The sequence below is a fragment of the Pseudomonas sp. S3_A03 genome (genome assembly GCF_054668275.1).
This window is the reverse complement of record NZ_CP162753.1, coordinates 5,105,132-5,162,802: the sequence shown is the minus strand read 5'-3', so window position 1 is coordinate 5,162,802 and position 57,671 is coordinate 5,105,132. Positions and strand designations below refer to the sequence as shown.

Here is a 57,671-nt window from a genome sequence, read left to right as displayed (position 1 = left end):
CTGCAAAAGCTGATGGAAGAGTCCAACCTTTCCACCGGCGGCCACGTGCTGTTTGCCCATTACCAGCAAGGCATGACCGACTACCTGGCCATCGCCCTGCTGCACCATAGCGAAGGCGTGGCGGTGACCGATGAGCTGGACGTGACCCCGTCCCGTCACCTGGACCTGGGCCAACTGCACCTGGCGGCGCGGATCAACGTGTCCGAGTGGCAGAACAACAAACAGTCCAAGCAGTACATTTCGTTTATCAAGGGCAAGAACGGCAAGAAGGTCTCGGAGTACTTCCGTGACTTTATCGGCTGCCAGGAAGGTGTCGACGGCCCGGGCGAGACGCGCACCCTGCTCAAGGCCTTCAGTGACTTCGTTGAAAGCGAAGACCTGCCGGACGAGTCCGCGCGCGAAAAAACCAAGACCCTGGTGGACTACGCCAGCAGCCAGGCCAAGCTCGGCGAACCCATGGGCCTGGAAGAACTCTCGGGGTTGATCGATGAAGATCGGCCTAAAGCGTTTTACGACCACATCCGCAACAAGGACTACGGCCTCTCGCCGGAAATCCCCGCCGATAAGCGCACCCTCAACCAGTTCCGCCGCTTCACCGGCCGCGCCGAGGGCCTGTCGATCAGTTTTGAAGCGCACCTGCTGGGCGACAAGATCGAATACGACGAAGCCGCCGGCACCTTGATCATCAAGGGCCTGCCGACCCAACTGACCGACCAGCTCAAGCGCCGTAATTGATGCTGGGCACCGTATTCAAGAAAGTCCTGTTGGTGTTACTGGTGGTGGTGGCGATCCAGAACTGGGGCAAGTTCGAGCGGCTGTTCAACCCGTCGCAGGTGGCGTCGGAGCAGGTGCGGGCTTCGGCGCGCGTGGTGCTCTACGCTACCGAGTGGTGCGGTTACTGCAAACAGATCCGCCGCTTCCTCGATCAGAAAGGCATTGCGTACAAGGCATTCGATATCGAGAAAGACGCCTCGGCGCGCAAGGCGTACGAGGCGCTGGGCGGCGGCGGGATTCCGTTTGTGGACGTCAATGGCACGCTGATTCGCGATTACAACCCAGATGCGATCATGGCGGCGCTGAAGTGATCAGCGCACCACGATCATCCGCCCCAGCACGTTGTGCTGCTCAAACCCCAGCACCGCCTGCAACGCATTAAGCACCGCTTGCGGGTCTTTGCTCGGGAAGCTGCCGCTGACGCGCCTGGCGCCCATCTCTTCGTTGAGCAGCAGGATGCGCCCAGGGTAGTAGCGCGCCAGGTCCTTGATCACATCAGCCAGCGGCGCCTTGTAATAATTGAGCCAACCTTCGCGCCAGGCCAGGCGCGATTCGCTGTCCACCGCCTGCGGGGGCTCAGCCATGCCATCGGCGTAGGCGACGTGCTGGCCTGCCGTAAGAATCTGCTGCCGGCCCTGTTTGGACGGCGTAACGCCGACCCGACCGGACAACACCGTCACCTCAGCCCCCGCCGGTTGCAAGCGCACTTCAAACTGCGTGCCGAGCACTCGTGCTTCGCCGCTGCCCGCCTCCACCACAAACGACTGGCCGGTATGCGCCACGCGGAAAAAACCGGCGCCGCGACGCAGTTGGATATGCCGCTCGCCATGGGTGAAATCCACGGCAATCGCGCTGTCGGCGTCGAGGGTGACTTGGGATTTATCCGCCAGGGTGACGGTTTTCACCTCCCCGACCGCCGTGACGTAATCGGCGCCAAAGTCATCGACCCAACGCGACAGCTGCCAACCGGCACCCATCGACACCATCAGCAGCAGGCAGGCGGCCAGGGCCAGGGCGCCGGACCAGCGCATTACACGCGAGCGCTTGGAGGTATGCATCGCGTTGAGATAGCCCTGCAGCGCCAGGGCGTCTTCGCCCGCCAGTTTAAGCGCGGGCACTTCGCTCAATTCCCACGCCACCTGGGCCTGGGCGTAAGCCTCGACGTGGGCGGGGTCGGCACGCAGCCAGCGGTTGAACGTTGCCTGGTCGCCACTGCTGGGCTGGTCATGCAACAGGCTCAGCCAGGCCAGGGCGGCGTGTTCCTGGTCGGGCGTCGGGGTGACGTTCACGGTGCTTTCCCTGGCGTACGTGGGGGCGATGGTTCACGAAGGCTGGCCTTGCAGGCTTCGAGGGCACGCATCATATGTTTTTCCACGGCACTTTGGGACAGGCCCATGGCCTTGGCGATTTGCGCGTACTTGCGCCCGTGGATACGGTTGAGCAGGAAAATCTGGCGAGTGCGCTCGGGCAGGCTGCGCAAGGCGGCCTCAACATGGCGCAAATCGTTGCCCGCCTCCAGCGCGGCCTGGGGTTCGCAGCCCTGGTGATCCTGCTGCTCGGGTAACCAGCCTTCGCTGCTGCGCACGCGGGCGCCTTCGCTGCGCAGGTGGTCGATGGCGATATTGCCGGCGCAGCGCAGCAGGTAGGTGCTGAGTTCTTCGACCTGCACCAGCGGGCGGCGCCAGAAGCGCAGGAACAGGTCCTGCACCAGGTCGGCCGCCGTGGCGCGACAGCCCACGCGCCGGCTGACCAGGGCTTCCATCTGCGAGCGCTGCGACAAAAACACCTGCAAGAAATGCGCACGCCCGCCCGCCACGTCAGCCTGCGGGCTGTCCTGGGGTTCGGATGGGGGGCTGATCATCATGGCAGGGCTCAGAGGGCGGCGAAGGCCGCAACGGGGCTGACCAGCAGGCCGACGCCCGCCAGGATCAAGGCCAGCCTTGGCCGATAAGGCAACAACAGCACCAGCAGCAGCGCGCTGAGCATCAGCACCGCGCACCACTCCACCAGGCCCAGTGCCCAACCGTCGGCGCTCACGGCGGGCCAGATCGCAATGGCCAGCAGCGCCCACCCCCGCCAGGCGCAACCCCTGGCGCCGACGCGGCGACGGCTTGCTGTGGAGCAGTTCGCCGTGATGGCGGTCTGTGGCCAGGCACAACGCGGTGAACCCCGCGTAACACATCAAGAGCGCGAGCAACATTCAGTTCGCCTCCTGCTTGAGGTGCAGCGGGCGCGGCCGTTGCGCCTTGGGCTGCGGCACCGTGCGGCGTTGCATCTTCCAGGCCGCCCAGGCGAGGAATGCGCCGCTGGCCAGGCAGGTCAGGTCGAAGCCGGCCATGGCCCAGTCGCCCCGGACCAGGGACACACCCAAATGTTGGGATGTAGTGAGTGCATTGAGCAGCGGTACGGCCATAAACAGCAGCGCGGCGAAGCCCAACTGTTCCACCCAGGCCTGACGACCACGACGCAGGACCGCGTGCAACAGGCTCAGGCCCCAGGCGATAAAGAAGGTCTGCACCTCCCAACCGGAACGCTCGGCGAAGCTCACCGGCAGCAGGCGGTTGGCCCAAAAGAATGCCGCGATGGCGATCAACAAGCCGGACATGCTGGCAATGTTCAGCACTTCCACCAGCCGCAATTCAAATGGCATCACGGCCGTCTTGGCGTGCTTGAGCTGGCGCTTGCCCAGCCATATCACCAGCCCGGTGCCGATCATCGCCGTGCCCGCCAAGCCGCAGATAAAGTACAACCAGCGCAATACCGGGCCGGCGAAATGCCCCATGTGCAGGCCGAAGAAACCGCCGGCGACGAGCGTCGGCAGCGACTGCTCGTCGCTGACCTGCAACAGTTCACCGGTGGTGCCGTTGAATTGCACGACACTGCCGAAGTCATGCACCACCTTGTCGGAACCTGCGCGGAACATATTGACCGACGCGTTCACATCACTGGGATTATTCACCGCGATACGCCCGACATGCCCGCCCGCCCACTGCGCCCGCGCTTGCTCGTACAGCGCCGGCAGCGGCAGCAACTTGCCCGGCACACCCTGGGCCGGCGCATTGTTGCTGGCCGGGAACACCTCATTGAAGAAGGCACGGGCATCACCGCCATAGGAAGCCAGGATCGGCGCCGGCATCACCATGGTCATGAAGATCACCAAGCTGCTGTAGGTGATCATCAGGTGGAACGGCAGCACCAGCACCCCCACCGCGTTATGCCCGTCGAGCCAGGAGCGCTGGCCTTTGCGGGGGCGGAAGGTGAAGAAGTCCTTGAAAATCTTCTTGTGGGTGATGATGCCGGTGATCAGTGCGAGGAACATCACCATCGCCGCGAACGTCGACAACCAGCGGCCCCACGGGTGCGGCATTTGCAACTGGAAGTGGAAGCGGTAGAAAAACTCGCCGCCCATGCTGTCACGGGCCTCTACGGCTTGCGCATTGGTTGGATCAAGGGTCTTTTGATTGAAATTGCCGCGTTTGCCGGGGTCGAGCTTGTCTTGCCACATCACCAAGAGCCCAGGGTCGCGGCTATTGGGCAAGGTGATGATCCAGCGGGCGGCGTCGGGCGCAACGTGCTGCAGGTAGTTTTGCGCGACGCCGAGGCTGCGCGCATCGTCCACTGCATGGGCCTGCACTTCGGGTTGCATCCAGTGACTGATCTCATCCTTGAAATAGGAAAGGGTGCCCGTCAGGAAAATCGCAAACAGCAGCCAGCCGAAGACCAATCCAGCCCAGGTGTGCAACCAGGCCATGGCCTGGCGAAATCCCTCTTTCATGTGCGCGTCATCCAAAAACCTACTCCAGCCAGCGTCGCAAACGCCGCGCTCGGCAGCATCACACCCAACCAGGCGCGCCACGCGGTGCGGCAGGCAAAGCACCACAACATCGCCAGCAGATAGAACACAAAGGAACTCAACATGCCGGTGATTACCGCATCCGCACGGGAAGTGGGCAGCCACAGAGCCAGGCAGATACTGGCCAGGGACGCCATCAGGTAACCGCCGATGACAGCGGCCAGCACGCGCGAGGTAACGGCGAAGCGGTAGGCAAGCGGCAGTGAGGGTTTGCTTTTCATGCGGGAGGCGCCAGGTTCGTCAGTGCGCGATATTAATGATAAATATTCTCATAAGCAAAAAAGAACGGATGAATCACCTGCCCAGGCCGATTGCCGAACCGTGTCTTGCGCCCTACAATGCGAACAATTCTTGTTCTCTAACGCTTGTCGAGGCTTGTGGAGTGTTCCCGTTGAGCCCGTCCAACACCGTCGAAGTCCTGTACAACGACCATCACCACTGGCTCACAGGCTGGTTGCGACGCAAACTCGGCTGCCCGGAAAGTGCCGCCGACCTGGCGCAAGACACCTTCATCCGCGTGCTCAGCGCCCGCGAAGCCCCTACGTTGATCGAACCGCGCGCGTTTCTCACCACGGTCGCCAAGCGCGTGCTGTTCAACTTCTATCGCCGCCAGGACCTGGAACGCGCCTACCTCGACGCCCTGGCGCAGATGCCCGAGCACGTGGCACCGTCGGAAGAAGAACGCGCGATCATCCTGCAAACCCTGGTTGAGCTTGACCAACTGCTTGACGGCCTGCCCGTCCAGGTCAAACGCGCCTTCCTGCTGGCCCAACTCGATGGCCTGACTTACGCGCAAATCGGCGCCGAGCTGGGCATTTCCATCGCCACCGTCAAACGCCACCTGCATAAAGCCGCCCTGCGCTGCTACTTTGCCCTATGAATGTCTCGAACCAGGTCGCCGAACAAGCCGTGCATTGGCTGATGGAAATGCAGCAAGGCGCCCTCAACCCGCGCCAGCAAGCGGCCTGGCAGCGCTGGCTGAACGCCCACAGCGAACACCAGCGCGCGTGGGATCATATCCAGCACGTCAACCAACGCCTGCGCGGCATGCCCTCGCCCCTGGCGCATGCCGCGCTGAACGCGTCCACTTCAACCGGCCGGCGCCAGGCGCTCAAGCTGCTGCTCATCCTCGGCGCCGGCTCGGCCGCGGCCTGGAGCCTGCGTCAGCAACATATCCTGCCACCGCTGAGCGCCGATTACCGCAGCCCGGTGGGCCAGCGGCGCAAGGTGCAATTGGCCGACGGCAGCCAATTGCAACTCAACACCGGCAGCGCCGTGGATGTGCATGTCGACGGTCAGCAGCGCCTGATCCGCCTGCTCGAAGGCGAGATCATGTTGAGCGGCATCGCCGGCAATGCGCCGCTGCACGTACTCACCGGCCAGGGCCTGCTCACCAGCCAGGCGGCACGCCTGAACGTGCGCCAATTCAATGACCACACCCAACTGGCGGTACTCGACGGTCAGGTCGAGGTGCTGCCCAACAGCTACAGCGGCCTGCCGCTCACGGTGCAAGCCTCGCGCCAGGTCAACTTCACTCGCAAGGGCTGGGACACCCCACGCCCAACCGACGCCAACAGCGGCGCCTGGGCCGACGGCATGCTGGTGGCCGCGCATATGCGCCTGCAAGACTTCCTGGCGGAACTGGGCCGCTACCGTCGCGGCCAGGTCAATTGCGACCCGCAAGTTGCCGACCTGCTGATCTCCGGCAGTTACCCGCTGGACAACAGCGAGCGCATCCTCGACCTGCTGGAAGTCAGCCTGCCGGTAAAAGTGCGGCGCTTTACCCGCTATTGGGTGACCGTCCAGGCACGCGCCTGAAATTAATTTAAAAAACGGTGAGCCGTTTTCCCCGCCTCGCGTGACAGAGAAGGAAAGCCACCTTGAACCTTCCTTCTCAGGACCGCTCCTCATGCCCCAGCAGCCGACCCTCATCGCCCGCACCTTGCGCCAACTGTTCCTGGGCGCCAGCCTCAGTTTCACAGTCTTGCCTTGTGTGATGGCCGTCGACGCCAAGCCGTATCACATCGCCCCAAGCTCGCTTGAGGCAGCGCTGAACCAGTTTGGCCGCGAAGCCGGCGTGCTGATTTCCTTCGGTTCCGACCTCACGGCCGGCATGCAGAGCCGTGGTCTGTCCGGCAATTACAGCGCCGCCGAAGGCCTGCAAAAATTGTTGGAAGGCACCGGCCTGCAAGCCCGTGCCGAAGGTGACAACGCCTTCAGCCTGCAACCTGCGAACGCACCGGCGAGCGTCGAACTGGCAACCTCCAGCGTGGTCGGCGACTGGCTCGGCGATGCGGCGCAAACCAACGTGTTCGAACACCCCGGCGCCCGCGACGTGATCCGCCGCGAAGAATTCGAACGCCAAGGCGCCACCCAGGCCAAGGACGTGCTCAACCGCATCCCCGGCGTCAACGCGCCGGACAACAACGGCACCGGCAGCCATGACATGGCGCTGAACTTCGGCATTCGCGGCCTCAACCCGCGCCTGGCGTCGCGCTCTACAGTGCTGATGGACGGCATCCCGGTGCCCTTTGCGCCGTACGGCCAGCCACAACTGTCGTTCGCGCCGATCAGCATGGGCAACATGGACGCGGTGGACGTGGTGCGCGGTGGCGGCGCCGTGCGCTACGGCCCGCAGAACGTCGGCGGCGTGGTCAATTTCGTGACCCGCGCGATCCCGGATGCGCCCACCGTCAAAGGCGGCTTGCAGACCGAGACCAGCCCGTCGTCCAGCCACGACGGTTTCAAGACCACCGGCAACCTGCTGGCCGGCGGCACTGCCGACAACGGCCTGGGCGGCGCGATTCTATATTCCGGCACCCGTGGCGGCGACTGGCGCGAGCGCAGCGATACACAAATCGACGACCTGATCCTCAAGGGCAAGTACCAACTTGACGACGCCAACAGCTTCAACGCCATGGCGCAGTACTACGAAGGCCAGGCGGATATGCCCGGCGGCTTGAACGTGGCGGACTACAAGGCCGACCCGTACCAGTCCACCCGCCCCTACGACAAATTCTGGGGCCGCCGTACGATGTTCAACGTGGGCTATCGCTACGAACAGGATCGCCGTGAATTCACCGTCAACAGCTTCTTCACCAAGACCCTGCGCAGCGGCTACCTGGACCAGGGCACGTTCCTCTCGCTGTCGCCGCGTGAATATTGGGTGCGCGGCCTGGAAACCCGCTTCGCCCAAGGCTTCGACCTGGGCCCCACCAGCCATGAAGTGGGCGTAGGCTACCGCTACATCAACGAGGCCGGCCACGAACTGCGTTACCGCACGCCGATTTCGGCCAACAACCAGCAAATCCCCACCACCAACAGCCGCAACGACCGCGACACACGCGGCGGTACCGAAGCCAATGCGTTCTTCATCGACGACCGCATCGATATCGGCAAGTGGACCCTCACACCGGGCATTCGCTACGAGGTGATCGAGTCCCAGCAGACCAACAACCTTACCAACGTGAAATACAAGGGTGACTACAACACCGCCCTGCCGGCGTTGAACGTGCTGTATCACCTGACCGACGAGTGGAACCTCTACGCCAATACCGAAGGCTCATTTGGCAGCGTGCAGTACAGCCAGATGCCCAACCGCGTGACCAGCGGCGAAGTGAAACCGGAAAAAGCCCGCACCTGGGAACTGGGCACGCGCTATGACAACGGCAGCCTGCGCGCGGAAATCGGTGCGTTCCTGATCAACTTCGACAACCAGTACGAAAGCAACCAGACCAACGACTCGGTGATCGCCCGTGGCGAAACCCGCCACCAAGGCATCGAGACCAGCGTCAACTATGCGTTGGACGGCTTGAGCCCGGCGCTGGCCGGCTTCGATGTGTATGCCACCTACGCCTATGTCGACGCCACCATCCGTGAAGACGGCCCGAACAAAGGCAACCGCGTGCCCTTCTCGTCCAAGCACAAAGGCACTCTCGGCATGGGCTACACCGAAGGCCGCTGGAAGCTCAACCTGGACAGCAGCTACCAGAGCAGCCAGTTCGCCGACAACGCCAATACCCAGGCCGAAAGCGCAGACGGCGCCAACGGGCGCATCCCCGGCTACATGCTGTTCAGCAGCCGCGCGGCCTATGACTTCGGCCCGCAACTGTCGGATTTGAATGTGGCGGTGGGGGTGAAAAACATCTTCAACAAGCAGTACTTCACGCGCTCGTTCGATGACAACAACAAGGGTAAATATGTGGGTGAGCCGCGCACGGTGTATGTGCAGACGTCCATTGCGTTCTGATCAACTACCCGCCAGGCAACTGGGCGTGGCCGCCACCAGCGCGTCGATCGCACAGCGCGTCTTGGCCGGCATATGCGTCGCAGTCGGCCAGATCACATGAATGGGTGACGGCTGCTCGCGGTAACCGGGCAGCACCGCTTCCAACTGCCCGCGCAGCACATAATGGGCAACCAGCCAACTCGGCAGCCAGGCCAGGCCGACACCCGCGATGGCGGCGTCGGCCACGGCCTGCAAATCGTCCACCAGCAACGGCGAAGCCACGCGGGAACGGTGCGGTGTGTTGTAACGGTAGGCGATGCCGCGATGGGCGGCGAGGTCTTCGATGGACTCAATCGGACCGACGCGCTGCATATACGCCGGTGCCGCCGCCAGGCACACCGATTGTTCCCCCAGGCGCCGTGCGCTCAGGCGGTCGGTGTCGGGCAGCGGGCCGATCCGCACGGCGACGTCGAAGCCCTCCTGCGCCAAGTCCACCAGCCGGTCGGCGAAGCAAATTTCGATCTCCAAGGCTGGGTAGCGATCCATCAAGCCCCACAACGCGGGCGCCGCATAGTGATGCCCGAAGGCCAGCGGCAAACTCACCCGCAAACGCCCGCGCGGCTGTTGCCGACCGCTTTCCAACACCGATTCGGCCGCCTCGAGTTCCGCCAGTGCGCGCAAGCAATGCTCGTAATAAGCCTGCCCGTCTTCGGTCAAGCGTTGGCGACGGGTAGAACGCTGCAACAGGCATGTGCCCAACCGCGCCTCCAACCGCGCCAAGCCTTTACCCACCGCCGAGCGCGTGAGGTTCAGCCGCTCGGCGGCCTCGGTCAGGTTGCCGCTTTCGACGATGTGCAAAAAGAGTTCAACGCCATCAAAACGCGCAGTGGCCATGCTTTATTTGTCATCCAATATTCCCCTATACGCGGAAAACTTATCACAAATAAAGAAAAAGATTCCCCTGAGAATAAACCGACCCACTATCGAAAGGAGAATCCCATGCCACCCGCCACGACGTTATCGACCTCCCGCGCCCCAAGCACCGCCAGGAATAATCTCGCCCTCACCGCCGTGTGCCTGGTGGCCCTGATGTTCGGCCTGGAGATCTCCAGCGTGCCGGTGATCCTGCCCACCCTGGAGCAACAACTGGGCACGGGCTTTCAGGACGCCCAGTGGATCATGAACGCCTACACCCTGGCCTGCACCAGCGTGCTGATGGCGGCGGGTACGCTGGCCGACCGCTTTGGCCGGCGGCGCATGCTGGTGCTGTGCCTGTGGGTATTTGGGCTGGCCTCGCTGGCATGCGGGCTGGCCGATTCGGCCGTCACGCTGATCGTGGCGCGGTTTGTACAGGGTATCGGCGGCGGCGCAATGATGATCTGCCAGTTCGCCATTCTGTCGCACCTGTTTCGCGAGCCGGCGGAACGGGCGCGGGCATTTGCGATCTGGGGCGTGATCGCCGGCGTGGGCCTGGGCTTCGGGCCGATGGTGGGCGCAGTGATCCTGGCGCTGGCGGACTGGCGCTGGGTGTTCCTGGTGCACGTGCCGCTGACCCTGTTCACCCTGGCGCTGTTGCGTGTCAGCGTGGCGGAGTCCCGCGACCCGGCCGCGCACCGGCTGGACATCGCCGGCATGCTCACGTTGACGCTGTCGGTATTCGCCCTGGTTTACTTCATCACCCAAGGCAGCGAACACGGCTTCGGTACACCGGCCATGCTCGCCTGGGCGGGTTTGGCGGTAGTAGGGTTAGTGCTGTTCATCCTTGTTGAACGGCGCAGCGCGCACCCGATGTTCGACTTTTCGGTGTTTCGCATCCAGCGTTTCAATGGCGCGTTGATGGGCTCGATCGGCATGAACTTCAGCTTCTGGCCGTTCATGATCTACCTGCCGCTGTACTTCCAGGCGGGCCTGGGCTACGACACCCTGACCACCGGCGGCGCCCTGCTCGCCTACACCTTGCCCACCTTGCTGGTGCCGCCATTGGCCGAACGCCTGGCCCTGCGCTACGGTGCCGAACGCGTCATCCCCCTGGGGCTGGGCTTGATGGGGGCGGGCTTTTTGGCCATGGCTGCGGCCAACGGGGCCGAACGGCCGGGTATCGGGCTGGTGCTGCTCAGTTGCGTGATCGCCGGGGTGGGCCTGGCGCTGACCAACTCGCCCACCACCAACACCACCACCGGCTCGGTGTCGGCGGATCGCGCGGGCATGGCCTCGGGCATCGACCTCAGTGCCCGGCTGATTACCCTGGCGCTCAACATCGCCCTGATGGGACTGGTGCTGTTGCTGGGGATCAGCCACCAACTGGCCGCAACGTTACCCGACAGCACCGCCATGGATTGGCCGGCCATCAGCCAAAGCATTGCCGCCGGCAAACTGGGCTCGGTGGGGCTGAACGCCAACGACGCCCAGGCGGCACTGCGCAATGGCACCGGTTGGGCCATGCTGTTTGCGGGGTTGGGTGCCGGCGGCTTGGCAGTGCTGAGCCGGTATTTTTTCCGACGCGGCCGTTGAGCGAAAACGGGCCTGCATTTGCAGGCCCGTTTGTAGGGAGGGTTAAAAATCGATCAGCCGTTGATCACAGCGTTTTCGTTTTCCAGGAATTCCTCTTCCAGCGCGTCTTCATTCACTTTGTTGATGGGCTGGTTCTTCCCGGCAGCGCGAGGCTTGCCTTGTAATTTGCCAAACAGGTGTTCCAACGCATGGTCCAGCTTGGTGGCCGCACCGTCGATCGCCTGTTCCAGAGTATCGGCCTTGTGCAGTACCGAGATAGCTTGATGACCTTTTGGCCGCGCTTCCAGGCGGCAACTCAAATCATGGGGACCGGGCTTGTCGCCGTTCTCATCCCGCAGGTAGACCTCCACACGGGTCAGGTCTTCTTCGTAACGTTCGAGCGTGCTCTCAATGGTAGTACGTACCCACTCCTCCAGTCGGATGCTGCTTTCAATATGGTTATCGCTATTGACTTGGATTTGCATAGTTCTTCCCTTATTTCAGCTAGCTCGCGAGAGGTCACAACTGCGACACCGGGGTGGTGAAACCATGACCTCTTGATTACACAATTGAGCACCTGCAGGAACAATTCAACCCCTTTGCAAAGATAAATCCTACATTACAAATTAAGCCTGACGACAAGCAGAAACGCTGTTAGGGTGGGGAGTTAGTTACATCTTCTTACGCTCAGCGAACCTCACAATTGCCCCTCTCCCAAGGGATGCAATCCGCGAAAAATCTCCGCTTCCTCCACCAGCCAGTCATGTACCGCCCGCACGCCCGGATGGCTCAGCGCGCCCGGCGCATACAGCAACACATAGCGTTTATGGTTGGGCACGGCCAGGCCGAACGGTACGATCAAGGTGCCGCGTTCCAATTCATCGTTAAGCAACGTGCGTCGCGCAATCGCTACACCCATGCCGGCAATGGCGGCTTCGATGGTCAGGTGGTTACGGTTGAACGTGTGGCCGCGACGCACGTCAGCGACGTGGTAGCCGATAGCGTTCAGGTAAAACTCCCACTCGGCGTACTCATAACTCCCACGCCAGGCGGTGATGTCGTGCAGCAGCGGGAAATGCACCAGGTCGGCCGGGCCATGCAGCGGTGGGCGCCCCCGCAGCAAGCTCGGCGCGCACACAGGAAAGATCTGCTCATCCAGCAATGCGGTAGATAACAGGCCGGGGTAGCTGCCGTCGTTCAGGTCGATGGCCAGGTCAAAGTCGCCCTCGTGCAGCGCAATGCTGCTGTCCTCGGCGACCATGCGCAGTTGGATATCCGGGAAACGTTGCTGTAAACGCGGTAAACGCGGGGTGAGCCACTTGCCGAGAAACGAAGGGATCGAACGCAGGCGCAAGGTGCCGCTGATCATGCCCGCATCCAGCCGCTGCAATTCGGCATCGATGCTGCCGTAAGCCTCTCCCACCGTAGCCGCCAGCCGCTGCCCTTCGGCGCTGAGTTCCACGCCACGGGCTCGCCGGTGAAACAGTCGAAAGCCCAAGCGCTCCTCCAACTGGCGGATTTGCTGGCTCACCGCCCCCGGTGTGATGTGCAGTTCTTCGGCGCAACGGGTGAACGACAAATGCCGTGCCGCGCATGAAAACACATGGAGCCAGACATAGGTCTGACCATGAAGGGGGCGGGCCATAGAGTTTAGTCCTGCTAAAGGGTGTCTTAGGATAATTCGTTGGTCAGTGCCAATCCAGAGGCTCAGTATCACGCCAATTGCGCTCGTCCTACAAAACATGGCAGCGATTCCTACTCCATTGCTTGTAAGGCTTTAGCATGGCTATCAGTGTTTTCGATCTATTCAAGGTGGGCATCGGCCCGTCCAGTTCCCATACCGTTGGCCCCATGCGGGCGGCGGCGACCTTTGCCCAAGCCTTGGGCGATCAGCAATTGCTCAGCGAAACCCGACGGGTGCAAGTGCGCTTATACGGTTCGCTGTCCGCCACTGGTGTCGGCCACGCCACCGACCGCGCCTGCGTGATGGGCTTGATGGGCGAGTGGCCGGACCGTGTCGCCCCCACTTCGATCAACACCCGTATCCAGCGGTTGCGTGAGTCCGGCCGCTTGTTGCTGGCCGGCTCACAAGACATTGCCTTCGATTGGCACACCGATCTCCTACTGCTGGACGAAAGCCTGCCCTACCACCCCAACGCCATGTCCCTGCACGCCTATGGCGACAGCGGCCTGCTCAGCGAGCAAACGTACTACTCGGTAGGCGGCGGTTTCATCATCGACGCGGCTGAAGCGGCGTCCGGTATCGCGCCGACCAGCGATGTGGAGTTGCCCTACGACTTTTCCAGTGCGGCGCAACTGCTGGCCCTGTGCAATAAACATGACCTGCGCGTTTCCGAACTGATGATGGCCAACGAACGCGCCTGGCGCAGTGACGAAGAAATCCGCAGCGGCCTGCTGCATATCTGGTCGGTGATGCGCGCATGCGTGGAGCAAGGCCTGCGCGATGAAGGCATCTTGCCAGGCGGCCTGGATGTGCCACGGCGCGCGGCGAAATTGCACCGCAGCCTGTTGGAAATAGGCAAACCCAATGTCATCACCTCGACCTTGTCAGCCATGGAGTGGGTCAACCTGTTCGCCCTCGCCGTCAACGAAGAGAACGCCGCCGGCGGGCGCATGGTCACCGCGCCGACCAATGGCGCGGCGGGGATCATCCCGGCAGTGCTGCATTACTACATGAAGTTCAACGCCGACGCGTCCGATGACGATGTGGTCAACTTCTTCCTGGCCGCAGCCGCCGTCGGCATCTTGTGTAAGAAAAACGCCTCTATCTCCGGCGCCGAGGTCGGCTGCCAGGGCGAAGTCGGTTCGGCCTGCGCCATGGCCGCCGCCGGGCTGGCCGACATCCTCGGCGCCACGCCCGAGCAACTGGAAAACGCCGCCGAAATCGGCCTGGAGCACAACCTCGGCCTGACCTGTGACCCGGTCGGCGGCTTGGTCCAAGTGCCCTGCATCGAGCGCAACGCAATCGCGGCGGTCAAGGCGATCAACGCCACGCAAATGGCCCTGCGCGGCGACGGCAAACACTTCATTTCCCTCGACCGGGTCATCCGCACCATGCGCGACACTGGCGCCGACATGCATGACAAATACAAAGAAACTTCACGGGGCGGCCTGGCCGTGAGCTGGGTGGAATGCTGAGGAGCATTCCCTGACCGCCCCAACGTGAGCCCGCGCAAAAATAATAACGAGGCAATATCGATGACCGATGTACGTACACCTGCTGCCGAAAACCCTGAACGTGTAGAAAGCACCGTCACCACCGGCTGGACCCCGCACGACACCACCTGGATGCTCGGCCTCTACGGCACCGCCATCGGCGCGGGCACCTTGTTCTTGCCGATCAACGCCGGGGTCGGCGGCTTCTGGCCGCTGATCGTGCTGGCCTTGCTGGCCTTCCCGATGACCTTCTTCGCCCACCGTGGGCTGACGCGCTTTGTGTTGTCAGGCAAATCCGGCGATATCACCGACGTAGTCGAAGAACACTTCGGCGTCGGCGCGGGCAAATTGATCACCCTGCTGTACTTCTTTGCGATCTTCCCGATTTTGCTGGTGTACAGCGTGGCGCTGACCAATACCCTCGGCAGTTTTATGCAACACCAACTGCACCTGACGCCGCCGCCCCGGGCGATCCTGTCGCTGGTGCTGATCCTCGGCCTGATGGCGATTGTGCGCTGTGGCCAGGGCGTGATCGTCAAGGCCATGAGCGTGCTCGTCTACCCGTTCGTCGCGGCGCTGCTGTTGTTGGCATTCAGCTTGATTCCCAATTGGAACGGCGCATTCTTCGCCTCCGCCAGGGAGGGCATGCCGCTGCCGATGTTCTTTCAGACGCTGTGGCTGGCGATCCCGGTGATGGTGTTCTCGTTCAACCATTCGCCAATCATCTCGGCCTTCGCCGTCGACCAAAAACGCGTGTACGGCCCGATGGCCGAGCGCAAAAGCAGCGGTATTCTCGCCACCGCCCACGGCATGATGGTGCTGACGGTGATGTTCTTCTGCTTCAGTTGCGTACTGGCGCTGTCACCAGCGGACCTGGCGGCGGCCAAGGCCCAGAACATTTCGATCCTGTCGTACCTGGCCAACCACTTCCAGACCCCGGTGATCGCCTACGCTGCACCGCTGATCGCGCTGGTGGCCATCACCAAATCCTTCCTCGGCCATTACATCGGTGCGAGCGAAGGCTTCCAAGGCCTGGTCGTCAAATCCCTGCGCGGGCGCAACCACACGCTGTCAGCCAAATGGCTGGAGCGCAGCACCGCACTGTTCATGGTGCTCACCTGCTGGGCCGTGGCCACTTTCAACCCGAGCATCCTGGGCATGATCGAGACCATGGGCGGGCCGATCATCGCGTGCTTGCTGTTCCTGATGCCGATGTACGCAATTCGTCGAGTGCCATCTTTGCGCCAGTATTCTGGACAGGTATCGAATGTGTTTGTGGTGCTGATCGGTTTGATTGCGCTGTCTGCGATCGTTTTCTCCGTGCTGCCCTGAAATAGCCCACCGACTTCCAGCACAACGCAAAACACATATGGGAGGGGGCTTGCTCCCGATAGCGGCCTTTGAGCCAAGCATTCATTGGCCAATGCACCGTTATCGGGAGCAAGCCCCCTTCCACATGAGCATCCCACGGTCTGATAGGGCGTTATACGGCACGGCCCTTGCTGTAGAGCTTCTGAGGGAAATGGACTTTGGCCGGTGGTCAGGCAATGCGAACTAATCCCGACACCGGTCGTCAATGACTGCATGTTCTTATCAGGCGGTAACGCACCATGGACAATCCTTTTCAGATCATCACCGACACCTTCAGCCCAAAATACCGGGTCAACCTGAGCATTCAACGGCTTGACGGCAGCATCATGCTCACCCTTTCCGATGACACCGGCGTGGTGGCCAAGCGCATGATCAGCGCCGAACAACGCAACGACCCGCAACGGCTCAAACGCCTGGTGCAGAGCATCCAATTCGGCATCGCCATCGAGCAGGGGCACAGCGCGATGGAGATCCTGGCCGTGATGACGGATGGCGACAATCACAAACTATTGCAAAGGCCCCCCAGCCGCACCCTGCCCTTCAGCGTCGGGCTTTAAAGCTCACCTTTCTCCGTCTCCAGGCTCGCCTCGCCCTTGCGACGCGGGCCTTCGACCTTCACCGACGGAAACGCCGACGACGCATAGCGCACCACCAGAATCGCGAAAGCCAACAGCAGAATGCCGCCGCACAGGTAGATGATGCCCAGGTCTGGCGGGTTGTGGTGCGACACGTTAGAGATCAGCAGGCGCGTCAGCGCGGTGATGGCCACGTAGATCAGGAAACGCACGGGCATGTGGTTGGTCTTGAAATAAATCCCGACCATGGCGCCCAGTTCCAGATAGATGAACAGCAGCAAGATGTCATCGATCTTGATGTGCCCGTTCTCCAGCATCCCCAGAAATTCCATCACCGCCGCCCAGGCGGTCACCGCGCCAATGGCGAACAGCGCCAGGTAGTGGAACGACTCCACAAACAGATTGCCCAGCGACTCGGCCAGCCCATGGACTTGCTGGCGCAGCTTTTCGGCCCAGTTGATTTTCACGAAGGTGCTTCCTTAGGTCGGTTCGACCGGATAATGCGGGTTGGACGTGACGGTTGTTCTGCATGCAGAAAAAAGGCCAGAGGCGGGTATAAGATGATGGCGGGGTGACATGAGGCACAGATTGACCATTTCCCGACTACATTAAAAACCTACTATCCAAACCCCGGCGTTTGGCATATCCTCTTAGCTGTATATAGATACAGTAGTAGCAAAAGACAACTATCGTGAAGGCATGTGAGGTGGTGAATGGCCGTCGAAGTGGTATACCGCAGCAGCCGGAGATCTGGAGCGTTTGTTCATGGATAAAGCCGAAGCTGACCGTCATGACAAAATGCTTGAACTCGCTGAGTTGCTGGCAGAAGTGTTGCAAAAAGCCGTGCCGTCCCTGAGCGAGCAGCAGGTGGAGGAAGCCGGGATCTACATGGCGAAGAACCGCGATGTATTTGCCAAGGCGTTCAAGAGCCAGCCGGACGCGTTGTCCGAATTGCTCAACGCAGCGGCCGAATAAAGCCCGAATTGAACAGGCCCTGAGTCCATGATTCAGGGCCTTTTTAATGCCTGCTCATGGGTAAAGCAGGCGCTCGGCGAGTTCGTCCGCCACCCGTGCGGGGGAGCGTTTTTCCGCTTGGGCATGGGCGTAGATCTCGGTCAGGCGCTTGCCGATGTTGGACAGGTGCGCGGTGATGGTCGGCAGTTCGGCGCCGCTGTGTTTGAGCGCGACGTAGATCAGGCCGCCGGAGTTGATCACATAATCCGGGGCATAGAGGATACCGCGGCCTTCCAACTGGTCGGCCACTTGCAGGTTGGTCAGTTGCGCGCTCGCGGACCCGGCCACGGCGGCGCAACGCAGTTGGCCGACACTGGTGCGGTTGAACACGGCGCCCAGGCCGCAGGGCGCAAGAATGTCGCATGGGGTGCTGAGCAAGGCGTCGTTGGCAATGGGGTGTGCGCCCAGTTGTGCCATGGCCAGTTGCACCTTGCCGTGGTCGATGTCGCTGACCAACAGTTCGGCGCCGGCGGCGTGCAGTTGCTCGGCCAGGGCATATCCGACGTTGCCCAGGCCCTGGATGGCCACGCGCAGGCCTTCGAGGTTGTCGCTTCCCAGGCGCGCCATGGCGGTGGTGCGGATGCCAGCGAACACGCCCATGGCCGCATGAGGCGAAGGGTCGCCGGCGGCGGTGGTGCTGGTGACGAAGCGGGTGTGCTGGGCGATGCAATCCATGTCGGCCACCGAGGTGCCACTGTCGATGGCGGTGATGTAGCGGCCATTGAGTTGCTCGACACACCGCCCGAAGGCTTCAAACAACGCAGCGCGGCTTTCCACATGCGCCGGGCGCAGGATCACCGCCGTGCCACCGCCCACCGGCAACCCGGCCAGGGCCGCCTTGTAGCTCATGCCCTGGGCCAGGCGCGCGGCGTCCGCCATCGCGCTTTCGTCGTCGGGGTAGGCGATATAGCGACAGCCGCCCAAAGCGGGCCCCAGGCGACTGTTATGGATGGCAATGATCGCCTTGAGCCCCGTGACCGGGTCGATGCTCAGGTGCAGCGATTCAAGGCGGGTGCTGTGCATGAGAGCAAACATCGTCAAGCTCCCGAATCACTTCTTGTGTCGCCAAGTATAGGCTGGCGGCAGAAAACTGCCGGAGCGCACTGGAATAAGCCGCCAGGTTTTGCGGGACTTGCGACATAAGCAGGTAGGATGTGTCTTAAGGCACTGGACGAATTTTCCTGGCAAGGCTAAAACGGGAGCATCCGCCGGAGAACGCAATGAAGCCCCGCCAAGCCTTTTTCGCCTGCCTGCAACGTTCGCCACCGGCGCTGTTCGAAGCCGCGCTATGGATCGCCGCCGAGCACGACCCGACGGTGCAGCCGCTGGACATCCTGCAGGACCTCGCATTGCTGCAACAACAGGTCAGCCTGGGCATGCCCATGTTGCCGGCGGACGAGTTGGGCCAGCCGTTACTGCGGCGCATGAACGACCTGGGCTTTGCCCAAGACGAGTTTACCCCGCTGCGCCCCGCCGCCGCCCTGCTGGACAAGGTGTTACAACGCAAACGCGGGCAACCGCTGGCCATGGGGCTGATCGCCATGGAACTGGCGCGACGCCTGCACATCCCCATGGCCGGGGTGAATTTCCCAGGGCATTTCCTACTGCGGGTGCCCGGCGCCGATCACCTGCTGGACCCATGCGGCGGCCGGCGCCTGTACCCCAACGATTGCCGCGAACTGCTGCAACGCCAATATGGCCCCAACCTCAAGTTGCAGGCCGATCATCTGCTGACGGCCGAGCCGCGTTCGATCCTGCAACGGCTGTCACGCAACCTGCGCCAACTGCACCTTTCCAATGACAAACCATTAGCCGCCCTGATTGACGCCGAGCGCGTGCTGGAACTGGGCAGCGCCAACGCCGCCGATTACCTGGCGCGGGCCAGCCTGTACCAACGCCTGGATTGCCCCAACGCCGAACGCTTCGACCTGGAACACGCACTGTTGCTCAGCGAAGACCCCATCCAGCGCCTGCGCCTGACCGAGCGGCTGGGGCACCTGCCGCCCAACTCCGTGGTGCACTAAGCCTGCGGCGTTTTGAGAATATCGCCATGCAGCGCGAGCTTCGGCGCTTGGATCACCGGCGCGCGCACCTGGATGATCAGCAACGCGGCAATGACTGCCGGGATCGCGCAGAAGAAAAAAATCTGCTGCACAGGAATATGCATGGCCAGCAACAGGCTGCCGAACAGCGGCCCCAGGATCGAACCGAAACGTCCCACGCCCAACGCCCAGCCCGTGCCGGTAGCGCGAACATGTGCCGGGTAGAAATTGCTGGCGAAGGCGTTAAGGGTCAACTGCCCGCCGATGATGCAGAAACCGGCTGCGAACACACAGGCCACCAGGTAGCGCGGATTGTCGTGGTTCAACCCCAGCAGAACGGTACACACCGCCGCTGCCGCCAACACGCCGGACAACAGCCGCACCTTGCTTTTGAGGCGGTCGGCAAACCAGGCCATGCCGATCGCACCCAGGGTGCCGGCAAACAGAAACATCGAGGTCACCAGGTTGGCTTGCTTCAGCGCCAGGCCGCTTTCGAGCAACAACGATGGCAGCCAACTGATCATGAAATACAACAGGATCAGGCTGACAAAGAATGTCGACCAGATCAGCAAGGTCGGGCGCGCGTAACCGTTGCGAAACAGCTCCACCACCGTCAGCTTGCTGCCCTGCTCGTGCAGGTTTTGTGCCTCCCTCGCCGGCGGCGGTTGCCAATCGGGCAGCATGCGCGCGGTGACGCTGCGCAATCGCAGATACGGCGATGCGTCGCGTAACAGGCGCGGCAAGGATTCAGGCAGCAGCCACACCAAAAACGGCAACAACAGCAACGGCGTAACGCCGCCTGCCAGAAATACTGCCTGCCAACCAAAATTGTCGATAAACCCTGCCGCCACAAACCCACCCGCCGCGCCGCCGAAGGAGAACCCGCACGCGGCCAGGGTCACCATCAAGGTGCGCAGGCGTGGCGGCGAATAGTCCGACATCAACGCCATGGCACTGGGCATCGCACCGCCCATGCCGATGCCACAGGTAAACCGCGCGGCCATCAGCGTGGTCAGCGAGTTGGCGAACACCATCAGCACGGTGAGGCTGGCGTAGATCAACACACAACCCAGCAGGATGCGCCGCACACCAAACCGGTCGGCCAGGGGCGTTACCAACAGCGAGCCCAGTGTGAGCCCCAACAGGTTGGCGCTGAACACCGGCCCGAATGCGGCTTTTTCCAGCTCCCAGTCCTTGGCCAGCGCCGGCACCACATAGCCCAGCACCTGGGCATCGTAGCCATCGGTCACCAGCAGCAACGCCAGTAACAGGAGGATCAACCACTGATAGCGCGACACCGGACGGGCGTCGAGTGCCGCGCGAAAGCTGGCAATCTGAGTGTGCATCGCAAGGTACCTGCTTATTTTTATGGGTAGGCGGCCCCGATCCAATGTGGGCGCCTTGAGCGTTATGGGGTGTCGGGTTGGTGGGCGGGATGGGCCTGAATGAACGCCGGATGCTGCGCCGCCAACGCCGCCACCCGCCCAATACGCGGGTAGGCCGCCAACGGCACCTTGAAGCGCTGTGCCGCATATAGCTGCGGAACCAGGAACGCATCCGCCAGCCCCGGCTGCTCGCCGAAGCAAAACCCTGTGTCGCCAATCAACTGCTCCACCGCGCCCAACCCCTGGCTGATCCAATGACCGATCCACTCCAGCACCTGTGCCTCATCATGCCCCCACTGGCGCAACAGGTTCTGGGTGCTGGAGTTGTGCAGCGGGTGGATATCGCAGCCGATAATTGCCGCAACGCCACGCTCGTGGGCACGGGTGGCCAGGTGCTTGGACAGCAACGGCACCTGTGGATAACGTTCGTCCAGGTACTCGATGATTGCCGAAGACTGAATCAGCAGCTCACCGTCATCGAGGCGCAACGCCGGCACGCGACCTTGCGGGTTGATGGCCAGGTATTCCGGCTGGCGATTGGCACCGCCCGCCGGTAACAGCAAGTTGACCGGCACCGCCGTACAGTCCAGCCCCTTGAGCGCCAAGGCAATGCGTACCCGGTACGACGCGGTGGAGCGGTAGTAGGTATAGAGTTCCATCACCCGCCCCTCTTAACGTGCCGCAACCACGGTACCCCGGCATTCGCCGAAGCCGATGGAGGCAAAGCCTTCACGCTTGCAGCGGGCGCGCAGGATGATCTCGTCGCCGTCTTCGAGGAACCTGCGCACTTCGCCGGACGGCAATTCGATCACCTTCTTGCCGCCTTCGGTAGTCTCCAGCAGGCTGCCGAACTGCCCCGCCTGCGGCCCGGACAACGTGCCGGTGCCGAACAGATCACCGGCCTGCAACTGGCAGCCGTTGACACTGTGATGCGCCACCAGCTGCGCCACGGTCCAGTACATATGCAGGCTGTTGCTCAGGGCCAGGCGATGGGCCGGCAGGTTCTGTTCACGCATGGCGGCGGTGGTCAGCAGCACCTCCAACTCGATATCCAGGGCGCCGTTGGCCTGGTCACGTTTGTCCAGCAGGTACGGCAGCGGTTGCGGGTCGCCCTCGGGGCGGGCCGGCTGGGCCTTGCGGAACGGCTCCAGCGCTTCGGCCGTGACCACCCAGGGCGAGATGGTGGTGATGAAACTTTTCGACAAAAATGGCCCCAGCGGCTGGTATTCCCACGCCTGGATATCGCGTGCCGACCAGTCGTTGAGCAAGCAGAAACCGGCGATATGCTCAGCCGCGTCACCAATGGCAATCGAATCGCCCATGGCATTGCCCGGGCCGATCCAGATCCCCAGTTCCAATTCGTAGTCCAAACGCGCACACGGGCCGAAGGTCGGTTCGGCCTGGCCGGCGGGCAGCGTCTGGCCTTTGGGGCGACGCACCTCGGCACCCGACGCACGAATGGTCGACGCGCGGCCGTGGTAGCCAATCGGTACGTACTTGTAGTTGGGCAGCAACGGGTTGTCAGGACGGAACAGCTTGCCGACGTTTTGCGCGTGTTCGATGCCCACGTAGAAATCGGTGTAGTCGTTGATCCGCGCCGGCACATGCAGCTGGCAATCGGCGGCGCGATGCAGTACCTGGGCCTCGCGTGCGTGCAATGGGCTGCCCTCGGCCAGCAGTTCCAGCAGGCGTTCACGCAAAGCCACGCGCGGGCCACGGCCCAGTTCGAAGAAGGCATTCAACTGGCCGCCGGCGGTCGCTTCAACGGCACGACGGGCCTCGCCGTCAAACGCGTCCAACGCAGCGTGAAGATCGAAGATGCAGTCACCAATCGCCACGCCACTGCGCGGTGCCGAGCCGTTGATACTGAAGATACCCAGCGGCAGGTTCTGCAGCGGGAAATCACGGTGACCGTTGGCCGAAGCCACCCAGCTGCGGGCTAGCGTCTGTTGAGTCATGGGTTATCTCCGGTTCGGGTTGAAGGTGGCGGGCAGCGCGGCCCAGCACGCGTCGTAAGCGGGTTGCAGTTGCGGGCAGTCCAGGGCGAACTGGGTGGGACGCAGCACTTGGCTGGTCTCGAACATGAAGGCCATGGTGTTGTCGATCTTGTGCGGCGCCAGCTCGACGTTGATGGCTTTGGTGCGGGTCTCGCCGTCCGGGCCATGGGCACTCATGCAGCTGTGCAGCGACGCACCGCCGGGCAGGAAGCCTTCAGCCTTGGCATCGTAGGCGCCCTGGATCAGGCCCATGTATTCGTTCATCAGGTTGCGGTGGAACCACGGCGGGCGGAAGGTGTTCTCGGCCACCATCCAGCGTGGCGGGAAGATCACGAAGTCGAGGTTGGCCAGGCCGTGGGTGCTGGTCGGCGACGTCAGTACGGTGAAGATCGACGGGTCCGGATGATCGAAACTCACCGTACCGATCGTATTGAAGCGGCGCAGATCGTATTTGTACGGCACGTTATTGCCGTGCCAGGCCACCACGTTGAGTGGCGAATGATCCAGCTCGCAGGCCCACAACTCGCCGAGGAACTTCTGCACCAGCGTCGTGGGTATCTTCAGGTCTTCGTAATGGGCGACCGGGGTGAGGAAGTCGCGCGGGTTGGCCAGGCCGTTGCTGCCGATGGGGCCCAGGTCCGGCAGGCGCAACGGGGCGCCATGGTTTTCGGCGATATAACCGCGTGCTTGCGCATCCAGCAGTTCGACGCGGAATTTGAGCCCGCGCGGCAGCACGGCGATTTCCAGCGGTTGCACCTCCAGCACCCCCAGTTCGGTGGCGATACGCAGGCGGCCCTGCTCCGGAACGATCAACCACTCGCCATCGGCGTTGAAGAACACGCGTTCCATCGAACGGTTGGCGCGGTAGTGATAAATGCTGATACCTGCGGGTTTTCCGACGCCGAGTTGGCAACCATGCCGACGAGGCCGTCGATAAAGTCGGTCGGCTCGCTCTGAATATCCAGCGGGTTCCAACGCAGTCGGTTGGGTGTCACCGCGCCCAGCGGCCCACCGGCCAACTGCCGGTCCAGCTTGACGAACGCCGGGTGGTTGGCCGAGGGCTGGATGCGGTAGAGCCAGGTACGCCGGGCTTCGCTGCGCGCCATGGTAAACGCGGTGCCGGAGAACAGTTCGGTGTACAGCCCATACGGCGCTTTTTGCGGGGAGTTCTGGCCGACCGGCAGCGCGCCGGGCAGGGCTTCGCTGGCGAATTCATTGCCGAAGCCCGACAGGTATTCGAGGTTCATGGAGCATCCTCTGTATCACGTTATTTTTATCGTAATCGATTTACGCATAACGTAATTTGATCACTATCGAGCGTCAAGCTATAAAGACGCCCATTCATCTCTTGGATTCCCGCCCCTCCATGGAAAAGCCCCGCGACACCGGTAAACAGAAAGTCCGCTCGGCCGAAGTGGGTACCGACATTCTCAAAGCGCTGGCCGAGTTGGCGCCGGCCACCTCGCTGTCGCGCCTGGCCGAACATGTGCAAATGCCAGCGAGCAAGGTACACCGCTACCTGCAGGCCTTGATCGCCTCCGGGTTTGCCGAACAGAACACCGCCACCAACCACTATGGCCTGGGCCGCGAAGCCTTGCGCGTCGGCTTGGCCGCGCTGGGCAGCATGGACGTGTTGAAAGTCGGCGCCCTGCCCCTGGCGGAACTGCGCGACGAGTTGAATGAAACCTGCTTTCTGGCGGTATGGGGCAACCAGGGCGCAACCGTGGTGCAGATCGAACCGGCGGTGCGCGCGGTCACGGTGGTGACGCAGTTGGGCTCGGTATTGCCACTGCTCAGCTCATCCACCGGGCTGGTGTTCAGCGCCTTCCTGCCGTTGCGGGAAACCGTGGAGCTGCGCGAGCGTGAGGTGCAGGCAGGTCTTGCCCATGCGCTGGCGGACGACGGGGCCTACGCCATCACCTGCGAGCAGATCCGCCGCCGTGGCCTGCATTTTGTACACGGGTTGCTGATGCCGGGCGTGGACGCGTTGTCGGCACCGGTGTTCAACGCGGTCGGGCACGTCGCAGCGGTGATGACGGTGGTCGGCCCTACCTCGCTGTTCCACGCCGACGAAGATGGCCCGGCGGCGCAGCGCTTGCTGGCGGCGACCCGGGCCGTGAGTTGGCGCATGGGCTATCAGCCCTGAATCAGTCGCGCCACTGGGTCAGGGCCACAGCCAGGCGGTTTTCGAGGGCGCGGATCGGCGCCGCATCGCCCAGGTAGTTGTTGCTGAGCATCGAGAACACCAGGCGTCGCCCGTCGGCATCGTGGATGTAGCCACTGAGCGACGAGACGCCCGCCATGGAGCCGGTCTTGGCGTGCAGGTTGTTTTCAGCGGGCGTGCCGCGCAAGCGATAACGCAGGCTGCCGCCGCTCATGCGGTTTACGTTGCCGGCGATCGGCAGCGCGTCGTACCAGGCCTCGAACCAGGGCTGTCTGGCCGTGGCCAGCAACAGGTCGGTCAAGTTCTGCGACGACACCAGATTGCGCCGCGACAAGCCCGAGCCGTCCACCTGGCTCAGCGTCGCCGGGTCCAGGCCCTGGCGCTGCATGAACGCCGCCACCGCTGCCACGCCCGCCTGGGCGGTGCCCGCATTCGCCGTCTGGCGCCCCATGGCCTTGAGCAAGGCTTCGGACATGTTGTTGTTCGAGAGCTTGAGCAGCGGCGTGATCAGTGCCTGCAACGGCGCCGACTGATGCTCTGCCAACAGCGTCGCGGTGTTCGGGGTGGCACCGCCGATCACGCGTCGACCCAGCACCTTGATGCCCTGCTGCGCCAGCGCCTGTTCAAACAGGTTGGCCACCAGTTGCGTCGGCTCCCAGACGCTCACCCACTCTCGGCGTTGCTCGCCCGGCGCCAGCGCACCGGTGAGTTGCAGCAGGTTGGTGCCGTGCCGGCGGGTGATGCCGTACGTATTGCCCGGGCCACTGACCGCGCGATTGCTCAGTTGTACGTAATCGGTTGGCGGGCTTAGCACCACACTCACCGGCTGGCCGGCTGTCGCCGGGGCCTTGGCGGTGACGATCAAGGTGCCCGCATCAAAATCGGTGTCGGGCGACACCGTGAGCGCCGAAATCTGCGCGCCGTAGTAGGTGCTTTCATCGTCCTGCGCCCAGTCGACACCCAAGCGTTCGGTGTCGAACCAGGTGTCGTCAAATACCAGGTCCCCCTGCACTTGACGCACGCCCTGGCTCGCCAGCTGCGCGGCCAGCGCCTGGTAATCGGCGAGCTGCGTGGTGGGGTCGCCCAGGCCACGCAGGTAAAGGTTGCCGGTCAGGCGCTCGCCTTGCTGCACGCCGTTACCGCGCAACTGCGTGGAAAACCGGTATTGCGGCCCCAGCACCTCCATAGCGGCCGCGGTGGTCAGCAATTTGAGATTCGAGGCAGGCACCAGCCGCGTACGCGGATTGTATTGGTAAAGCGTGGCGCCGCTGCGGGCGTCGCGCACCATCAGGGAGACGGTGGCGCCGTTGAGGGCCGGGTCGGCCAGCATTCGATCGAGGGTGGCCGAGGTGGAGGTCGGCGAAACGCTGGCGCAACCATTGAGTAACAAGCTCAAGCACAGCAGGTGCAGCCATCGTCCAAAGTGCATCGGTGTCGTTTCCCGCCAAGCCATCAGTGCCGGCAACGCTAACAGCTGCGCCCCCTTATGGCGAGCGGGCTGGCCTCCCACACTTTGGATCGGTGCTGATCCGCAACCCCAGGTCACCGCTGCCCCTTTTAGAACTGCAGCGTGCTCGACACCGACACCTGCCGTGCATCCCCCATCGACACAAAGAACCGGCTGGCCGCCGAGGTGTAGTAGGTGCGGTCAAACAGGTTCTTCACGTTGAGCTGGAACTTGACCTTCTGCCCTTCAATTTTGGTGTCGTAAGTGGCGAACGCATCCGCCACGGTGTAGCCCGGCAAGTTGAAGTCGTTGGCCGCATCGCCTGCGCGCTCGCCCACATAACGCGCACCCGCGCCGACTCGCAATTGATCGCCGCCGAACACGTTGCCGAAGTCATACACCGCCGACAGCGAGCCGGTGTGCCTGGCCACGTTCTGCAGGCGGTTGCCTTGCAGGGTCGGGTCCTTGTCCTTGACGTCTTCGGCGTCGGTGAAGGCGTAGCTGCCGATCACGCTCCACTGGTCGGTCAGCTGGCCGCTGGCGTCCAGTTCCAAGCCCCGGGAGCGCACCTGGCCGGCGATGCTGTAGACCGTGTTGGCATTGGAGCCCACCGAGACCAGGACGTTGCGCTTGTCGATATTGAACAACGCCGCACTGGCGGTGATGCGCCCAGGGATGTCGAGCTTGGCGCCCAACTCCCATGATTTGGATTCCTCGGGCGTCAGGTCGCCGGTCAAGGTGCTGTTGTCGGCCAGGGCGGCGATGGTGGAGTTGGGTTTGAACGACTCGGTGTAGCTGCCGTAGAACGACAACTCGTCGGTGTAGCGATACACCAGGCCGGCGCGCGGCACCCAGGCCTGGCCGTTGCCGTTGGTGTTGGCCTTGAACGGCACGCCCTTGCCGGCGTATTGGTCGTACATCTGGTAACGCGCGCCGGCGACAAAAATCCACCGCTCGTTCAGGTGAATCGCGTCCTGGAAAAACACCGAGTCGCTGCGCAGCAGGTCGGTCTGGGCGCTGTCGGTGGCACTGACCGTGCTGCCCGCCACTTCATTGCCGTACACCGGGTTGTTGTAGTTGAAGGTGGTGCGCGAGGCCTGGCGGATCAGGTCGGCGCGATAGATCTTGCGGTACTCGTCGTCCAGGCCGAACACCACGTCATGTTGCATGCCCAGTGCGTTGACCTTGCCTTCCAGGCTCGCGGTGGCGAAACGGTCGGTGGTGATCGCGCCCTGGGTGCCGTCCATTTTGCGGGTCAGGGTGCCGTTGTCATTCACCGCACTGACGCGCACTTGGCTGGCATCGTAGGTCTCGCGGTTCCAGCTATAGCCGAAGTGGGCTTTCCAGTCGTCGTTCACGTCATGGTCGGCTTCGAAGCGGTACAGGTCGGAGCGGCCTTGCATGTTGTTGAACGGTTCATCCAGACGCCGGGTGGACGGGATGTCCAACGGGTGGTTGGACTTATCGATGGCGGTGCCACGGTCGAACGGCGAGAGAAACTCGCGGTGTTCATAGGCGAACAGCAACTTGGTGCTGTCGCCGTACCAGGCCAGGGACGGGGCAACCAGCGTTTCGCGATGGGTGCCGAAGTTGCGCCAGTAGTCTTCGTCTTCGTGGTCGACGATCAGGCGATAGGCCAGGCCCGAATCACCGATCGGCCCGGTGGTGTCGAGGCCGCCGCCGCTGCCGTTCTTGCCGTCGCCAAAGGTGGAGCCGCGCACGGTCAGGGACGTGGAGGGGCTCAACTCGGGCTTTTTACTGACGATATTCACCACGCCGCCCGGGTCCTGGATGCCATACAGCAACGAGGACGGGCCCTTGAGCACTTCGACGCGCTCGGCCGTGGCGTTCAATGCGCGCCCCTGCACTATCGGCATGCCGTCGCGCATGATCGAACCGTTACGGTTGTCGCCGAAGCCGCGCAGCATCACCGCGTCCTGAGTGCTGGCCAAGGTGTTGGCCTGGGTGATGCCGCTGATATTGCCCAAGGCATCGTCCAGGTTGCGCGGGGTCTGGTCACGCAAGACCTGCGCCGGGACCACATTGACGGTTTGCGGGGTTTCCAGCAGCAACGCATGGGAGCGCATCACCGAGCTGGTGGGCGGCGGCTGGTAACTGGTGCTGTCCTGGGTTTGGCCGACGCCGCTGATGGTGGTGGCGCCGAGGTTGAGCGCGCCATCGGTGGGTAGCGGCTCCAGGGCCAATGTGCGGGCATCGATTTGGCGGAAGGTGAAGCCGGAGTTGCCCAACAGGCGTTGCAGGGCCTGGGTTGCGCTCATCTGCCCGCTGACCGCCGGGGCACTCAGGCCGTAGGGCGCTTCGTCGGTGTAGATCACGCTGATGCCGGTCACCCGGCTGAAGTCGCTCAGGGCCTGGGGCAGCGGCTTGGCGGCCAGGGCAAAATTGAACTGGGCACTTTGCTGCTCTTGCGCCTGTGCCACGCACAACGGCAGCAACGCTAGCCCCGACACCACCAATACCGAGGCTCCCAGCCACTGTTTAACCAAACCGCCCGCCATCGACTTCATGCTGTGAGAACCCGTGTAGAAAACGCTGTTAATGCGAATAAATCGCAGTTTCAAGCACTACACGGATGGGCCGCCGTTTTACCTCACGTTTATGTGCAAATTATTTTTAATCAGTGCGCCTGGATGCGGAAACCGAAGCGCGGAAAATGCACATGCACGGTGCCCGCTCGCGCGTCGGTGCGGCGCAGGATCAGCTCTTCGCGCCCGGCAAAGAGCAATTCGCCGGCGACCGGGTCGACCCCGTAATCGATGGCGCTGATGCTCACCTGCTGACCGGGCTGGAAGCCATTCAAGTCCTCGAACACTTCCGCGGGCAACGGCGCCGGTGTGGCGTTACGCGCAACGTCCAATGCTTGCTCGGCGCTCATCTGGCTGGCGGTGCCGTGACCAAAACCGAGCACGCGGCCCAACCACGCCGACACGGCCGGATACGCATCCACCAACGGCGCGGTCACGGGCGTCGCCTTGAGGAACCACAACGGATGGGCCAGGGCAAAGTCGGCAATGCACGGCTCGCCAAACAGAAAGTCCCCCGGTTCACGCTGTAATTGCTGCTCCAGGCGCGCCATGATCGCCGGCCATTGGTGCTTGGCCAGTTCCGCCGGCAGCTTGCTGGCCGTGCCGCCGCTGAACAGCGCGGCGCGGTCCGCGAGGAACGCCTTGATCGCTTCCGGCGGCAACTTGCCGAAACGCACCGCCACCGACTCAGGCTGGAACACCAGGCTCACGGCGTGGGCAAACACAACACTGTCGGCCCAGGTGGCGAAGGTTTGGGTGATCATCTCCTGGCCCAGCGGGAACAACGCCGGCGCGGATTTTTCCTGCTCCAGACGGCGGGCGATCAGGGCGGTGTCGCAATAGATATCGGCACCCACTTGCAGCACCGGGGTCTTGCGGTAGCCGCCGGTGAGGGCAGTCAGGTCCGGCTTTGGCATCACCGGCGAGATATGCACCGAGTGCCAGGACAGGCCTTTGAACCCCAGCAACAGCCGGGCTTTTTCCGCGAAGGGGGATGTGGGGTAGTGGTGCAGGATTAGCTCAGACATGCTGGGGTCCACTGGACAAATGAACCCGCAGCTTAGCCTGCAACGGGCTCAGTGGGTGTGATAGCCGCCCATCAGTCAGATCAATGAACCACTGGCCGCCAGACACTCCTTGGCGCTCTTCTTCAATTTCTTGATCAACCGCTCCTGGCGCAGCGCCTCGCCTTTGCTTGCGCACTGCTCGGTATAGACCAACGCCACCGCCGGGCTGGAGAGGAAAAACCGCGCGCCCTTGCCGCTCTGGTGCGAGGCAAAGCGGCGTACCGGGTCATTGCTGATGCCACAATACAGCGCGCCATTGGCGGCGCGCACCAGGTACACAAACCAGGGTTTGGGTTCGACAGGATCAGTCACAGGCGGATTCAACAAACCAGAGGAACGCCAAGCTTATCAACGACTCGCCTGAAATGCCTTCAAGCCTTTGTTCGCCTGGGCGCGCACGGCGTTTTTCACCAGCGGTGTCCAGCCCAGCAGCAAGCCTTTGGTGCCCAATGCCTGGCGCGACCAGCGCCACAGGTCGAAGCTGTCGTGGTGCTCGCAGATCTTGCCGTCGCGCAACACAAACCGCGCCTGAATATCATTGACCACGGTGTTGCCGGTGGCACTGAACAAGTACGTAGCCACCCAATGCGCACCGCCGCTGCGATCATCGCTGCGCACGTTGTCGAACGTCAGGGAGAAGTCCTTGGCACGCGTGGTCAGCATGCGCCACATATCGCCGACATCGCGCCCGCGCAACTCACCGAAGGCCGGGTCGCTGAACACCACATCCTCGGTGTAGCAGGCGGCCATCGCGTCGGCGTCCAGGCGCTGGAAGGCCGTGTAGAACTGGGTGATCAGGGCGTTATGGGCATCGCTCATGGGCAGGCTCCGCTGGCGTCAAAAAGGTAGGCGCACGATAAGCCGCCCGCGCCGCTAACGCCACTGACATTCGCCACGCAAATGACCGGGGCTAGGGGCACGGGGGCGGCGCTAGACTTTTCGCTGCTCACGCCTACGTACCGCGCACGGCCCGCGCCAACCCCGGCGACCATGGCCGCCACGCCGATCACTGCGAAAATCCAGCCCGTCGCGCCCCACCCACCGGTCCAATCGTGCACCAGGCCCACGGCCAGCGGCCCCATGGAGGCCAGGGTGTATCCGATGCCCTGGGCCATGCTCGACAGGTTCGCGGCCACATGGGCGTCGCGCGAGCGCAGTACGATCAGGGTCAGCGCCAGGCTGAAAGTACCGCCCTGCCCCAGGCCGAGCACAATCGCCCAGCCCCACAAGCCGTCGAGGGGTGCATACAGGCAACCGAACAGGCCGCCCAGCGTCAGCAACATCACGATCACGATGGCCAAACGCTGGTCTTTACCCCGCGTGGCCAGCCACGGTGCCGCCAGGGAACTGAACAATTGCACGATGATGGAACCGGACAGCGCCAGCCCCGCTTCGGTGGCGCTCAGGCCACGGCCGATCAGCATCGACGGCAGCCAGCCGAACACGATGTAGGCCAAGGACGATTGCAGGCCCATATAAAGCGTGACCTGCCACGCCAACGGATCGCGCAATAACCCCTTCACGCGATAAGCAACACGGTGCGCGCCGTGTCGTTGCCCGACCTGCGGCAGCCAGCACAACGCCGCGACCAACGCCGGCACCATCCAGAACCCCAGGCCTATCGCCCAGCTATCGCCGAAGTAATCACTGAGTGGCACCGCAGCCCCCGCCGCCAGCGCAGCCCCCAGGCACAACGCCATGGTGTAGACGCCGGTCATGGCGCCCGCCTGCCTGGCGAAATCCCGCTTGACGATGCCCGGCAGCAACACCCCGATAATGCCGATGCTCGCACCGGCGATCAGGCTGCCGAGAAACAACCCCGCTTCACCCAGCACACTGCGCAGGATGATCCCGGCGGCCAGGGTCAGCAGGATGCCCAACACCACCCGCTCAGCCCCAAAGCGCCGCGCCAGGATCGGTGCGGTGGGCGCGAACAAGCCCAGGCACAGCACCGGCAACGTGGTCAGCAGCCCAGCCTTGGCGGCCGACAACCCCAGGCTGCTGGAGACTTCACTGAGCAAGGGCGCCAGGCTCGACAACGCCGGGCGCAGGTTCAGCGCCACCAGCACCAGGCCCAGTAGCAGCAACCAGGGGCGGCTTACGGTTGGCGGCGTCTGTTGCACCACGTCGTCGTCGGCTTCGGCGTCGATCAGCAGTTCGGTGTTGCGTTGCGGTTCAAGGTTCATTGATCAACTGCCGGCAAAGGGATTTGGCACGTTCCGGGTCCTGGTGTTCCACGGCGTCGAGCAGGGCAACATGCAGGTCGAACACCGCCTGGCGTCGCGGCGACATGCTCAGGGTCTGGCGCAACTGCGCCCCGACGATGGCGGAAAAATACCGGTACAACTCGCTCAACGCCGGGTTATGCGCGGCGTCCACCAAGCGTGTGTGGAACACCAGGTCGGCGCGGATATAGGCCTCCAGTTCACCGTGGTACAGCGCGGCGCTGGCCTGCAGCGCCTCCCGCAGCTGTTCGAGGTCTTGCTCGGTACGCCGCAGTGCCGCCAGGCCGATGGCCTCCACTTCAAGCATCTGCCGCGTCTCCTGCGCCTGCTCCAAGGTGCAGTGGGACAGCGCGCGCATCGCCCCCAGCGGGTCGGTCATCGAGCGCAGATAACTGCCGTCACCCTGGCGGATTTCGATCAACCCGGAAAACGCCAACACACGCATGGCTTCGCGCACGGTATTGCGACTGATGCCCAGCTCGGCGCACAACTCCGGCTCGGTGGGCAGGCGTTCACCGACCGCCCACACCCCTGCGGCGATGCGCAGACGCAGTTGCTCCAAGGCCTGATCGACCAGGGAGCGTTTAATCAGGGGAGCGATGTCTGTCATGGGTGCGCGCTTTCGTCCAATCATAGGATGAATTTTCCTACAGGCTATTCAGAGTTGCCCACAAAGACAAGGCATTGGCCGAAGGCACTGACCTGCGCAGGCTCAAGTCATACCGTGAACACAGGGCATGAGGCGCCCAAGGCCTATTGAACAGACAAAAATAAACCCGGCCAGGCCGGGTTTATTGTTTCAACCATCGATCAATGCAAAATCTGGCTCAAGAACAACTTGGTCCGATCATTCTGCGGGTTGTCGAAGAAGTCATTCGGCGCCGCCTGCTCAACGATCTCGCCCTTGTCCATGAAGATCACGCGGTTGGCCACGGTGCGGGCGAAGCCCATTTCGTGGGTCACGCACAACATGGTCATGCCGTCTTCGGCCAGGCCGATCATGGTGTCGAGTACTTCCTTGACCATTTCCGGATCGAGCGCCGAGGTTGGCTCATCGAACAGCATGATTTTCGGCTTCATGCACAAGGCACGGGCAATCGCCACACGCTGTTGCTGGCCGCCGGAGAGTTGCCCCGGAAACTTGTGCGCCTGCTCCGGGATACGCACGCGCTCCAGGTAGTGCATGGCAATTTCTTCGGCCTTGCGCTTGGGCATCTTGCGCACCCACATCGGCGCCAACGTGCAGTTCTGCAGGATGGTCAGGTGCGGGAACAGGTTGAAGTGCTGGAACACCATGCCCACTTCACGACGGATCGCTTCGATCTGCTTGAGGTCGTTGGTCAGTTCCACGCCGTCGACCACGATGCGGCCCTGCTGGTGCTCTTCCAGACGGTTGAGGCAGCGGATGGTGGTGGACTTGCCCGAACCCGACGGCCCGCACAGCACGATACGCTCGCCCTGCTTGACGTTCAGGTTGATGTCTTTCAACACGTGGAACTGGCCGTACCACTTGTTGACGCCCTGCATCTGGATAATGCCTTCAGGGCTCACAGGCTGTTTGATTGCTTCGCTCATAAAAAAGAACTCCTAACGCTTGTGGCCTGTGTCGAGCTTGCGTTCCAGATGCATGGAATAGCGCGACATACCAAAACAGAAAATCCAGAACACCAGGGCGGCGAACACGTAGCCTTCAGTGGCCATGCCCAGCCATTTGGGGTCGGCGGCAGCTTGCTTGACGCTGTTGAGCAGGTCGAACAGGCCGATGATGATCACCAGGCTGGTGTCCTTGAACAGCGCAATAAACGTGTTGACGATGCCCGGGATCACCAGCTTCAGGGCTTGCGGCAGAATCACCAGACCCATGCTGCGCCAGTAACCCAGGCCCATCGCCGCGGCCGCCTCGTACTGACCTTTAGGAATCGCCTGCAACCCGCCGCGCACCACTTCGGCCACATAGGCCGACTGGAACAGGATCACGCCGATCAGCGCCCGCAGCAGCTTGTCGAAGTTCATGCCTTCAGGCAGGAACAACGGCAGCATCACCGACGACATGAACAGCACCGTGATCAACGGCACGCCGCGCCAGAATTCGATGAAGGTCACGCAGACCACACGAATCGCCGGCATGTTCGAACGTCGCCCCAGTGCCAGCACAATACCCAGCGGCAAGGCGCCGGCGATGCCGACAGTGGCGATCACCAGGGTCAGCATCAGGCCGCCCCACTGGCTGGTCGCCACGTTGGTCAAGCCGAACACGCCACCGTGCAGCAGGAAGTAGGCAACGATCGGGTACAGCACCAGGAAGCTCAGGCCGTAGATGGCCTTGTGTTGGAAGCGCGAGAGGAACAACGGCGCCACGCCGACAATCGCCAGCCACACGGTCAGGTCCACGCGCCAGCGCAGGTCGCCGGGGTAGTAGCCGTACATGAACTGCCCGAAGCGCTGTTGGATGAACACCCAGCAGGCGCCTTCCTTGGTGCAATCGGCGCGAGTGGTGCCCACCCAGTTGGCATCGAGGATGGCCCAATGCAGGATCGGCGGCACCACCAGGTACACCAGGTAAATCGACAGCAAAGTCAGCAAGGTATTGAGCCAACTGGAAAACAGGTTGGCGCGCATCCATGCCACCGGGCCGAAGACTTTGCTCGGCGGCGGCATATCGGGTTTGAAAGTATGAGAACTCATGTGCGTTTCCTCACCGCTCGATCAGCGCAATGCGCTTGTTGTACCAGTTCATCAGCAGGGAAATGCTGATGCTGATCGCCAGGTACACGCTCATGGTGATGGCAATGACTTCGATGGCCTGGCCGGTCTGGTTGAGCACCGTGCCGGCAAACAGCGAAACCATTTCCGGATAACCGATACCGGCGGCCAACGACGAGTTTTTCGCCAGGTTCAGGTATTGGCTGGTCAGCGGCGGAATGATCACCCGCAAGGCTTGCGGAATGATCACCTTACGCAGCGTCGGCCCATTGCGCAGGCCCAGGGAACGCGCGGCTTCGGTCTGGCCGTGGCTGACCGACTTGATGCCCGAACGCACGATCTCGGCGATGAACGCCGCGGTGTACACCGTCAGGGCCAGGGTCAGTGCCAGCAGTTCAGGGATAAGCACCCAGCCGCCGACAAAGTTGAAGCCTTGCAGCTTGGGCATTTCCCAGTGCAGCGGCACGCCGAAGATCAACGCGCACAGTGCCGGGATCACGATGAACAACGCCAGGCCCGCCCAGAACTTATGGAACGGAACACCGGTGGCTTCAAAGCGCTTGTTGGCCCAACGAGTCATCAGCACGATCGCCACAATCGCCAGCACTACACTGGCCACAAACGGCCAGAACCCATCGGCGGCCAGCGCCGCCGGCATGTTCAGGCCACGGCTGCTGACAAAGAAGGTATCGCCGAAGTTATGGCTGTTGCGCGGCCCCGGCATGGTCAGGAACACCGCGAAGTACCAGAACAGGATCTGCAGCAGCGGCGGAATGTTGCGGAACACTTCCACATACACCGTCGCCAGCTTGTTGATCATCCAGTTCGGCGACAGTCGCGCCACGCCGACGATAAAGCCGAGCAGGGTAGCCAGGATCACGCCGATGAAGGTCACCAGCAGGGTGTTGAGCAAGCCGATTACAAAGACGCGGGCATAGCTGTCCGATTCGGTGTAGTCGATCAAGTGCTGCGCGATGCCGAAGCCGGCACTGCGCTCAAGAAAGTCGAAACCCGAGGTAATGCCTCGGTGTTGAAGGTTGGTCTGGGTATTGTTGAAGAGGTACCAGCCCAGCGAGACCACCGCCACAATCGTGATGATCTGGAAGAGCCACGCACGCACTTTGGGATCGCTGAAGCTGAGCTTCTGCTTTGGTGCGCCGATTTGATTTTGCATGAAGTGCCCCGGAAAGAATGGAACAGAACATCACCCGGCGGTTGGCCCACCGGGTGACAGAACCATCAGCGATCAGCGCACAGGCGGTGCGTATTGAATGCCGCCGTTGTTCCACAGCGCGTTCAGGCCACGGTCGATTTCCAACGGGGTGCTCTTGCCGAGGTTGCGCTCGAACACTTCACCGTAGTTACCCACTTGCTTGACGATCTGCACGACCCAGTCTTTCTTCACTTTCAGGTCTTTGCCGTATTCGCCGTCGGCACCGAGCAGACGCGCGACGTCCGGGTTCTTGGTGGACTTGGCTTCAGCTTCAACGTTTTCGAAGTAATACCGGCTTCTTCGGCGTTGAGCATGGCGTAGCCTACCCAGCGCACGATGGCCAGCCACTCGTCGTCACCGTTACGTACCACCGGGCCCAGGGGCTCTTTGGAAATGGTTTCCGGCAGAACCACGTAGTCCTTCGGCGAGGCCAACTTGCTGCGCTGGGCGAACAGTTGGGACTTGTCGGAGGTCAGCACGTCGCAACGACCGGATTCCAGCGACTTGGCGCTTTCATCGGAGGTGTCGAAGGTGATCGGGGTGTATTTCAGACCGTTGCCACGGAAGTAGTCGGAAACGTTCAGTTCAGTGGTGGTACCGGCCTGGATGCAGATAGTTGCACCGTCCAGTTCCTTGGCGCTTTTAACGCCCAGTTTGTTGTTAACCAGGAAGCCGATGCCGTCGTAGTAGGTGATGAAACCCGGGAATTTCAGGCCCATGCCCGCATCGCGGGAGCTGGTCATGGTGGTGTTACGGGACAAGATGTCTACTTCGCCCGACTGAAGCGCGGTGAAACGCTCCTTGGCGTTCAACTGGCTGAACTTGACCTTGGTCGCGTCGCCGAACACGGCAGCGGCAACAGCGCGGCATACGTCAGCATCGATCCCCAGGATCTTGCCGCTGGCATCCGGTACCGAGAAACCCGGCAGGCCGTCACTCACGCCACATTGCACAAAGCCTTTCTTCTGCACGGCGTCCAGGGTGGCGCCGGCTTGGGCGAAACCACTGACACCCAGTACAGCGGCCGCGGAAACGATGGCCAGGGTGGATTTCAATACCTTCATTCAAACCTCCAGTTTTGCTCTTGTTGTGTCGGAGCTCGAACCCCACCGCACCCTTTTGAGGCGATCTTGACCCGTGTTGGCTTTTTTTGGGGTCAAACGGCATGAGGCTGTCGCTATAAGTCCAGTTGCTATCCCAGAGGCGGCTGTCACTGATAGTGTTACCGCCACGAGAGAGACCTGACATCGCTTTGTGCATAGCAAGCGCCGTACCAGAGTGACGGCTGAGTCGTTTCAGCCCATGGTCAAGAGCAAAAGATTCAAAGTTGCGACATCTAATTAACAAATCAACCAGTGACGCACCGTTCCGATGCACCCAATCGGAGCGAATGCACATCTATGGAGCAGACATGACCGAACCCTTGATTCTTCAGCCCGCCAAGCCCGCAGATGCCTGCGTAATCTGGTTGCATGGCCTGGGTGCCGATCGCTACGACTTCCTGCCTGTAGCCGAAGCCTTACAGGAAATCCTGCTGAGCACCCGCTTCGTTTTGCCCCAGGCCCCCACCCGTCCGGTGACGATCAATGGCGGCTACGAAATGCCCAGTTGGTACGACATCAAGGCGATGAGCCCGGCGCGGTCGATATCGCTGGACGAGCTGCAAACCTCTTCAAACATGGTCACAGACCTGATTGAAGACCAGAAGAGAACCGGAATAGACGCCTCGCGGATTTTCCTCGCTGGTTTTTCCCAAGGCGGCGCCGTGGTATTCCACACCGCGTTCAAGGACCTGGAAGGCCCTTTGGGTGGCGTGATCGCCCTCTCCACTTATGCACCGACCTTCGGCGATGAGCTCCAATTGTCCGCCAGCCAGCAACGCATTCCTGCCTTGTGCCTGCACGGCCAATACGACGAGGTGGTGCAGAACGCCATGGGCCGTACCGCGTATGAGCACCTCAAGAGCCGTGGTGTCACCGTGACATGGCAGGAATACCCAATGGGCCACGAAGTGTTACCCCAGGAGATACACGATATTGGTACCTGGTTGGCCGACCGCCTGCGCTGAACGCCGCGTTTAGGTAGCCGTATGACAGACGCACTACGCCGCGCCCGATTCTTGCATTACACTGGCCGGCGTATATTCCTTAACCAATTAATGAGATCACCGTGCTCAAAGCACTCAAGAAGATGTTCGGCAAAAACGAGGCTGAGCCGCTCGCGCCTGATTCCAGTGCTCCTGTCCCCACGCCCGGCAACCGTAATGACGGCCAACAGCCAGACCGGACAGCACCTGTCGCCCAGCCGAAGACGCCGACGGTGACGCCACCCGCACAGGCCATACCTGCTGAGGTAAAAGCCGAACCTGCGCCCAAGCCTCGCCGTGAGCGAGCACCCAAGCCGGTCGTCATCCCCTGGAAACTCGAAGACTTCGTCGTCGAGCCCCAGGAAGGCAAAACCCGCTTCCACGACTTCAAACTGGCCCCGGAACTGATGCACGCCATCCAGGACCTGGGTTTCCCGTACTGCACGCCCATCCAGGCACAAGTGCTGGGCTTTACCCTCGCGGGCAAAGACGCCATCGGCCGCGCGCAAACCGGTACCGGCAAGACCGCCGCGTTCCTGATTTCGATCATCACCCAACTGTTGCAAACGCCGCCGCCCAAAGAACGCTACATGGGTGAACCGCGCGCGCTGATCATCGCTCCCACTCGCGAGCTGGTGGTGCAGATCGCCAAAGACGCCGCCGACCTGACCAAGTACACGGGCCTGAACGTCATGACGTTCGTCGGCGGCATGGACTTCGACAAGCAGCTCAAGCACCTCGAAGCCCGCCATTGCGACATTCTGGTGGCCACGCCGGGCCGCCTGCTGGACTTCAACCAGCGCGGCGACGTGCATTTGGATATGGTCGAAGTCATGGTGCTGGACGAAGCCGACCGCATGCTCGACATGGGCTTTATCCCACAAGTGCGCCAGATCATTCGCCAGACCCCGCCCAAGAGCGAGCGCCAGACCCTGCTGTTCTCCGCGACCTTCACCGAAGACGTGATGAACCTCGCCAAGCAGTGGACCACCGACCCGTCCATCGTCGAGATCGAGGCGCTGAACGTCGCCAGCGAAAACGTCGAACAGCATATCTATGCCGTGGCCGGTGCCGACAAGTACAAGCTGCTCTACAACCTGGTCAACGACAACGGCTGGGAACGCGTCATGGTGTTCGCCAACCGCAAGGACGAAGTGCGCCGCATCGAGGAACGCCTGGTGCGCGATGGCGTCAACGCCGCGCAACTGTCCGGCGATGTGCCGCAGCACAAGCGCATCAAGACCCTGGAAGGTTTCCGCGAAGGCAAGATTCGCGTGCTGGTGGCCACCGATGTGGCCGGGCGCGGGATTCACATTGACGGCATCAGCCACGTGATCAACTTCACCCTGCCGGAAGTACCGGACGACTACGTGCACCGCATTGGCCGTACCGGTCGTGCGGGCGCTGCCGGTGTGTCGATCAGCTTTGCGGGCGAGGACGACTCGTACCAGTTGCCGTCGATCGAGGCGCTGCTGGGGCGCAAGATCAGCTGCGAGACGCCGCCGACGCATCTGTTGCGGGCCGTGGAGCGCAAACGCCCTTAACGGTTGGAATGCGCTAAAAAATGTGGGAGGGGCTTGCACCCTCCCACATTTGCATCTGTGTTTGGCGTGCTATTTCCAGCGGTCTGCAGCAGCGTGGTCGCTGTCGCGCCCTTCCACCCAGCGCGCACCGTCGGGCGTGTTTTCCTTTTTCCAGAACGGTGCCCGCGTTTTCAGGTAATCCATCACAAACGCACAGGCATCAAATGCCGCCTGGCGATGGGCACTGGCCGCCGCCACGAACACAATCGGCTCACCCGGCTCCAGCGCGCCGACGCGGTGCAACACCTCCAACTTGAGCAACGGCCAGCGCTGCTCAGCCTCAACGGCAATCTTGGCCAGGGCCTTTTCGGTCATGCCGGGGTAGTGCTCCAGAAACATCCCCGACACGTCGCGGCCATCATTGAAGTCGCGCACATAGCCGACAAAACTCACCACCGCGCCCACGCCCACATTGGCCGCGTGCATCGCGTTGACTTCAGCCCCGGGATCGAACGCTTCGACCTGCACGCAGATGGCCATGTTCAGCCTCCGGTCACGGGCGGGAAAAACGCCACTTCATCGCCGGCCTGCACCGGTTCGTCGAGGCTGCACAGCTCCTCGTTGCGCGCGCACATCAGGCTCGTTTCGTTGAGCACTGCGAACTCCGGATCAGCGGCCAATGCCTGGCGCACCGCGTCGACAGTCGCGAAGTCGCCTTCCATTTCCAGCGAATCGAAGCCCACCGCTTCGGCGTAGCGCGCAAAAAACAGTACGTTGACGCTCATTGTTCATCCGCCTTGAAATGGCCGCTCTTGCCGCCGAGTTTTTCCAGCAGGCGAATACTTTCGATGGTCATGCCGCGATCCACCGCCTTGCACATGTCGTAGATCGTCAGTGCCGCGACACTGGCGGCGGTCAATGCTTCCATCTCCACACCGGTCTGCCCGGAGAGCTTGCAGCGCGCGACGATATGCACACAGTCTGCGCCCTCGGCACTGAGTTCGACCTTGACGCCCGTCAACATCAGCGGATGACACAGGGGGATCAGATCACTGGTTTTTTTCGCGGCCTGGATCCCGGCAATGCGGGCCACGGCAAACACGTCACCCTTGGGATGGGCGCCGTCGACAATCATTTGCAGGGTTTCGGGCAACATGCGCACCCGCGCTTCAGCCACCGCTTCACGGAACGTCACGGACTTGTCAGTGACGTCGACCATATGGGCGCGGCCTTGGGAATCGAGATGAGTCAGCACAGCGATACTCCTGATCAGGAGCCGCGATTGTAAACCCAACACGGAACAAAATGTGGAAGGGGGCTTGAACCCGACAGCGGTGGCACATTCAACATTTCTGTTAACTGGCCCACAGCAATCGGGAGCAAGCCCCCTCCCCCATTGATCGCGTTTACAGGTGCGATTCGGCGTATTCGGCCAGAATCGAGCGCGGTACCCCTTGCAGCGCGATATGCACGCCGTTCGGGAAGTCTTTGAAGCGTTCCGTGAGGTACGTCAGCCCGGAGCTGGTCGCGGACAGGTAAGGGGTGTCGATCTGTGCCAGGTTGCCCAGGCACACCACTTTGGAACCGGCGCCGGCACGGGTGATGATGGTTTTCATCTGGTGCGGCGTGAGGTTCTGGCATTCATCGATCAAAATCAGGCTCTGCTGGAAGCTGCGACCTCGGATGTAGTTGAGGGATTTGAACTGCAACGGCACTTTGCTGAGGATGTAGTCGACGCTGCCATGGGTGTTTTCGTCATCCATGTGCAAGGCTTCGAGGTTGTCGGTGATCGCCCCCAGCCACGGCTCCATTTTTTCCGCCTCGGTGCCGGGCAGGAAGCCGATTTCCTGGTCCAGGCCCTGCACGCTGCGGGTGGCGATAATGCGGCGATAACGCTTGGTCACCATGGTCTGCTCGATGGCGGCGGCCAACGCGAGGATGGTTTTCCCCGAGCCAGCGGCGCCGGTCAGGTTGACCAGATGGATATCCGGGTCGAGCAGCGCGTACAGCGCCAGGCTCTGGTAGATGTCACGCGGTTTCAGGCCCCAGGCTTCCTGGTGCAACAGGGGTTCCTGATGCAGGTCGAGGATCAGCAGCTTGTCTACCTGGATCTCTTTGATCCAGCCCACGAAGCCCTGTTCGTCGACGATGAATTCATTGATATGCACGGCCGGAAGGTTGTCGATCAGTTGTACCTGATGCCAGGTGCGGCCATGGTCCTGACGGGTTTCGACCTTGCTCACGCGGTCCCAGAACGAGCCGGTCATCATGTGATAACCACGGGACAGCATCGACACGTCGTCGACCAGTTGGTCGGTACTGTAATCCTCGGCCGCGATCCCACACGCTCGGGCCTTGAGGCGCATGTTGATGTCTTTGGTCACCAGCACCACACGCAGGTCCTTGTCACGCGCATGCAGGTCGATCAATTGGTTGATGATTTTGTTGTCGTTGAGGTTTTCCGGCAGCAGGCTGGTGGGCTCGCCGCGCTTGCTCATCAGAATCGACAGCAAGCCCTTGGGCCCGCTTTTGCCACGCTGGATCGGCACGCCGACTTCAACGTCCTCCGGTGACGCTTCGCCCAATGTCTTGTCGATCAGGCGGATAGCCTGGCGGCATTCGGCGGCAACGCTGTGGTGCCCACTTTTGAGTTTGTCGAGTTCCTCAAGCACGATCATCGGGATAGCGACGTGGTGTTCTTCGAAATTAAGCAGAGCGTTTGGATCGTGGATCAATACGTTGGTATCGAGCACATAAAGGATTGGCTGGTCGGAAGAAGGGGTGCGTCCATGATCATCCATACTCGGTCACCTTTGTGGGAGCCAGTCGACGCAATACCACGACAGTGCTGCGCCTCGATTCGACCACCGAAATGCACCTTAAGTGACGTCAAGTGCATTGCCCACATGAGGAGTCTTGTAAGACGCCACCTGTGATGCAGGTTTCGGCGATCTGACTTCGTAATACCGCAAAACCCATGACAGGAAAAAGCACTTTGACGTTTTTTTGAAGTTTATTTTTCAGGATGACGAATAGCACTAGCCGAGTGCCATGTACCTCGTTAAAGTCAGAAGTCGGCCTGCATCGAAATGTTGCAAAAAAATCCCCAAAAATACCCCAGACCCAACAGGGCCGGGCCCCTCAGCGAAATGCCTCGCGGCAGTCCTGCCACCCCAGACCACTCTGCCCCGTCGCCTGCAGCAACTGCGGTAATGCCACGCGCGCCTTGTCCTGGGTGTCATGAAACACAATCACGCCTTTGCGCCACAGCAGCATCAGCGTCAACACCCGTTGTGCCGACTCCTCAGCCTTGAGTTTGCCCGGCTCATCCTGGGAATCGATGTCCCATAACGCCACCTGCAAGCCCTGCGCCTGGAAGAAGCCCTGGCTGTCCGCGCGACGCTGACCGTAGGGCGGACGGAACAGCGGCACGTAGTTCTCCGGCATCAGGTTCTGCACCAGCGCCGCACTGCGGGTGATCGAGCTTTGCCAGTCCACCCAATGACTGTGGGACCGGTATTGCCAACCCTGGGTGCCGACACACTGGCCCTGGTACACCGCCTCTACCTCGGCGGCGGAACTGCGTTGCACACGGGTTTGCAGGCTGCTGCCGAGGACGAAGAACATAGCGTTCATCTTCTGCTTGCGCAGGTAGTCGACCAGCCAGTCGGTATTGCCGCTGACCGGCGCCGGGCCGCCGTCGAAGGTGAGCAGGAACAGGCGGTCGTTGAGTTCGTCGCCATTGCGCTCGTGATCGCCGAAACGCGCGACTTCACTGCTGATCTGCGGGAACAGCGCGGCCTTGCGCAGCAGCTCGTCCAGATAGCGCTCGTGGAAGGCATGGCTGGGAGCGGCCCAGCCTATATAGAAGGAGTCTTCGCTGACCTGAAGCTTACCGGCCTCCTCGCGCAGGTCGTCCATGTTTTCCACCAGATAACAGAACGAGGCATCGACCTCGCAGCTCTGCTGGGCGAAGGTGTAGTTTTCCAGCAGGCGCTGCCAGAGCTGGCGGCGCAGGTCATCGATGGCGGCCCGGTTGATGATCTTCAAGCCCAGGCGCTGCTTGAGCGCCGCGTCATCCAAGGCTTCGCTGGCCAGCAGGCCGTGGGCAAACATCAGGATTTCCGCGCGCGAGGCCACATCGAACAGCGCCGGGCTGGTGAGCTTTTCGGGCCAGGTACCACGGTCCAGGCTGGCCACATCCACCGGCGCCGCATGGGTGCCCACACATAACAGGCACGCGGACAATAAAAGCGCTATTCGCACACAGGGTCTCCCTCTCCAGAGTCGTCGGCCACTATAGCGGATCACGCCTATCGCCATCATAGGTGGAGTCAAAACGCCCCAGCCCCTAGAATCGCGCCCACGATTACAGGAGACGACTTCATGCTGATGGTGATTTCCCCCGCCAAGACCCTCGATTTCGAGTCAAAGCCGGTAACCCCGCGCTTCACCCAGCCGCAATACCTCGATCATTCCCAGGAACTGATCGAACAATTGCGCGAGCTGAGCCCGGCGCAAATCAGCGAGCTGATGCACGTGTCCGATAAAATCGGTGGCCTCAACGCTGCGCGTTTCGGCAGTTGGACGCCCGCTTTCACCCCCGAGAACGCCAAGCAGGCCTTGCTCGCCTTCAAAGGCGACGTGTACACCGGCCTCAACGCCGACACTTTCAGCGATGCCGATTTCAACTACGCCCAGGACCACCTGCGCATGCTCTCGGGCCTATACGGCCTGCTGCGCCCCTTGGACTTGATGATGCCGTATCGCCTGGAGATGGGCACCAAACTGGCCAACGCTCGCGGTAAGGACCTCTACGCCTTCTGGGGCACGCGCATCAGCGAGTGGCTCAACCAGGCATTGGCCGAGCAAGGCGATGACGTGCTGCTTAACCTGGCGTCCAACGAATACTTCTCGGCGGTCAAGCGCACGGCGTTGAATGCACGAATCATCAATACCGAGTTCAAGGACCTGAAGAACGGCCAGTACAAGATCATCAGTTTCTACGCGAAAAAAGCCCGCGGCATGATGAGCCGTTTCGTCATCGAAGAACGCATCAGCGACCCGGCCCGGCTCAAGCAGTTCGACGTGCAGGGCTATCGCTTCAATGCGGAGCAGTCCAAGCCGGACAACCTGGTGTTTTTGCGCGATTACGCACCTGAATGAAGCCTAGCGCCCTCTTTCAGACGATAAGTTGCACCTGTGGGAGAGGGCTTGCCCCCAATGGCGGTGTTTGAGTCGGCTCATATATCGACTGTTTTACTGCTATCGGGAGCAAGCCCCCTCCCACTTTTTGATTGCATTTCATCCCCGCATCGTCATTTATTTGACGTCAAAAAATATTCTGTCGCATACCTAACAATTCTTTCACTCGACATCCGTCGTTTTTTTTCGTAGTGGCACCACTTTTTTTGAACACTAGTGGCACAAAACTATCCCATCGCGCCAACTACCTGTAACTACTGGCCCAAATAGCAAGTGCTATCAATATAGTACTAGTGCCATCTCCGCTAATATTTCAAAAAATTTCGGCAAACAGGATGAGTGGCTAGGAACTTCACCCAAAAGCACCGCTCATACCACCGGTAACGAAATTCTCTGCTCCTGTAAGAGATGACTTACATAACGACCCAAGGAAGTAGCGAAGTTGCCCCATCAACTTTGACTCACGGGTCACATCATCAACTGATATGAGTTGAGGGCGGCGATAAGGATGTATTGCTATCCCCTATAGGCCAAGGCAGCGCTTACCCGAATGTGTCGGTGCTAACGCTTAAGAGATTGATTAAAAAGGGCTAATTGCCTCTATCAACGCTCTACGGCGCCGGCGCCAGGCCCTTCCCCCCGGAAGGCTGGCTGCATTTGAGGGCAAGCCCCAATAACAAGGCCACGTTGCGCACAACTTGAGTGCAATAGTTAGTCACTCACTATTAAACATGCCTGTACGCGGTAAGTCGGCGTCTGCTCGCCTAACTTCCGTGGCATTAGTGACGCTTGCAAACATGAACTCCAGCCATCTATTGGCAGAATTAACACCGTCTTCAATGACAACGAGGTAAATGCGATGCGCATCAGCATATTTGGTTTGGGTTACGTTGGCGCAGTCTGTGCCGGTTGCCTGTCTGCCCGTGGCCACGACGTGGTCGGCGTAGACATCTCCAAGGAAAAGATCGACCTGATCAACGCCGGCAAATCGCCGATCGTTGAACCGGGTCTGGGCGAACTGTTGAACCAAGGCATCGCAACCGGTCGACTGCGTGGTACCACCAACTTCGCCGAAGCCATCCGCGATACCGACCTGTCGATGATCTGCGTCGGCACGCCGAGCAAGAAAAACGGTGACCTGGAACTCGACTACATCGAAGCCGTGTGCCGCGAGATCGGTTTTGTCCTGCGTGACAAAGCCACCCGCCACACCGTGGTGGTGCGCAGCACCGTACTGCCGGGCACTGTCGCGAACGTAGTGATCCCGATCCTCGAAGACTGCTCCGGCAAGAAAGCCGGCGTCGACTTCGGCGTCGCGGTCAACCCGGAATTCCTGCGTGAATCCACCGCCATCGCCGACTACGACCTGCCTCCGATGACCGTTATCGGCGAGTTCGACAAAGCCTCCGGCGATGTCCTGCAGTCGCTGTACGAAGAACTCGACGCGCCGATCATCCGCAAGGACATCGCCGTGGCCGAAATGATCAAGTACACCTGCAACGTGTGGCACGCCACCAAAGTGACCTTCGCCAACGAAATCGGCAACATCGCCAAGGCCGTCGGCGTCGACGGCCGTGAAGTGATGGAAGTGGTCTGCCAGGACAAGACCCTCAACCTGTCCCAGTACTACATGCGCCCTGGCTTCGCGTTCGGCGGTTCGTGCCTGCCCAAAGACGTGCGCGCCCTCACCTACCGCGCCAGCTCCCTGGACGTGGAAGCGCCACTGCTCAACTCGCTGATGCGCAGCAACGAATCCCAGGTGCAGAACGCCTTCGACATCGTCTCCAGCCACGACAAGCGCAAAGTCGCCCTGCTGGGCCTGAGCTTCAAGGCCGGCACCGACGACCTGCGCGAAAGCCCGCTGGTAGAGCTGGCGGAAATGCTGATCGGCAAGGGCTTTGACCTGAGCATCTACGACAGCAACGTCGAATACGCCCGTGTACACGGGGCCAACAAGGACTACATCGAAGGCAAGATCCCGCACGTGTCGTCCCTGCTCAACTCGGACTTCGACGACGTGATCAACAACTCCGACGTGATCATCCTCGGCAACCGTGACGAGAAATTCCGCGCCCTGGCGCAGAACGCTCCGGACGGCAAGCAAGTGATCGACCTGGTGGGCTTCATGTCCAAGGCCACCAGCGCGACCGGCCGTACCGAAGGCATTTGCTGGTAACAGCAACGGCAAGTTTCGCGCTGCACGTGTCCTGATCCCCAGCACGTGCAGCGCGCAACCTTCTTCACCTTCGGATGACGCTTATGTCCAAGTTAAAACACGTACTGCTCCAATCCGCCGGCTGGCTGTTCTTCCTGAGCCTGCTGATGGGTCTCGCCCTGCTGTTGCCGGCGAGTACGTTCGACTCCGAGTCGAAGAATTTTATTTTCCTGATTGGCGCCGTGGGTATCTGGCGCTACTCGATGGGTGCTACGCATTTCTTTCGCGGCATGCTGTTCCTGTATGTGGTGTACCCGCACCTGCGCCGCAAAGTGCGCAAATTGGGCAAAGCCGCCGACCCGTCCCACGTGTTCCTGATGGTCACCAGTTTTCGCATCGATGCGCTAACCACCGCGCAGGTCTACAGCTCGGTGATTCGCGAAGCCATCGACTGCGGCTTCCCGACTACCGTGGTTTGCTCGCTGGTGGAAATGTCCGATGAGCTGCTGGTCAAGAGCCTTTGGGAAAAGCTGAACCCGCCCGACCGCGTCAAGCTCGACTTCGTGCGCATCGCCGGGACCGGCAAGCGCGACGGCCTGGCCTTCGGTTTCCGCGCCATCTCCCGCCACCTGCCGGACGACCGCGCCGTGGTTGCGGTGATCGATGGCGACACCGTGCTTGCCGAAGGCGTAGTGCGCAAGACCGTGCCTTGGTTCCAGCTGTTCGGCAACGTCGGTGGCCTGACCACCAACGAATTCTGCGAAGTACGCGGCGGCTACATCATGAGCGAGTGGCACAAACTGCGCTTCGCCCAGCGCCACATCAACATGTGCTCCATGGCCCTGTCCAAGCGCGTGCTGACCATGACCGGTCGCATGTCGGTGTTCCGTGCCAGCGTAGTGACCGACCCCGGCTTTATCGCCGACGTGGAAAGCGACTCGCTGCAACACTGGCGCCTGGGCCGCTTCAAATTTCTCACCGGTGATGACAAGTCCAGCTGGTTCAGCCTGATGCGCCTGGGCTACGACACGTTCTACGTGCCCGACGCCGCGATCAACACCGTGGAACACCCGCCCGAAAAGAGTTTTATCAAGGCCAGCCGCAAATTGATGTTCCGCTGGTACGGCAACAACCTGCGCCAGAACTCCCGTGCCCTGGGCCTGGGTGTACGCCGCCTGGGCCTGTTTACCAGCGTGGTGCTGTTCGACCAGCGCGTGTCGATGTGGACCTCCCTGCTCGGCCTGACCGTGGCCGTCATCGCCACCTTCAAATACGGCGGCGCGTTCATCCTCGCGTACCTGCTGTGGATCGGCATCACTCGCCTGATCCTCACACTGCTGCTGTCGTGCTCCGGCCACAAAATCGGCCCCGCCTACCCGGCGATTCTTTATTACAACCAGATCATGGGCGCGCTGGTGAAGATCTACGTGTTCTTCCGCCTTGATCAACAGTCCTGGACCCGCCAGGACACCAAACTGACCCGCGATTTGGCCAGCTTTCAACGTTGGTTCAACACCTGGTCGTCTCGGACCATGACCTTCTCCGCCGGCAGCATCTTCGTTGCCGTGTTGCTGATGATGGTCTGACCCAGCCAAGCCTGAATTAACCTAGGAATTACACCGATGAATAGCCAAGCAAACGTCAACGTTGTCCACGAATCCGAAGCCCAGCGCCAGCATGCACGGGTCAAAATCCCGGCCAAGCTGCGCTTCTTCAACACTGACCGCACGCCGACCGAAGCACGGGTGATCGACCTGTCCGCCGGCGGCCTGGCATTCACCTCTACCCAGCCGCTTACCGTGGGCCAAGTGCACAAGGGCCGCCTGCAATTTGTGATCGATAACCTGGGGCTGGCGATGGACGTAGAGCTGCAGATCCGCTCCTATGACCGCCAGACCGGCCGCACCGGTTGCCAGTTCCAGAACCTCGACGCCCAGGACATTTCCACCCTGCGCCACCTGATCACCTCGCACTTGTCCGGCGACATCGTGACCATGGGCGATGTACTGGCGACCCTGCAACGCGACAATTTCACCAAGGCGCGCAAGGTCAAGGACGGCGGCAGCGGCATGAGCTTTTTCGGCCGCCTGCGCGCCGTGACGTTCAGCCTGGCGATTTTCCTGGTCGGCCTGGCCGCGTTCGGGTTCATCTTCAAATCCCTTTATGGCATGTACTTCGTCAGCCACGCCCAGGCCGGCCTGGTCAGCGTACCCGGCATGAACGTAACCATGCCGCGCGACGGCACCGTGCAAAGCCTGCTCAAAGGTGACGCGATCGCCGCCAAAGGCGCACCGCTGGCAACCTTCAGCACCAGCATGCTGGATGTGCTCAAGGGCCACCTGGACGAAGACCAACTGCAGCCGGCCAAGGTTGAAGAACTGTTCGGCAAGCAAATGACCGGCACCCTGACCTCGCCGTGCGATTGCGTGGTCGCCCAGCAACTGGTTGCCGACGGCCAGTACGCCAGCAAGGGCGACGTGATCTTCCAGTTGGTGCCACGCGGCAGCCAGGCCAACGTCGAAGCACGCTTCACCTATCGCCAGTTTGGCGACGTGCGCCCAGGCACTCCGGTGACCTTCCAGGTCGCCGACGAAGAGCAAGTGCGCACCGGCACCATCGTCAGCAGCACCAGCCTGAACAGCGCCGACTTGTCCTCCGACATCCGTGTACAGATCAAGCCTGATGCACCGCTGGACAGCACCTACGCCGGCCGCCCGGTCGAAGTGACCAGCGACCGCGGCCCTTCCCTGAACTGGCTGATCGACAAAGCCATGGCTCACGGTCTGTAAGCGAGGACATGCCTGTGATGACTCTCTCAAAAACGCCACAGTCCCTGTGGGAGCGGGCTTGCTCGCGATGGGATCAGCGCGGTTTGCCTGACGCACCGAGTCGCCTGCAGCGGGAGCAAAGCTCCTCTCACATGGGTTCGGTGGCGTTGCTGGCTATTGCGGTGAGCCTGGCCGGTTGTGCCGGTTTGCCAGATCAGCGTTTAGCCAACGAAGCGTTGAAGCGTGGCGACACCGTCACCGCTCAACAGAATTACCAGCAACTGGCAGAGCTGGGGTACAGCGAAGCCCAGGTAGGCCTGGCCGATATCCAGGTCGGCACCCGCGATCCTGCGCAAATCAAGCAGGCTGAAGCCACTTACCGTGCGGCGGCCGACACCTCGCCGCGTGCCCAGGCCCGCCTGGGTCGCCTGCTGGTGGCCAAGCCCGGCAGCACCGAAGCCGAGCACCATGAAGCCGAAACCCTGCTGAAAAAAGCCTTTGCCAATGGCGAAGGCAATACCCTGATTCCGCTGGCGATGCTGTACCTGCAATACCCGCACAGCTTCCCGAACGTGAATGCCCAGCAGCAGATCACAAAATGGCAAGCCGCCGGCTACCCGGAAGCCGGCCTGGCCCAGGTGCTGCTGTATCGCACCCAGGGCACCTACGACCAGCACTTGGATGACGTGGAGCGCATCTGCAAAGCCGCGCTGAACACCACCGACATCTGCTACGTCGAACTGGCCACGGTTTACCAGAAAAAACAGCAACCGGAACAACAGGCCGAACTGCTCAAGCAAATGGAAGCAGGCTACAGCCGCGGCACCGTCACCGCACAACGTGTCGACAGCGTCGCCCGCGTGCTGGGCGATGCCACCCTGGGTACCCCGGACGAGAAAACCGCCCAGGCCCTGCTGGAAAAAATCGCCCCTGGCTACCCGGCATCCTGGGTCAGCCTGGCGCAACTGCTCTACGACTTCCCCGAACTGGGCGACGTCGACCAGATGATGAAGTACCTCGACAACGGTCGCGCCGCCGACCAGCCGCGCGCCGAGTTGCTGCTGGGCAAGCTCTACTACGAAGGCAAGTGGGTACCGGCAGACGCCAAGGCCGCCGAAGCGCACTTCGAAAAAGCCGTGGGCCGTGAAGTGGCCGCCGATTACTACCTCGGCCAGATCTACCGGCGTGGCTACCTGGGCAAGGTCTACCCGCAAAAGGCCCTGGACCACTTGCTCACCGCTGCGCGCAACGGCCAGAACAGCGCCGATTTCGCCATCGCCCAACTGTTTTCCCAGGGTAAGGGCACCAAGCCTGACCCATTGAACGCCTACGTCTTCAGCCAGTTGGCCAAGGCCCAGGACACCCCGGAAGCCAACGACCTGGCCGCCCAGCTCGAAGCGCCGCTGACGCCGGAACAACGCGCCCAAGGCCAACGCCTGGTGCAACAGGAACTGGCCGCGCGCGGCACCCTGGCCCAGAGCACGTTGCAACTGCACGCCCTGGATGAAGAAGACGACGGCGAGGAATCCCTATGAAGCTCAATCCATTCGTCAAGGCCGGTATCGGCCTGACCTTCGCCCTGCTGTGGTCGTGCCCGACCCTGGCCGCGCTGACCGAAGCCAAGAACTTCGGCCTGGAAGTCAAAATCACCGGCCAGTCCGAAGACGACCGTGACCTCGGCACGCAAAAAGGCGGCGACGTCAACGGCGTGGGTATCGACCTGCGCCCGTGGGTCTACGGCGAAAGCGGCAACTGGAGCGCCTACGCCATGGGCCAGGCCGTTGCTTCCAGCGACATCATCGAGACCGACACCCTGCAACAGTCGGCCGATGACGAAAACCAGCAGACCAGCAACAGCGACCGCAAGACCAAGAAAAACTACCTGGCCATGCGCGAGTTCTGGGTCGGCTACAGCGGCTTTACGCCCTACCCCGGCGAGATCCTCAAGCTCGGCCGCCAGCGTCTGCGCAATGACGACGGCCAATGGCGCGACACCAACATCGAAGCACTGAACTGGACCTTCGACACCACCTTGCTCAAGGCCAATGTGGGCGTCGCCGAACGTTTCAGCGAATACCGCACCGACCTCAAGGAGCTGTCGCCGGTCGACAAGGACCGCCAGCACCTTTACGCCGACGCGTCCTACCAGTGGACGCCGGGCCAGTGGATCGGCCTGCGCGGTCACCACACCCATGACAACGGCAAGCTCGACTACCCGCAACCGGGCGTGCCCACCGACTCGCTGGACAAGCGCGAGAACGGCGACCTGACCTGGCTCGGCATCGAAGCCAACAGCGACGCCTACAACTGGCGCAACACCAACACCGTCAACTACTGGGCCAGCATCACCGGCATGCAGGGCGACCGCGACAAGGTCAATGCCTTGACCACCGACGGCAGCCGCCCCGCCAATGCCAAGCGCAGCGATGACGTGAGCGGTTGGGCCACCGACCTGGGCATCCGCCTGCGTCTGGACCCGCAGTGGCAAGTGGGCGCGGCGTATTCGCGCGCCAGCGCCGAGTACGAGCAGAACGGCCTGCAAAGCAACCGCTCGAACTGGACCGGCACCCAGTCCCGCGTACACCGCTTCGGCGAAGCGTTCCGTGGCGAGATGAACAACATGCAGTCCATGAGCCTGTTCGGTTCCTGGCAACTGCGCGAGGACTATGACGCCAGCCTGGTGTACCACAAGTTCTGGCGCGTCGACGGCAACAAGCCGGTGGGCAGCAACGGGATCGATGCGGTGCAGAACAACACCGATGACGTGACCGGCGCGATTGTGTCCAGCACGTCCCTGCCGCTGGAAGACGGCAAGAAAGACCTGGGCCAGGAGATGGACCTGGTGGTCACCAAGTACTTCAAGAAAGGCTTGCTGCCTGCCGCGCTGAGCCAGTCGATCGACGAACCGTCGGCCCTGGTGCGCTTGCGTGCGGGCGTGTTCAAACCGGGCGATGCCTATGGCAACCAAGTCGACTCTTACATGCACCGCGCCTTTGTCGACGTGGTCTGGCGATTCTGATGGGAGCCTGCGCAATGAATCCTCACGCCTTCAAAGGCTCGGTCAGCCTGCTGGTTGCAGCCATGCTGCTGGCCAGCACTTCGGCCATGGCCAATGTAGAGCCGCAGGTCAAGGCGCCGACCATCGCCAAAGAACTGCAACAGGCCAAGACTTACACCATTTCCAGCCCGCCCACCGCGCCGCTGGAAATGGCCAAGCCTGCGCTGCCGGACCTGTCGGGCTACACCGGCGCCGCCATCGAGAAAAAGATCGTGCGCGGCAAGCCGGGCAAAATCAGCATCCGCCGCATGATGCAGGAAGACGCGCTCAAGGACTTTATCGGCGGCGATAACAAGATGGCCGAGTGGGTGGTGCGCCAGCACGGCATTCCACAGGCGATCTTCGTTGACGACGGCTACATGAACCTCAAGGACCTGCTGGGCAAAGTGCCCAAGCAGTACCTCAGCGAAACCTCGCCGGGCGTGTTCCTGGCCAAGTTGCCGATTGTGGTGGGGCGCAAAGGCATCCTGGAAATCGATAAAAAGACCCAGGAGCTGCGCCTGTCCCAGCAAGCCGGTTCGTTCCTGATCAACGACGGCCAGCTGTTTGTGCGCGACACCAAAATCACCGGTTGGGACGAGAAGGCCAACGGCCCGGCGCTGTTCAAGTCTCCCAAGGAATTCCGCCCGTTCCTGCTGGCGTGGGGTGGCACCGAGACCTACATCGCCAACAGCAAGATGGCCAGTTTCGGCTACGCCAACAGTAAGTCGTACGGGGTGAGTATTTCCCAGTACACGCCGAACATGGCCAAGGTGCTCAAGCGCCCGGAACCGACCGGCTGGATCATTGATTCCGAATTCTCGGACATGTGGTACGGCTTCTACTGCTACGAGACCACCGGCTTTGTGATCAAGGGCAACACCTACAAAGACAACATCGTCTACGGCATTGACCCCCACGACCGTTCCCACGGCCTGATCATCGCGGACAACACCGTCTACGGCACCAAGAAGAAGCACGGCATCATCATCTCGCGGGAAGTGAACGACAGTTTCATCTTCAACAACCGCAGCTACGAGAACAAACTCTCGGGCCTGGTGATCGACCGTAACAGCGTGAACAACCTGATCGCCGACAACGAGATCTACCGCAACCACACCGACGGCATCACCCTCTATGAGAGCGGTGACAACCTGCTGTGGGGCAACAAGGTGATCAGCAACCGTCGCCACGGCATCCGCGTGCGCAACAGCGTGAACATCAAGCTGTACGAGAACACCGCCATGGCCAACGGCCTGACCGGCGTATACGGCCACATCAAGGATTTGACCGACACCGACCGCGACATCGCGCTCGACCCGTTCGACGCCAAGGTCTCGCTGATCGTGGTCGGCGGTGAGCTGGCGGGTAACGGCAGTGGGCCGCTGTCGATCGACTCGCCGCTGAGCATCGAACTGTATCGCGTGTCGATGCTGGCCCCGACCAAATCCAGCGGTATCAGCTTCTCCGGCATCCTTGGCGATCGCCAGGAAGAAATTCTCGACCTGCTGGTACGCCAGCAGAAAGCCGTGCTGATCGACCCTGTCGAACGCCAGACCGAAATGCAGGACTGAGGATGACCCTTATGCACCCACACATGATCAAATTGCTGAGCCTCTCGGGTCTGACCCTCGGCCTGCTCGCGGCCAGCCAGGGCGTGCGCGCCGATGAAGTCAAAGCCCCCACGTTCACCGCCGAACCGTGCTGCAGCCTGTGCCCGGCCGCCCATGACGCGAAGAACTACACCACGCGCTACCAGCAGAACTTCACCACCCTGGTACAAGCCCAGGGCGACTGGTTGTTCCGTACCCAGGAAGACCTGCGCACCGAATTCGACACCACCCCGGCCGGCTACAAGCGCATGCAACAGTTGCACGATGCGTTCAAGAGCAAGGGCGTGGAACTGGTGGTGGTCTACCAGCCGACCCGTGGCCTGGTGAACCGCAACAAGCTCAACCCCGAGGAAAAAGCCAAGTTCGATTTCGACAAGGCCTTGGGTAACTACAAAACCATGCTCGGCCGTTTCGCCAAGATGGGCTACGTAGTGCCGGACCTGTCGCCATTGACCAATGAGCAACTGCCGGATGAACTGCCGGCCCACGACTTCTACTTCCGTGGCGACCAGCACTGGACCCCATACGGCGCCCAGCGCACCGCGAAAATCGTCGCGGCCAAGGTCAAGCAGATGCCCGAATATGCCGAGATTCCCAAGCGCGAATTCGAGACCAAACGCTCCGGGCGCATGGGCAAGACCGGCACCCTGCACAACATGGCCGGGCAACTGTGCGGCACCAGTTACGCGATCCAGTACATGGACCAGTTCACCACCGAGCCCAAGGGCGAAGCGGGCGACGGCGACCTGTTCGGTGATTCGGGCAACCCACAGATCACCCTGGTGGGCACCAGCCACAGCGGCAAGAACTACAACTTTGCCGGGTTCCTGGAAGAGGAAATCGGCGCCGACATCCTCAACGTCGCGTTCCCCGGCGGCGGCCTGGAAGGTTCGATGATCCAGTACCTGGGCAGCGAAGAATTCCAGAAAAACCCGCCGAAGATCCTCATCTGGGAATTCTCGCCGCTGTACCGCCTGGACCAGGAAACCATCTACCGCCAGATGATGGCGCTGCTCGACAACGGCTGTGAAGGCAAGTCCGCGCAGATGTCGGCCAGCACCACGCTCAAACCCGGCAAGAACGAATTGATGGTCAACAGTTCGAACAAAGACCTGCGTAATGCCAACCACCAGGTCGATATCCGCTTTGCCGACCCGTCGGTGAAAACCCTGCAAGCCACCCTCTGGTACATGAACGGGCGCCACGAGGACATCAAGATCGAGAAACCCGAAACATCCGAAACAGACGGGCGTTTCGCCTTTGAACTGCGCACCGACGAAGACTGGGCCGCGCAGAACCTGCTGGCCGTGGAAGTCCAGGGCCCGGAAGCGGGCCAGGCCGCGCAGAAGGTCGAAGCGAAAATTTGCACACGCAACGTATTCCCAAGCGGCGGCCAAAAACCGCCTCACTCGGGCAATGAGGTTACTTATGCAGAAGTTATGGATTCCATCGTTACTGGGCCTGGCGATCTTCGCCGGCGCAGCCAACGCCGCCGCCCCGCTGCGTCCGCCCCAGGGCTACTTCGCACCGATCGAATCGCTCAAGACCGGCGCCGCCAAGGAAAGCTGCGACAGCATGCCGACGCCCTATACCGGGCCACTGCAATTTCGCAGCAAGTACGAAGGCTCCGACAAGGCCCGTTCGACGCTGAACGTGCAGTCGGAAAAAGCCTTTCGCGACAGCACCGCCGACATCACCAAGCTGGAAAAAGACACCAGCAAGCGCGTGATGCAGTTCATGCGCGACGGCCGCCCGGAGCAGCTCGAATGCACGCTGAACTGGCTGGTGTCGTGGGCCAAGGCCGACGCGTTGATGTCCAAGGATTTCAACCACACCGGTAAATCCATGCGCAAATGGGCGTTGGGCAGCATGGCCTCGGCCTATGTGCGCCTGAAATTCTCTGACTCGCACCCGTTGGCCAACCACCAGCAGGAGTCCCAATTGATCGAAGCCTGGTTCAACAAACTGGCCGATCAGGTGGTGAGCGACTGGGACAACCTGCCGCTGGAAAAAACCAACAACCACTCCTACTGGGCCGCCTGGTCGGTGATGGCGACCTCTATCGCCACCAACCGTCGCGACCTGTTTGATTGGGCCGTCAAGGAATACAAGGTCGGCGTCAATCAAGTCGACGACCAGGGCTTTTTGCCTAACGAATTGAAGCGTCAGCAACGCGCCTTGTCGTACCACAACTACGCCCTGCCGCCGCTGTCGATGATCGCCAGTTTTGCCTTGGTCAACGGTGTCGACCTGCGCCAGGAAAACAACAGCGCGCTCAAGCGCCTGGGCGACAAAGTGCTGGCCGGGGTCAAGGACCCGGAGATCTTCGAGCAGAAGAACGGCAAGGAACAGGACATGAAGGACCTCAAGGAGGACATGAAATATGCCTGGCTTGAGCCGTTCTGCACCCTCTACACCTGCGCCCCGGATGTGATCGAGCGCAAGCACGGGATGCAGCCGTTCAAGACCTTCCGCCTGGGCGGCGACCTGACCAAGGTCTACGACCCGGCGCACGAAAAAGGCAACAAAGGCTCCTGAGCGAACCCGGTAAAAAATGTGGGAGGGGGCTTGCCCACTCCCAGATTTAGAGCCGGTTTCGGCAGTGAGAATGTTGTACCGCCCTCCCCGTCTTTTCGTGGGGGGGTTTGGGGGGCTGCGGCCCTTGACTGTTGGTTAAACATGGAGAGATCGGGATGGTTTTCTCGTCCAATGTGTTCCTGTTTCTGTTCTTGCCGATCTTTCTCGGCTTGTACTACTTGAGCGGGCAACGCTATCGCAACCTGCTGCTGCTGATTGCCAGCTACGTGTTCTACGCCTGGTGGCGAGTGGACTTCCTGGCGCTGTTCGCCGCAGTGACCCTGTGGAACTACTGGATCGGCCTCAAGGTCGGTGCGGCCGGCGTGCGCACCAAGCCGGCCCAGCGCTGGCTGCTGCTTGGGGTGGCGGTCGACCTGTGCATCCTCGGCTACTTCAAGTACGCCAACTTCGGCGTCGACAGCATCAACGTGATGAT

The 57,671-nt window shown here is 61.6% G+C and carries 48 protein-coding genes and 6 pseudogenes (2 of these 54 running past the window's edge); 24 read left to right on the top strand and 30 right to left on the bottom strand.

Features of this window, described 5'->3' with window-relative positions:
* On the top strand, positions 1–735 hold the 3' portion of the coding sequence (gene yejK / locus AB4O25_RS23655) for a nucleoid-associated protein YejK (RefSeq protein ID WP_003171997.1). Its footprint begins 270 nt before the window's first position; 735 of the gene's 1,005 nt are visible here — the last part of the coding sequence; the start codon falls outside the window, past its left edge; the stop codon is at positions 733–735.
* Positions 735–1,085, top strand: coding sequence for a glutaredoxin family protein (locus AB4O25_RS23650; protein WP_116078407.1), 351 nt, complete (start codon positions 735–737; stop codon positions 1,083–1,085). The genes yejK and AB4O25_RS23650 overlap by 1 nt, the downstream gene beginning before the upstream one ends.
* Here the strand turns inward: AB4O25_RS23650 and AB4O25_RS23645 are convergent, their stop codons facing one another.
* The 5 genes and pseudogenes from AB4O25_RS23645 to AB4O25_RS23625 all read right to left on the bottom strand — a co-directional run bounded on the left by AB4O25_RS23645 (position 1,086) and on the right by AB4O25_RS23625 (position 4,848).
* Positions 1,086–2,063: a FecR family protein gene (locus tag AB4O25_RS23645; protein WP_068937559.1), complete on the bottom strand. Its 978-nt coding sequence runs from the start codon at positions 2,061–2,063 to the stop codon at positions 1,086–1,088.
* A complete protein-coding gene (locus AB4O25_RS23640) occupies positions 2,060–2,638 on the bottom strand; it encodes an RNA polymerase sigma factor (protein ID WP_017526257.1) in 579 nt (192 codons plus the stop codon). Before AB4O25_RS23640 ends, AB4O25_RS23645 begins: the two co-directional genes overlap by 4 nt.
* A gap of 8 nt (positions 2,639–2,646) precedes the next feature.
* Positions 2,647–2,974, bottom strand: a pseudogene (locus AB4O25_RS23635) (DUF3325 domain-containing protein).
* Positions 2,975–4,549, bottom strand: a complete 1,575-nt coding sequence (locus AB4O25_RS23630) for a PepSY-associated TM helix domain-containing protein (protein ID WP_017526255.1) — start codon at positions 4,547–4,549, stop codon at positions 2,975–2,977.
* Positions 4,546–4,848 (bottom strand): DUF3649 domain-containing protein, encoded by a 303-nt coding sequence (locus tag AB4O25_RS23625; protein WP_017526254.1) that lies wholly within the window; start codon positions 4,846–4,848, stop codon positions 4,546–4,548. Before AB4O25_RS23625 ends, AB4O25_RS23630 begins: the two co-directional genes overlap by 4 nt.
* 170 nt (positions 4,849–5,018) lie before the next feature.
* Between AB4O25_RS23625 and AB4O25_RS23620 the strand changes: the two genes are divergently transcribed.
* The 3 genes from AB4O25_RS23620 (at position 5,019) to fecA (ending at position 8,876) form a co-directional block, all read left to right on the top strand.
* Positions 5,019–5,507 carry a sigma-70 family RNA polymerase sigma factor gene (locus tag AB4O25_RS23620; protein WP_017526253.1) on the top strand — a complete coding sequence of 163 codons (489 nt, stop codon included), beginning with the start codon at positions 5,019–5,021 and terminating at the stop codon, positions 5,505–5,507.
* Positions 5,504–6,445: a FecR domain-containing protein gene (locus AB4O25_RS23615; RefSeq protein WP_116078412.1), complete on the top strand. Its 942-nt coding sequence runs from the start codon at positions 5,504–5,506 to the stop codon at positions 6,443–6,445. Before AB4O25_RS23620 ends, AB4O25_RS23615 begins: the two co-directional genes overlap by 4 nt.
* A 91-nt stretch (positions 6,446–6,536) precedes the next feature.
* On the top strand, positions 6,537–8,876 hold the full coding sequence (gene fecA, locus AB4O25_RS23610) for a TonB-dependent Fe(3+) dicitrate receptor FecA (RefSeq protein WP_017526251.1): 2,340 nt from the start codon (positions 6,537–6,539) through the stop codon (positions 8,874–8,876).
* On the opposite strand, the gene AB4O25_RS23605 is transcribed toward fecA, so the two are convergent.
* Positions 8,877–9,749: a LysR family transcriptional regulator gene (locus AB4O25_RS23605; RefSeq protein ID WP_065877244.1), complete on the bottom strand. Its 873-nt coding sequence runs from the start codon at positions 9,747–9,749 to the stop codon at positions 8,877–8,879.
* Positions 9,750–9,854: 105 nt separating this feature from the next.
* Here AB4O25_RS23605 and AB4O25_RS23600 point away from each other — a divergent pair, with 105 nt between their 5' ends.
* Positions 9,855–11,366: an MFS transporter gene (locus tag AB4O25_RS23600; protein WP_460061451.1), complete on the top strand. Its 1,512-nt coding sequence runs from the start codon at positions 9,855–9,857 to the stop codon at positions 11,364–11,366.
* Between the two features lie 53 nt (positions 11,367–11,419).
* On the opposite strand, the gene AB4O25_RS23595 is transcribed toward AB4O25_RS23600, so the two are convergent.
* Both AB4O25_RS23595 and AB4O25_RS23590 read right to left on the bottom strand, forming a co-directional pair.
* Positions 11,420–11,830 (bottom strand): HPF/RaiA family ribosome-associated protein, encoded by a 411-nt coding sequence (locus AB4O25_RS23595; protein ID WP_017526248.1) that lies wholly within the window; start codon positions 11,828–11,830, stop codon positions 11,420–11,422.
* A 212-nt stretch (positions 11,831–12,042) separates the two neighbouring features.
* Entirely contained in the window at positions 12,043–12,990 is a 948-nt protein-coding gene (locus AB4O25_RS23590) for a LysR substrate-binding domain-containing protein (RefSeq protein ID WP_017526247.1), read from the bottom strand.
* Positions 12,991–13,127: 137 nt separating this feature from the next.
* Here AB4O25_RS23590 and AB4O25_RS23585 point away from each other — a divergent pair, with 137 nt between their 5' ends.
* The 3 genes from AB4O25_RS23585 (at position 13,128) to AB4O25_RS23575 (ending at position 16,450) form a co-directional block, all read left to right on the top strand.
* Positions 13,128–14,504, top strand: coding sequence for an L-serine ammonia-lyase (locus AB4O25_RS23585; protein WP_460150016.1), 1,377 nt, complete (start codon positions 13,128–13,130; stop codon positions 14,502–14,504).
* A gap of 60 nt (positions 14,505–14,564) precedes the next feature.
* Positions 14,565–15,854 (top strand): serine/threonine transporter, encoded by a 1,290-nt coding sequence (locus AB4O25_RS23580; RefSeq protein ID WP_460150015.1) that lies wholly within the window; start codon positions 14,565–14,567, stop codon positions 15,852–15,854.
* Positions 15,855–16,132: 278 nt separating this feature from the next.
* Positions 16,133–16,450, top strand: a complete 318-nt coding sequence (locus AB4O25_RS23575; protein ID WP_017526244.1) for a DUF3509 domain-containing protein — start codon at positions 16,133–16,135, stop codon at positions 16,448–16,450.
* Here the strand turns inward: AB4O25_RS23575 and AB4O25_RS23570 are convergent.
* Positions 16,447–16,935, bottom strand: coding sequence for a phosphate-starvation-inducible protein PsiE (locus tag AB4O25_RS23570; RefSeq protein ID WP_017526243.1), 489 nt, complete (start codon positions 16,933–16,935; stop codon positions 16,447–16,449). The two genes, AB4O25_RS23575 and AB4O25_RS23570, sit on opposite strands and share 4 nt — an antisense overlap.
* Before the next feature lie 246 nt (positions 16,936–17,181).
* Between AB4O25_RS23570 and AB4O25_RS23565 the strand changes: the two are divergent.
* Positions 17,182–17,443 (top strand): annotated as a pseudogene (locus tag AB4O25_RS23565) (YebG family protein).
* Positions 17,444–17,497: 54 nt separating this feature from the next.
* Here the strand turns inward: AB4O25_RS23565 and AB4O25_RS23560 are convergent.
* Positions 17,498–18,517, bottom strand: coding sequence for a Leu/Phe/Val dehydrogenase (locus AB4O25_RS23560; protein WP_017526242.1), 1,020 nt, complete (start codon positions 18,515–18,517; stop codon positions 17,498–17,500).
* Between the two features lie 185 nt (positions 18,518–18,702).
* On the opposite strand from AB4O25_RS23560, the gene AB4O25_RS23555 reads away from it, so the two are divergent.
* Positions 18,703–19,506 (top strand): SirB1 family protein, encoded by an 804-nt coding sequence (locus tag AB4O25_RS23555; RefSeq protein ID WP_068937556.1) that lies wholly within the window; start codon positions 18,703–18,705, stop codon positions 19,504–19,506.
* Here AB4O25_RS23555 and AB4O25_RS23550 read toward each other — a convergent pair.
* The 4 genes and pseudogenes from AB4O25_RS23550 to hmgA form a co-directional block, all read right to left on the bottom strand.
* On the bottom strand, positions 19,503–20,870 hold the full coding sequence (locus AB4O25_RS23550) for an MFS transporter (protein ID WP_460150014.1): 1,368 nt from the start codon (positions 20,868–20,870) through the stop codon (positions 19,503–19,505). The two genes, AB4O25_RS23555 and AB4O25_RS23550, sit on opposite strands and share 4 nt — an antisense overlap.
* A 62-nt stretch (positions 20,871–20,932) precedes the next feature.
* The gene (maiA, locus tag AB4O25_RS23545) at positions 20,933–21,568 is read right to left on the bottom strand and encodes a maleylacetoacetate isomerase (RefSeq protein ID WP_017526239.1); all 636 of its coding nucleotides are present in this window, start codon (positions 21,566–21,568) and stop codon (positions 20,933–20,935) included.
* Positions 21,569–21,580: 12 nt separating this feature from the next.
* Positions 21,581–22,867 (bottom strand): fumarylacetoacetase, encoded by a 1,287-nt coding sequence (fahA, locus tag AB4O25_RS23540; protein ID WP_068937554.1) that lies wholly within the window; start codon positions 22,865–22,867, stop codon positions 21,581–21,583.
* A gap of 3 nt (positions 22,868–22,870) precedes the next feature.
* Positions 22,871–24,153 (bottom strand): annotated as a pseudogene (gene hmgA / locus AB4O25_RS23535) (homogentisate 1,2-dioxygenase).
* Positions 24,154–24,272: 119 nt separating this feature from the next.
* Here hmgA and AB4O25_RS23530 point away from each other — a divergent pair.
* Complete coding sequence (locus AB4O25_RS23530; protein WP_017526236.1) at positions 24,273–25,052, top strand: IclR family transcriptional regulator; 780 nt, start codon at positions 24,273–24,275, stop codon at positions 25,050–25,052.
* Position 25,053: 1 nt separating this feature from the next.
* On the opposite strand, the gene dacB is transcribed toward AB4O25_RS23530, so the two are convergent.
* The 11 genes and pseudogenes from dacB to AB4O25_RS23475 form a co-directional block, all read right to left on the bottom strand.
* Entirely contained in the window at positions 25,054–26,499 is a 1,446-nt protein-coding gene (gene dacB / locus AB4O25_RS23525; RefSeq protein ID WP_460150013.1) for a D-alanyl-D-alanine carboxypeptidase/D-alanyl-D-alanine endopeptidase, read from the bottom strand.
* 128 nt (positions 26,500–26,627) lie between these two features.
* Entirely contained in the window at positions 26,628–29,045 is a 2,418-nt protein-coding gene (locus tag AB4O25_RS23520; RefSeq protein WP_460150012.1) for a TonB-dependent siderophore receptor, read from the bottom strand.
* A 110-nt stretch (positions 29,046–29,155) separates the two neighbouring features.
* Positions 29,156–30,091: a glutathione S-transferase family protein gene (locus AB4O25_RS23515; RefSeq protein WP_017526233.1), complete on the bottom strand. Its 936-nt coding sequence runs from the start codon at positions 30,089–30,091 to the stop codon at positions 29,156–29,158.
* Positions 30,092–30,166: 75 nt separating this feature from the next.
* Positions 30,167–30,442 (bottom strand): GIY-YIG nuclease family protein, encoded by a 276-nt coding sequence (locus AB4O25_RS23510; protein ID WP_017526232.1) that lies wholly within the window; start codon positions 30,440–30,442, stop codon positions 30,167–30,169.
* A 36-nt stretch (positions 30,443–30,478) separates the two neighbouring features.
* Positions 30,479–30,949, bottom strand: a complete 471-nt coding sequence (locus AB4O25_RS23505; RefSeq protein WP_017526231.1) for a nuclear transport factor 2 family protein — start codon at positions 30,947–30,949, stop codon at positions 30,479–30,481.
* 116 nt (positions 30,950–31,065) lie between these two features.
* Positions 31,066–32,316: pseudogene (locus AB4O25_RS23500) on the bottom strand (CynX/NimT family MFS transporter); the annotation flags it as partial.
* A complete protein-coding gene (locus tag AB4O25_RS23495) occupies positions 32,306–32,965 on the bottom strand; it encodes a FadR/GntR family transcriptional regulator (RefSeq protein WP_017526229.1) in 660 nt (219 codons plus the stop codon). The gene AB4O25_RS23495 and the pseudogene AB4O25_RS23500, both read right to left, overlap by 11 nt.
* Positions 32,966–33,165: 200 nt before the next feature.
* Positions 33,166–33,930, bottom strand: coding sequence for an amino acid ABC transporter ATP-binding protein (locus AB4O25_RS23490; RefSeq protein ID WP_003171943.1), 765 nt, complete (start codon positions 33,928–33,930; stop codon positions 33,166–33,168).
* Between the two features lie 12 nt (positions 33,931–33,942).
* Positions 33,943–35,040 (bottom strand): amino acid ABC transporter permease, encoded by a 1,098-nt coding sequence (locus AB4O25_RS23485; RefSeq protein WP_017526226.1) that lies wholly within the window; start codon positions 35,038–35,040, stop codon positions 33,943–33,945.
* A gap of 10 nt (positions 35,041–35,050) precedes the next feature.
* Positions 35,051–36,232 (bottom strand): amino acid ABC transporter permease, encoded by a 1,182-nt coding sequence (locus AB4O25_RS23480; protein WP_017526225.1) that lies wholly within the window; start codon positions 36,230–36,232, stop codon positions 35,051–35,053.
* A gap of 72 nt (positions 36,233–36,304) precedes the next feature.
* Positions 36,305–37,335 (bottom strand): annotated as a pseudogene (locus AB4O25_RS23475) (amino acid ABC transporter substrate-binding protein).
* A gap of 347 nt (positions 37,336–37,682) precedes the next feature.
* Between AB4O25_RS23475 and AB4O25_RS23470 the strand changes: the two are divergent.
* Both AB4O25_RS23470 and rhlB read left to right on the top strand, forming a co-directional pair.
* The gene (locus tag AB4O25_RS23470) at positions 37,683–38,339 is read left to right on the top strand and encodes an alpha/beta hydrolase (protein WP_017526223.1); all 657 of its coding nucleotides are present in this window, start codon (positions 37,683–37,685) and stop codon (positions 38,337–38,339) included.
* A gap of 95 nt (positions 38,340–38,434) precedes the next feature.
* The gene (gene rhlB / locus AB4O25_RS23465) at positions 38,435–39,901 is read left to right on the top strand and encodes an ATP-dependent RNA helicase RhlB (protein WP_026067133.1); all 1,467 of its coding nucleotides are present in this window, start codon (positions 38,435–38,437) and stop codon (positions 39,899–39,901) included.
* A 69-nt stretch (positions 39,902–39,970) separates the two neighbouring features.
* Here the strand turns inward: rhlB and moaE are convergent, their stop codons facing one another.
* The 5 genes from moaE to AB4O25_RS23440 all read right to left on the bottom strand — a co-directional run bounded on the left by moaE (position 39,971) and on the right by AB4O25_RS23440 (position 44,146).
* Positions 39,971–40,420: a molybdopterin synthase catalytic subunit MoaE gene (gene moaE / locus AB4O25_RS23460; protein ID WP_017526221.1), complete on the bottom strand. Its 450-nt coding sequence runs from the start codon at positions 40,418–40,420 to the stop codon at positions 39,971–39,973.
* Positions 40,421–40,422: 2 nt separating this feature from the next.
* Positions 40,423–40,665, bottom strand: a complete 243-nt coding sequence (gene moaD, locus AB4O25_RS23455; protein WP_017526220.1) for a molybdopterin converting factor subunit 1 — start codon at positions 40,663–40,665, stop codon at positions 40,423–40,425.
* Complete coding sequence (gene moaC / locus AB4O25_RS23450; RefSeq protein ID WP_017526219.1) at positions 40,662–41,135, bottom strand: cyclic pyranopterin monophosphate synthase MoaC; 474 nt, start codon at positions 41,133–41,135, stop codon at positions 40,662–40,664. Before moaC ends, moaD begins: the two co-directional genes overlap by 4 nt.
* A 151-nt stretch (positions 41,136–41,286) precedes the next feature.
* A complete protein-coding gene (locus AB4O25_RS23445; protein ID WP_017526218.1) occupies positions 41,287–42,681 on the bottom strand; it encodes a PhoH family protein in 1,395 nt (464 codons plus the stop codon).
* 340 nt (positions 42,682–43,021) lie between these two features.
* On the bottom strand, positions 43,022–44,146 hold the full coding sequence (locus AB4O25_RS23440; RefSeq protein WP_116078430.1) for a polysaccharide deacetylase family protein: 1,125 nt from the start codon (positions 44,144–44,146) through the stop codon (positions 43,022–43,024).
* A gap of 120 nt (positions 44,147–44,266) precedes the next feature.
* Here AB4O25_RS23440 and yaaA point away from each other — a divergent pair, with 120 nt between their 5' ends.
* The 10 genes and pseudogenes from yaaA to AB4O25_RS23390 all read left to right on the top strand — a co-directional run.
* Positions 44,267–45,046: a peroxide stress protein YaaA gene (gene yaaA / locus AB4O25_RS23435; protein WP_460150011.1), complete on the top strand. Its 780-nt coding sequence runs from the start codon at positions 44,267–44,269 to the stop codon at positions 45,044–45,046.
* Between the two features lie 898 nt (positions 45,047–45,944).
* Positions 45,945–47,261, top strand: a complete 1,317-nt coding sequence (locus AB4O25_RS23430) for a nucleotide sugar dehydrogenase (protein ID WP_017526215.1) — start codon at positions 45,945–45,947, stop codon at positions 47,259–47,261.
* Positions 47,262–47,344: 83 nt separating this feature from the next.
* Entirely contained in the window at positions 47,345–48,826 is a 1,482-nt protein-coding gene (alg8, locus tag AB4O25_RS23425) for a mannuronan synthase (RefSeq protein WP_161979891.1), read from the top strand.
* 36 nt (positions 48,827–48,862) lie between these two features.
* Positions 48,863–50,029 (top strand): PilZ domain-containing protein, encoded by a 1,167-nt coding sequence (locus tag AB4O25_RS23420; RefSeq protein WP_460150010.1) that lies wholly within the window; start codon positions 48,863–48,865, stop codon positions 50,027–50,029.
* A 131-nt stretch (positions 50,030–50,160) separates the two neighbouring features.
* Entirely contained in the window at positions 50,161–51,543 is a 1,383-nt protein-coding gene (algK, locus tag AB4O25_RS23415) for an alginate biosynthesis TPR repeat lipoprotein AlgK (RefSeq protein ID WP_065877254.1), read from the top strand.
* A complete protein-coding gene (locus tag AB4O25_RS23410) occupies positions 51,540–53,027 on the top strand; it encodes an alginate export family protein (protein ID WP_065877255.1) in 1,488 nt (495 codons plus the stop codon). Before algK ends, AB4O25_RS23410 begins: the two co-directional genes overlap by 4 nt.
* On the top strand, positions 53,027–54,619 hold the full coding sequence (gene algG, locus AB4O25_RS23405; protein ID WP_065877256.1) for a mannuronan 5-epimerase AlgG: 1,593 nt from the start codon (positions 53,027–53,029) through the stop codon (positions 54,617–54,619). Before AB4O25_RS23410 ends, algG begins: the two co-directional genes overlap by 1 nt.
* Before the next feature lie 11 nt (positions 54,620–54,630).
* Positions 54,631–56,073: pseudogene (locus AB4O25_RS23400) on the top strand (alginate O-acetyltransferase); the annotation flags it as partial.
* Positions 56,074–56,086: 13 nt separating this feature from the next.
* Positions 56,087–57,196: a mannuronate-specific alginate lyase gene (locus AB4O25_RS23395; protein WP_017526208.1), complete on the top strand. Its 1,110-nt coding sequence runs from the start codon at positions 56,087–56,089 to the stop codon at positions 57,194–57,196.
* A gap of 155 nt (positions 57,197–57,351) precedes the next feature.
* A protein-coding gene (locus AB4O25_RS23390) for an MBOAT family O-acyltransferase (RefSeq protein WP_065877257.1) crosses the window boundary here: on the top strand, positions 57,352–57,671 show its 5' end (the start). Its footprint extends 1,213 nt past the window's final position; the window shows 320 of its 1,533 coding nt (coding positions 1–320); the start codon lies at positions 57,352–57,354; its stop codon lies off the right edge, out of view.

Excerpts from the sequence above, each read along its gene's own strand:
- AB4O25_RS23650 (WP_116078407.1), top strand. The coding sequence starts at position 735 with ATGCTGGGCACCGTATTCAAGAAAGTCCTGTTGGTGTTACTGGTGGTG.
- AB4O25_RS23640 (WP_017526257.1), bottom strand. The coding sequence starts at position 2,638 with ATGATGATCAGCCCCCCATCCGAACCCCAGGACAGCCCGCAGGCTGAC.
- AB4O25_RS23630 (WP_017526255.1), bottom strand. The coding sequence starts at position 4,549 with ATGAAAGAGGGATTTCGCCAGGCCATGGCCTGGTTGCACACCTGGGCT.
- AB4O25_RS23625 (WP_017526254.1), bottom strand. The coding sequence starts at position 4,848 with ATGAAAAGCAAACCCTCACTGCCGCTTGCCTACCGCTTCGCCGTTACC.
- AB4O25_RS23615 (WP_116078412.1), top strand. The coding sequence starts at position 5,504 with ATGAATGTCTCGAACCAGGTCGCCGAACAAGCCGTGCATTGGCTGATG.
- fecA (WP_017526251.1), top strand. The coding sequence starts at position 6,537 with ATGCCCCAGCAGCCGACCCTCATCGCCCGCACCTTGCGCCAACTGTTC.
- AB4O25_RS23605 (WP_065877244.1), bottom strand. The coding sequence starts at position 9,749 with ATGGCCACTGCGCGTTTTGATGGCGTTGAACTCTTTTTGCACATCGTC.
- AB4O25_RS23600 (WP_460061451.1), top strand. The coding sequence starts at position 9,855 with ATGCCACCCGCCACGACGTTATCGACCTCCCGCGCCCCAAGCACCGCC.
- AB4O25_RS23595 (WP_017526248.1), bottom strand. The coding sequence starts at position 11,830 with ATGCAAATCCAAGTCAATAGCGATAACCATATTGAAAGCAGCATCCGA.
- AB4O25_RS23590 (WP_017526247.1), bottom strand. The coding sequence starts at position 12,990 with ATGGCCCGCCCCCTTCATGGTCAGACCTATGTCTGGCTCCATGTGTTT.
- AB4O25_RS23585 (WP_460150016.1), top strand. The coding sequence starts at position 13,128 with ATGGCTATCAGTGTTTTCGATCTATTCAAGGTGGGCATCGGCCCGTCC.
- AB4O25_RS23580 (WP_460150015.1), top strand. The coding sequence starts at position 14,565 with ATGACCGATGTACGTACACCTGCTGCCGAAAACCCTGAACGTGTAGAA.
- AB4O25_RS23575 (WP_017526244.1), top strand. The coding sequence starts at position 16,133 with ATGGACAATCCTTTTCAGATCATCACCGACACCTTCAGCCCAAAATAC.
- AB4O25_RS23560 (WP_017526242.1), bottom strand. The coding sequence starts at position 18,517 with ATGTTTGCTCTCATGCACAGCACCCGCCTTGAATCGCTGCACCTGAGC.
- AB4O25_RS23555 (WP_068937556.1), top strand. The coding sequence starts at position 18,703 with ATGAAGCCCCGCCAAGCCTTTTTCGCCTGCCTGCAACGTTCGCCACCG.
- AB4O25_RS23550 (WP_460150014.1), bottom strand. The coding sequence starts at position 20,870 with ATGCACACTCAGATTGCCAGCTTTCGCGCGGCACTCGACGCCCGTCCG.
- maiA (WP_017526239.1), bottom strand. The coding sequence starts at position 21,568 with ATGGAACTCTATACCTACTACCGCTCCACCGCGTCGTACCGGGTACGC.
- fahA (WP_068937554.1), bottom strand. The coding sequence starts at position 22,867 with ATGACTCAACAGACGCTAGCCCGCAGCTGGGTGGCTTCGGCCAACGGT.
- AB4O25_RS23530 (WP_017526236.1), top strand. The coding sequence starts at position 24,273 with ATGGAAAAGCCCCGCGACACCGGTAAACAGAAAGTCCGCTCGGCCGAA.
- dacB (WP_460150013.1), bottom strand. The coding sequence starts at position 26,499 with ATGCACTTTGGACGATGGCTGCACCTGCTGTGCTTGAGCTTGTTACTC.
- AB4O25_RS23520 (WP_460150012.1), bottom strand. The coding sequence starts at position 29,045 with ATGAAGTCGATGGCGGGCGGTTTGGTTAAACAGTGGCTGGGAGCCTCG.
- AB4O25_RS23515 (WP_017526233.1), bottom strand. The coding sequence starts at position 30,091 with ATGTCTGAGCTAATCCTGCACCACTACCCCACATCCCCCTTCGCGGAA.
- AB4O25_RS23505 (WP_017526231.1), bottom strand. The coding sequence starts at position 30,949 with ATGAGCGATGCCCATAACGCCCTGATCACCCAGTTCTACACGGCCTTC.
- AB4O25_RS23495 (WP_017526229.1), bottom strand. The coding sequence starts at position 32,965 with ATGACAGACATCGCTCCCCTGATTAAACGCTCCCTGGTCGATCAGGCC.
- AB4O25_RS23490 (WP_003171943.1), bottom strand. The coding sequence starts at position 33,930 with ATGAGCGAAGCAATCAAACAGCCTGTGAGCCCTGAAGGCATTATCCAG.
- AB4O25_RS23485 (WP_017526226.1), bottom strand. The coding sequence starts at position 35,040 with ATGAGTTCTCATACTTTCAAACCCGATATGCCGCCGCCGAGCAAAGTC.
- AB4O25_RS23480 (WP_017526225.1), bottom strand. The coding sequence starts at position 36,232 with ATGCAAAATCAAATCGGCGCACCAAAGCAGAAGCTCAGCTTCAGCGAT.
- AB4O25_RS23470 (WP_017526223.1), top strand. The coding sequence starts at position 37,683 with ATGACCGAACCCTTGATTCTTCAGCCCGCCAAGCCCGCAGATGCCTGC.
- moaE (WP_017526221.1), bottom strand. The coding sequence starts at position 40,420 with ATGGCCATCTGCGTGCAGGTCGAAGCGTTCGATCCCGGGGCTGAAGTC.
- moaD (WP_017526220.1), bottom strand. The coding sequence starts at position 40,665 with ATGAGCGTCAACGTACTGTTTTTTGCGCGCTACGCCGAAGCGGTGGGC.
- AB4O25_RS23445 (WP_017526218.1), bottom strand. The coding sequence starts at position 42,681 with ATGGATGATCATGGACGCACCCCTTCTTCCGACCAGCCAATCCTTTAT.
- yaaA (WP_460150011.1), top strand. The coding sequence starts at position 44,267 with ATGCTGATGGTGATTTCCCCCGCCAAGACCCTCGATTTCGAGTCAAAG.
- AB4O25_RS23430 (WP_017526215.1), top strand. The coding sequence starts at position 45,945 with ATGCGCATCAGCATATTTGGTTTGGGTTACGTTGGCGCAGTCTGTGCC.
- alg8 (WP_161979891.1), top strand. The coding sequence starts at position 47,345 with ATGTCCAAGTTAAAACACGTACTGCTCCAATCCGCCGGCTGGCTGTTC.
- AB4O25_RS23420 (WP_460150010.1), top strand. The coding sequence starts at position 48,863 with ATGAATAGCCAAGCAAACGTCAACGTTGTCCACGAATCCGAAGCCCAG.
- algK (WP_065877254.1), top strand. The coding sequence starts at position 50,161 with ATGGGTTCGGTGGCGTTGCTGGCTATTGCGGTGAGCCTGGCCGGTTGT.
- AB4O25_RS23410 (WP_065877255.1), top strand. The coding sequence starts at position 51,540 with ATGAAGCTCAATCCATTCGTCAAGGCCGGTATCGGCCTGACCTTCGCC.
- algG (WP_065877256.1), top strand. The coding sequence starts at position 53,027 with ATGGGAGCCTGCGCAATGAATCCTCACGCCTTCAAAGGCTCGGTCAGC.
- AB4O25_RS23395 (WP_017526208.1), top strand. The coding sequence starts at position 56,087 with ATGCAGAAGTTATGGATTCCATCGTTACTGGGCCTGGCGATCTTCGCC.